Consider the following 57,671-nt stretch of genomic DNA (forward strand, 5'->3'; position numbering starts at 1 on the left):
ATCTTCAGACACTATAAAACAAAAAAGGATTTACTGATGGGGATTGTTTCCCCGATGATGGCGAAGCTGATTGCTCCCTTTGTCATCAAGGATCTATACAAAGTAATTAATCATAAATACGAACACTTTGAAGATTTTTTAAGAGCCATGATGGAAAACCGGATAGCGTTTCTGAAAAACAATATGCCTCTTATTAGGATCCTGATTCAGGAAATTCCGTTTCACCCTGAACTCAAGGAACAGTTTAAAGAGCATATCGCGATTAAAGTATTTGAACGCTTTGTTACTTTGGCTGAATATTATCAGAAAAAAGGCCAGATTATTGGTATTCCAGCCTATAGTGTAGTCAGAATGACCTTTACATCGATATTTGGCTTTTTAATCGCGAGGTATTTAATATTGCCTGAAGCCGATTGGGATGATGAAAAGGAAATCGAGCTGACCATTCAATTCATCATGCATGGACTTTCTGCTAAAGACTAAAGCCTGGCACAGCTGCCAGGCTTTTTATATATCCGAAAGCGGAATTTGATAGAGTTTGTCATCTTTATCAAGCGGATTGCCGCGTCCGTCCGTATTGTTGCTGATAAAATATAGCACATCCCCTTCAATAAAGACGTCCCGGATTCTTCCTAAGTTAGAAACAATTTTCCTGACGTTCTTTGTTTCCAGATCAAACTCAAGAACGGCACTGCCTCTTAAAGCGGCAGTGTAAAGCTTGCCTTTATAATAGGCCACCCCGGACGGAGCCCAGGTTTCGTCATCACCTGAGGTAAATAGCGGTGATTCCATTCCTTCCTTCTTTTCGGTCCCTTTTATGACGGGCCATCCGTAATTTTTACCGGGAAGGATCTTATTGATTTCATCATTGGCCGATGGGCCGTGCTCACTTTCATATAAAGTTCCATCCTCAGCCCATGCCAGCCCCTGCGGATTGCGGTGGCCGTAACTATAAACATAGGATCCGCTGAAAGGATTATCCCCCGGTACGCTCCCATCCAGATTCATTCTTAGGATTTTTCCTCCCAGAGAATTCACATCCTGAGCAATTTCAGGATCAGTGGCAGCATCGCCTGCAGTAGCATAAAGCTTTCCGTCAGGGCCAATTTCAAGCCTGCCGCCGTGGTGGAACTGCCCGCTCGGGATTTTATCGAGCAAAAGCCTCTCCTCTTTCCACGTTCCCTCTTGAAGCCCAAGGGTCACTATACGATTAAACTGACCTGAGGTGTTTTCATAGGTGTAATAGGCATATGCTTCATTTGATTGTGAAAAATCAGGTGCCAGCACAAATCCAAGCAATCCAGCTTCGGAAGCAGTAGAAAGTTTTTTCGCAAGTTCAACTTTTTGACGTTCTTTCTTGCCATCCTCTACTTTTACGATGCTGCCCTGCCTTTCCGTCATGTAAAAGGTTTCGCCTGTTTTGGCAATGGACCAGGGAATATCAAGCTCATCCGCCAGTATTTCCGGCTCTTCACCGGCAGGAAGGCTTGCCTCCTGATCCTCGACTTGTTTCCCGCTATTATTCCCGCCGGTACTTGAGCATCCAGCCAGCAGGCCAAAAACCAGTAACCCTGCACCTAACACCTTTTTCATCCAGCTTTCATCCCCCTTGAAATTTTACTTCAGGACTTCCCGGATTGCCTTGGCTACACCGCTGTCTTCATTTGCAGATGTCACCGCATCACATTGTGCTTTAATGATGTCATCGGCATTTCCCATGGCAACGGATCTTCCTGCACGTTTGAACATAGACAAATCATTATAATTATCGCCAATTGCCATTGTTTCCAGAAGTGAAATGCCTCTTTCTTTTACAAAAGCTTCAAGAGCAATCCCCTTTTGGGCGTTCACACTTGTCAGCTCCAGATTCTCATCCCCTGATGAACTTACAGCCATGCCTTCAAGCTTAAGCAAGTCTTCTTTGGCGGATACGAGAAAATCCGGTTCGAATGAGAAGGCCAGCAGCTTGTATATTTGGTGCTCGTCACTGTTGAAAAGCTCGTCATAGCTGTTCACTTTTCGCACCAGCCCTTTTGTAAAGCGTTCTTCCGCAGCTTTTGTCACTTCGTCAATATCCGCTTCTGGATTTCCGCTTAAAAAGATGTCGACAATGATGGAGACGCCGCGGTCTTCATCAATGGTGTATGTACCCTGGTTTGTGTATACCTCGAAATAAACGTTGTTCTGTACAAGGATATAGGCAGCTTTTTTAGCCAGGTCCTTATCGAGCGGATTGGAGGATACAACTTTTCCATCTGCAGCTCTCACTTCTGCCCCGTTTGCGCAAATAATCGGGCAGGAGATGCCGGCTTCATCGAGGACGAAGCTTGCTTCGAAGTAGGAGCGCCCGGTTGCGATGACTACTTCGACTCCTTTTTCCTGTGCTGTTTTAATGGCTTCGATATTTTCAGGCGTGATTTTCTGTGTGGCGGTTAAAAGCGTGCCGTCCATATCACTTGCAATGCATTTGATCATTATAATTTCACCTTCTGGCTGTAGTATTTTTACTGAAAAACTTATTTGCCATTCTATCATGTTCTTAGGGTTATTTTAAATAATTGCACTTCCCTGAAAAACTCTCTTACTTATTTTAGTTTATGTATGCTGCCCGTTGATTTCCGCTGCGGGCCCCCAGCAAACCCTCGGGGAGGAACGAGAGCCTCCTCCGCAGGACATTGATTATGCTTCCTCGGCTAAGCATAGCACGAAGGAAATGCGTCAGCATTTGCGAGGATCAAGAGTCCTCCACTGCAATCAACTCAGTGCTCCTAATTTAAATGATAAAAACCTAAGAGTCTAACCAATATACTTACTCCCCTCCCTAATGCTCAGCCTGGCAAGTGTGTTTGATTCAATAAACCTTTTAACTGATTCAGGGTTTGTTTTGGAGTATTCCCTGAGCGCCCAGCCGATGGCTTTTTGGATGAAGAATTCTTTGCTGTCATTGTTTAGCATAATATAGCGGTATAGCAGGTCTTCGTTTGTGCTGGTTTTGTATTTCAGCTGAAATAGGATGGCGGCCCTGCGGAGCCACATATTTTCGCTGGTCGCCCATCCCTCTATTTTTTCGGGGATGACTTCTGGATTTTTGGCCGCGATGGCGCCTGCTGGGTGGGCGGCAAGCATATCGACGGTATCCCACCAGGATTTCGTTGTGATCAGCTTTTCAACTAATGAGAGATGACTTTTGTCCAGTTTCCTTGTGAATTTCCCGATGTAGTCAAGGGCGGCAGCCTGGTATTCACGCTCTTCCAGATCCCATAAGGCTTCCACAAAATCCGGATTAAATTCCTGCTTCAGAAGGCCTGTCTCATTAAAATATTCCTTTAAAAGAGCTCTTCGTTCAGGCGCCTTAATTCCAAGAAAAGGAAAGTGGTCTTTAAGATAGCTTTGCATGGGGATTGCTTTTTCTATGTCTCTATTTTCCTCAAAAAGCTTTATTAATAATCGAATATCCATCTGAACACTCCTTTTTGCATCAACTTGGGGTTATGCTTCCCTATCCGAGTCCGGGTTCGGACTCGCTCTTCCCGATTTCTCCTTTTCCTGTCCGAAGAAGCCCGGTTCGGACTCACAGGGAAGCACCGGGTTCAGTTAATTTATCATTCCACATTCACCAACTGCCCTACACATTCTTCTCCATCTTCCATTCTCGAGGTCTCGTCAACATTAAGCTGATAATAGCGGTACACCTTCTTCCAAAAGCGGATAGCAGGCTCATTTCGTTTTAACTGCTCTATATAGTAGGTTCCCTTATATTCGCTGAACAATAGATCAATCGCTGTTTGCCCCACGTTTTTCCCTCTGAACGAGTTATACAGGAAAAAGTCATTGATGCAGTAATCTGCTTTTCTTAAAAAGGGTGCACGCAAAAGCAGCAGGAATCCTGCCAGTTTGCCATCAGCTTTAATGAGGTAAGGTTCTATGCCTTCTTTGTCCCAGATTAATGAAAAGGCGTCAAATTCGAATGTGCCTTCTTCATTTATCTCCAATGCATCAGTGTATTTTGTTAAATCGTGCAGATAGAAAGCATACATGTTTCTTACGATATCCCGGTCTTTCCATTCAGCTTTCACTATTTTAACGTCCATATCTCCTGTCTCCTTTCGATGTTTACTCTCCTAATTTAAGTGGCAGAAGCCTTTTAGACAACAATTATGTCAGAAAAGAAGGAATAGATCGAATTTTACAGAAAATATAATAGGTTAATAATTAAAATTGGGGGTTGCATCATGAAAGTACTGGTATCTTTCTTTAACCGCATTATGCAGCGGTATTTGCCTGATCCATTTTTATTTGTCATTATCCTAACCTTCGTTGTTTTTGGATTAGGTTTGATTTTCACAGATAATGGACCTTACCAAATGGTTCAGCATTGGGGAAATGGTTTTTGGGGCCTGCTGACTTTTTCCATGCAGATGGTGCTGGTTTTAGTCACTGGACACGTGCTGGCCAGCAGCACGATCTTTAAAAAAGGATTAGGTGCACTGGCATCATTAGCCAAGTCACCAGGCCAGGCTATCCTTATTGTGTCATTCGTATCGATGATTGCAAGCTTAATTAACTGGGGATTTGGCCTCGTGATTGGCGCCTTATTTGCTAAAGAGCTTGCCAAAAAAGTAAAAAATGTGGATTATCGCCTGTTGATTGCAAGCGCTTACGCCGGCTTCGTTGTCTGGCACGGAGGAATTTCAGGTTCGATTCCATTGACCATTGCTACACCTGGACACTTCTCTGAAGAGATGATTGGCGTCATCTCTACTGACCAGACCATCTTTGCCGGATTCAATATTTTCATTGTTGTCGCACTATTGTTGGTTTTGCCTTTTGTAAACCGTTTTATGATGCCGTCGAAAGAAGAGACCATTGTGGTCGATCCTGCTCTTCTTCAAGAAGACATCCAGGCAGCTTCAATTGAAAAAGAGGCGATGACACCTGCTGAACGCCTGGAAAACAGCCGTCTGATTTCCCTGCTTGCCGGAATTTTTGGTCTTGTTTTCTTATTTTATTATTTCGCTGCAAAGGGGTTTAACCTGAACCTTGATATCGTAAATTTCCTATTCCTGTTCCTCGGCATCCTTTTCCATGGAACACCTAAAAGGTTCCTCGAAGCTGTCCTCAATGCAGTGAAAGGGGCTAGCGGAATCATTATTCAGTTCCCGTTTTATGCCGGAATCATGGGCATGATGACTGCCTCAGGACTTGCTGCAGTTATGTCTGAAGCGTTTGTCAGCATTTCGAATGATTACACATTCCATTTCTTCGCGTTTTTAAGCGCGGGGCTTGTGAACTTCTTTGTTCCTTCAGGAGGAGGCCAGTGGGCGGTTCAGGCTCCGATTATGCTTGAAGCGGCTCAGTCAATGGGTGCCTCCATCCCTAAAACAGCCATGGCTGTCGCATGGGGTGATGCCTGGACCAACTTAATTCAGCCTTTCTGGGCCCTTCCGGCGCTCGCCATTGCAGGACTCAAAGCAAAGGACATCATGGGATTCTGTGTTCTGACTCTGCTGGTCAGCGGGGTGATTATTTCAATAGGGTTTTTATTTTTCTAAAGTCAAGAGCATGGCATCCGCCATGCTCTTCTATTATGAGATAATGTGTATTATCTTAATTTAGATAACTGTCTAGCTCCAGCGCCTGCCCCCTTGGGGTCACAAGCCAATCCTCTCAGAAAGGCAAAGAACTCCTTTCCGTGAGGCCTGTCTTAGGCTTGAGGCCCGCAGGACAAGGAAGGCTTCTTCAGCATAATCATCGCACGACCAAAAGCGGCAGCTTTTGGGAGGATGCGGGTCATGCAGACGTTGCCACAAGACGTGGCGAGATCTTAGTCTGCGTTCCTTCGTGGGAATGGCGCTTCCGCTTTTCTCATGACATTCCATTATGATGATCATTTTTCATGTTATGCATATAAGACTCGATATAAGCTCTCTCTGACTCAGATACATGCTTTTCATTTTCTTCAGGGTCAAAATCGTCAATTCCATGCTTTTTATGCCACCAGTCCACAAACATTCCCGCTCCCAGCAATACTGCACAAAAGCCCAGCAAATATAGAATCAATTTGATCACCTCTCTATAGTATATCAATTTTTCAGAAAATATTGATATATTAGCCGAGCCTATTTTTAGGTAGGTGCAATTTATACTTTGACCGTTTCAGGCAGCTCCTGATAGCCCTCCTGATAAATGCGGCTGATGATGGATTCGATTGCAGGCTCTTCCACAGTTAAATCTTTGATATTATGTGTTTCAGTAATTTGGGCAATTAATTCCGAGGCGGACACTTCATCCCGGTTAAATCGGATCCAGAAGCGGCTTGCTTCTTCTTTAAACACCTCACGGCCCTTAAGCTGGAGGCTGTGAGATGATTCCTCCAGGTCAACGATGAGTGTCCTCGTTTTGCCAAAACGCTCTTTTACCACTGCGATTTCCCCGTCGTAAACCTTTTGCCCATGGTCAATGAGAACCATCCGCTCACAAAGTTTTTCGATATCCTCCATATCATGTGTGGTTAAAATGACGGTGATTTTGCGCTCATTATTAATCTCTTTAATAAATGTCCTCATTTTCTCCTTAGCGATGACATCCAGGCCAATCGTCGGTTCATCAAGAAATAGGATTGGCGGGTCATGCAGCAGGGATGCGGCAATATCAGCTCTCATCCTTTGCCCAAGAGACAGCTGGCGGACCGGAGTATTCAAGAATTCATCCAGCCCCAATATCTCTGTAAAGGTGTCCATGTTTTCCTTATACCGTTTAGCCGAAACCTGATAGATTTCCTTCAGCAGCTCAAACGATTCGATTGTAGGAAGATCCCACCAAAGCTGTGTTCTCTGGCCGAATACCACTCCGATATTCTTGGCATTTTCCTGCCTGTTTTCATAGGGAATGATGCCGTTTACCGTTACACTCCCTGAGCTTGGGACAAGAATGCCCGTAAGCATTTTGATGGTGGTGGATTTTCCGGCACCATTCGGTCCGATATAGCCGACCATTTCCCCTTCTCCGATCGAAAAGCTGATATCCTTCACTGCTTCCTTCTTAATATGTTCTCTTTTCACCAGGCTCTTCACAGCGCCGAGAAAGCCTGTCTCCCTCTTGGCAATCATAAAGTCCTTCATCAAATGTTCAACCTCTATAATCGGCAATTCCAGCCCTCCTAAACTATGTCATGAACCTGTACTCTTATACCTCTTTAAACCGAGCATCCAAATATAATAGGCTATGGCAAAAAAAACGATGCCGACAAGCGGCGAATAATACCCAATATTCTCAGGGAAAAATGGCGTTTCCTTTTCCAGAAGCACAGCCGCGGGAAAGTAATTCACAAAGCCGAATGGAACGACAAAAGCGGTAAACCATTGGACGGCTTTCGGATAGATGACCAGAGGATAATTGGTCAGATTTCGGGCCGGATACATGGCCACCCAGTAAAATTGCTCCGATTTTGTCGTCCAGAAAGCGAGGGCAGATATCATGACAAGCAGACCACCCTGGATGAGGATTCCCCCAACCACGGATAACAGCAGAAACAAACTTTTCCCGATGGTCCAATCCAGCTGCAGCTCAAAGCTGACCCAAATAAAAATGCCGATGCTGAAGATGAACTGTCCAAAAGATGCAACGTCAAACTTCATCGCCATGAAATGAAAAAATGGATTGATCGGCCTGACAAGGAAGCGGTCAAATGTGCCGTTTAAGATGTAGGTATCCAACCCCCTGAAATGAAAAAAGAGAATGATGCAGAATCCCCAGGATAAAACAGCGACAGCAAATAGAAACAGCATCTCGTAAAAGGTCCATGAGCCCAGTTCCTGAAACTGATAAAGCATGATCCACATCGTGACAGCAGTGCCTGTATAAGATGTGATCAGCCCGACAATCCTCATGACAAAGGCAAACCGGTACTGCAGCTGGGCCCTTACACCTGCGGAGATGAGCTTGAAATACAAATCCAAATATTTTAAAACACTCACACTCTATCCCCCCTGTACCACTACTTTTTGGGATGCGCGATTCCAGACAAACCTTAATAACAGATAACTGGCTGCAGCCCAAAATAATTGGACACCCAGGGAAAGCAGGATTTCAATTCCAGAGATTCTGCCTATAAAAATCGCATTTGGTATGTAATAGATCCCCTGAAACGGCAAGTAAAGCGCCATCTTTTCCAGCCAGCCCGGAAAAAACCACAGAGGAATGACTGACCCCGAAAGAAGGGACATGGCAAAGTAAAAGACATCGACAATCCCGCCTGTTTCAACGAGAAAAAAGGAAAGCAGCCCAAAAGACATTTCAATGCAATAGCGGATCAGGAATCCAATAAAAGCGGATACGATGAACAAAGCCCAAGTCTCCCAGCTAGAGGGCAATGTCAAATCCATAAAAATGAACATGACTGTATATAAAGGGAGCAGCGCTGTCAGTATGTAAAAGGCCACACTGCCAAAATCGGCAAAAAGATAGCGGAGCGGCACATCAAACGGCCTCATTAATTCCAGGGAAATATCTCCGGTCCGGACCTTCTCCTGGATTTCCCACAGCGGGGTGCCCGCCCCATTTACTCCAGATAAAAATTGGCTGACCACAATATATGTCAGCATGGACTCAAAGCTGACGCCGCCAGCTTCTTCCCTTCCGGCATATAAAGCAGTCCAAATTGAACCCCACATCAGCAGAAAAATAAGATTTGAGCCAAGCCGCGACCATACATCAAATCGATAAACGGCTGATCGAAGAAAGGCCTTCTTTGTGAAGGTCCAATATAACCGAAACCTGAACATCCGCACACCTGCTTTTTGATTTTTTTGATTATTTCATATTTTAACATAATATGGGATCTTAAAAATATGTTTGTTTTAGAAGTTTAAAAAGAAGGGAAACAGTGGAATTTAAGAGAAAGGGTTGGCTTTTTCAGGGGTTATGAATTAAAATAACATTTGGTTTATAAATATAAGAAAAAGGTGAATGATATTGTTTGATGCATCCAGAAAGAAGCATTCTTCTTCAGATCTAATAAAATTTCTCATACCTTCTTTAATTGGAATCAGCTTATTCATGGTTCCGATCAAATATCAAGGGGATATTACAATTCCTATAGCCATATTTTCAGGCTGGATCCAAAACCTGCTCGCAGACTATCTTCCTGAAATTATGACCTTTATTATTGTCATTACACTTTTGGGTACATTGCTGGCCAAATTCGCTAAGCCCGCTTTTATCGAAAAAAGCCCTTTTTTCAAGAACCTATTTGACGTTCCCTACATCTGGGCTGCAGCGAGATTTATAGGCGCTGTTTTTGCAGTTATTACCCTTTTTCAAATCGGTCCTGAACAGATCTGGTCTGAAAACACAGGCGGACTTCTCCTAAATGACCTTCTGCCGATCCTGTTCTCGGTCTTTTTATTTGCCGGGCTGTTCCTGCCTTTGCTGCTGAACTTCGGATTGCTTGAATTCTTTGGCGCACTTTTAACAAAAATCATGCGTCCTGTATTTAAGCTGCCTGGAAGGTCATCGATTGACTGTGTGGCATCCTGGCTTGGCGATGGGACCATTGGTGTTCTTCTAACCAGCAAACAGTATGAAGAAGGCTATTATACGAAAAGGGAAGCGGCCATTATTGGCACAACCTTTTCCGTCGTATCCATTACCTTCAGCCTTGTTGTTATTTCACAGGTGAATCTTGGCCATATGTTTGTGCCTTTTTACCTGACCATTACAGCAGCGGGATTCCTTTGCGCCATTATCAGCCCTAGAATCTGGCCCCTGTCCAGAAAGCCTGATACGTATTATAACGGCCAGGAATCCGAGCTTGATGAGAGCATCCCTGAAGGACACACATCAGCAAGCTGGGGACTCCAGCAGGCTGTTGCCAAAGCAAGCACAAATCAGAGCTTGAAAGCCTTCTTCCAGGATGGCGCCAAAAACATTCTGGATATGTGGATGGGTGTAGCCCCGATTGTCATGGCTTTGGGAACCTTGGCTCTGATTATCGCGGAGTATACTCCTGTTTTTGCTTATTTAGGAATGCCATTCATTCCATTGCTTGAATTGATGCAGGTACCGGAAGCAAAAGCCGCTTCGGAAACACTTGTGGTCGGATTTGCTGATATGTTCTTGCCTTCCGTTATCGGTGCAGGCATCGAAAGCGAAATGACACGATTTATCGTAGCTTCAGTATCCGTTACCCAGCTGATTTATATGTCAGAGGTGGGCGGACTTCTGCTTGGCTCTAAAATCCCTGTAACATTATGGGACCTGATTATTATCTTTATCCAAAGAACGCTTATTACTTTGCCGGTGATTGTGCTGGCTGCTCATATTCTTTTCTAAATGGTTTTCCATTGGGTTAATACTGAAAACCTGATATGACGGGAAGTGACCGATATATCAACATTTTAACCGATAACATTAGAAACCCGGCCGATTAACAAGGTGCAGCGGCTGCTATCAGTGTAGCAAGCGCTGATTTCTACAGATAAAAGAGGTATCCTGAAGCGGATACCTCTTTTTTATTAGCTTCCTTAATTTAAAAACATTGGAAAGAACGAATTCTTCTCAAGTCTGTTCCATAATACGTCCAGCGCCAGTTTCTCCAGCGCCAGCCGGCTACAGATGTTCTGCCGACAAAGGTCGGGAAGAACCAGAAGCTGTTTCCATTTTGCAGCCATATAAACGTATTGCGGAATAAGCAGCCTCTTATGGCACCGGGATCAACAGCAAACGTGCTTACCTGCTGCATCTGTGGTGTGAAGCTTGGCGGCGGCCCTGATGGCGGTCCATCCTGACCTCCGGGGCCTCCTCCGCCACCTGGAGGCCCAAATCCACCGCCAGGACCACCTGGAGGCGGTCCTGGCGGGAATCCTGGAATATTAAACCCGCCGCCCGGAAATCCCGGAATGGTGAATCCACCGCCTGATCCTCCGCCAGGAAAAATGCGTCCATGTTCATTCTGGTCATACATATATGGATAAAACGGATAATTTGTATAATCCATTGTGTGTGGTCTCCCTTCTATTCCCTTATTGAAACTTTCTCTGAAATCAGCAGCAGCTCAGAGCGGACCTTCTCTTTGATCCGGTCAACTACTGCAAAGTCCATGGCGCTTACATAGATGTTTTCCAGCGTGTCCCGCTGGGTTTTGGCCCGTGCCAGATAGGATATGGCTTCGGTCATTTTATTTTTATAACGGGTGCTGATATCCTTTAGCTGTTCAGCGTAAATTTCATCTGTGCCTGAATTGATCGTAATTTCATACATGTCGACGATTTCATCTCCATCACGATCCGGAAAATACTCATGCGGCGCCGTGCTGTCAAAAATAGCGAGGCCCAGCTCGCGAACGATGATCATATCCAGGCTGTGCGGATCGAACCCGCAATGATAGATTTCAATATCAAATCCGCGGCTTTCAGCTTCTGCTGCCAGCTTCTTAAGCATCGTTGACTTGCCGGAACCCGGACGCCCTTTAATGAAGTACCTTTTTTGAATATCCTCCGTAAGATTCGGCACGAAATCCACCGCTCCAATCGGAGTGGCTGCCCCTAAATAACGATGTTTCACAGATGGAGTTTTGTTCAATTTTGCATTTCCATAGAAGACGGAGATCAGCTTCTTGGTCAATTCATCCGCCTTCTGGAAATTCATATTTTCTATATAGATTTTCTCCCATTCATCATGGATTCTCAGTGCTTCGGCAAATGTGTCATAGGCCGCTGCAAAGGAATTGCTGATCTGACCAGACAGTAAAGTTATTTCTTCTCTTTTCGCAGCCAGCGCCCTTGAATCCCAAGCTTCTCCGAGATTAATATATTCTTCGACGGCTCCGGGTGCTTTCGGTTCAATCACATGCGGCGCTGTTCCGTCGACAATGCCTGCTTTTAAAGAAGGAATGATCACGCCATCGATTGATTGACTGTCAGATGAGCAATAAATGTATTCAAGGTCATAGCCCTTTTCGGACAGTTCCGCTCCGATTGCTTTCATCAGTGATGATTTGCCTGTTCCTGGGCCGCCTTTTAAAATGAATAAGCGATCAAGCCCCTGCAGGTTCGATTCGAATAGATTGTGGAATCCCCGGGCTGTATTCCCGCCGGCGAAGTATTTCAGTATTTTCCCAGCCATTCTTACACTTCCTTTCGAAATGCATTTTCACCTTACAGTATGCAAAGGGAGCAGGATGGGTGAAAGCCTATTTAGAAAAGCGGAAGCGCCTTGCCCATGAAGGAACGCAGACTAAGAACGCCACGTCCTGTGGCAACGTCTGCATGACCCCCATCCTGGGGGCCCCAAGCACAAGACGAGCCTCCCGAAAAGGCGTTCTTTGCCTTTTTGGGAGGATTGCCCGAAATGAGGAGGCGACTGCCCAGGGACGACAGGCATAAGACAGTTCCTGCAAGAAGGCGTTCTTCCTTCTGAAAGGAAACGGCTTATGACCCCGAGTCCCTAGGAGCCGAAACAAGACAAACCGAAATGTGTAGGCGACTGCTTAGGGACGACAAGCATAAGACGAGCCCTGCAAGAAGGTGTTTTTTCCTTCTGAAAGGGAATGGCTTATGTCTCGAGTCCCTAGGAGCCTCAACAAGACAAGCTTGTGATCTCGAGGGGGTAGGCTGCTTGCGCTAGACAATTATCGACGTTCAAAATTTTATACTTTTTTCGTAAAAAAAGAGTGCCGAATCATGGTTATTCAGCACTCTTCACTATTATTATTTAATTAAATCCGCAAGTTCAGCTCCGATGGCCTTCTGCAATTCTTCCGCTTTGAGCTCCATCTGCATGCCAATTTTGCCTCCGCTGACAATAATCAGATCAAGTCCCGCTGCCTTTGCATCAACGAAAGAGGGATACTGCTTCTTCATACCGACGGGAGAGCAGCCGCCGCGGATGTAGCCGGTCAGCTTCTGGATATCTTTGACCGGAATCATTTCCACTTTCTTTTCGCCGGCTGCTTTAGCGGCTTTTTTCAAATCAAGCTCTTCTGCCACCGGAATGATAAAAACATAGATCTGCTTGCTGTGGCCTTGAGCAACTAGAGTTTTATAGACAGCTTCAGGATCTTTGCCAATCTTCGCTGCAACCGAAACCCCATCGATTTTGCCGTCCTGGTTGTCATATGTAATCAGTTCGTAATCCACTTTCTGAGCATCCAGCATACGCATCGCGTTTGTTTTACCCTTTGCCATTGCCTGCGCCTCCATTGGTTATTTTTCTCATTTTAGCATTTTAGGATAAATTTCAAAAAGGATCAGACTTATAAAAAAGCAGGACCCCTAAAAGGAATCCTGCTAACAAAGTTTATCTCAATCGATAAACACGGGCTTCATAAGGCTTAAGCATAATTGAATCCGAATCTTCATGCGTATCAACCGGATAGTTATTCAATAAAAGCTGATCATTAGAAAGCTTAAATTCAGCTTCAAAAGATGCCTCCTTTGTTGAAAGATTCGTGATGACGACTACCTTGTCATCATCTGATGTACGGGTATAGGCATAGATTTGCTTATCTTCTTCAAGAAGCAGATCGTATTGGCCATAGGTGAAGACTTCATTTTCTTTTTTCAATCGAATCATTTTTTTATAGAACGAAAGGATGGATTCCTGGTCCTGCGATTGGACTTCCACATTGATTTCCTTATAGTTCGGGTTAACCTTCATCCATGGCTGTCCTGTTGTGAATCCTGCGTTGTCCCTGGAAGACCACTGCATAGGCGTACGGCTGTTATCGCGGGAAGAGGCCCAGATGATATCCATGATTTCCTGATGGGACATGCCTTCCTCTTTTTTAAGGCGGTACAGGTTTTTCACGGCTACGTCATCATAATCGTCAATGGATGGGAATTGGACATTGGTCATGCCGATTTCCTGTCCCTGATAAATGAATGGCGTTCCCTGCATCAGGAAGTACATGGCACCCATGGATGTCGAGCTCTGGTGCCAGTATTCCTCATCATTTCCCCATGTTGAAACGACACGGGGCTTATCATGATTTTCGATAAATAAAGCGTTCCAGCCATCAGCCTCCAGACCTTTCTGCCAGCGGGTAAGAACTTTTTTCAGCTCGACAATATCAACCTCTGGATTGGTTTCTGCATCCCAAAGGCCAAGGTGTTCAAATTGAAAAATCATATCCATTTTACCCTGTTCCTCACCGACCCAAAGATCGGCTTCATCCACAGTAACACCGTTTGCTTCGCCCACTGTCATCACATCATAGTTCGCATATGTGCGATCTTTAAATTCCTTTAAAAATTCGTGAATGCCTTCCTGGTTCATATGCATATCGAAGGAAGAAACATACTTTTGCTTTTTTGGGTTCGGCATATCAGGCAGGCCGGCACGCTTTTTGATATGGCTGATGGCATCAATCCGGAAACCGTCGATTCCCTTATCCAGCCACCAGTTCACCGTATCATATAAAGCCTCACGGACTTCTTTGTTCTCCCAGTTTAAATCAGGCTGCTTCGTAGAAAAAACGTGCAGGAAATACTGTTCAGTCTTCTCATCATATTCCCATGCTGACCCGCCAAAAATGCTTTCCCAGTTATTCGGTTCCTTGCCATTCTTTCCGTCTCTCCAAATATACCAGTCCCTCTTCGGGTTCTCCTTGGATGAACGGGATTCGATGAACCATTGATGTTCGTCACTTGTATGGTTCAAGACAAGATCAAGAATCAGCTTCATATCGCGCTTATGGACTTCATCCATCAGCTGATTGAAATCCTCCATGGAACCGAAGTCTTCCATGATATCCTGGTAATCTGAAATATCATAGCCATTATCGTCATTAGGGGATTTGTACATTGGGCAAATCCAGATGACATCGATCCCCAATCCTTTAATATAATCAAGCCGCTGAATGATTCCCTGAAGATCACCAATTCCATCTCCGTTTGAATCCTGGAAACTGCGCGGATAAATTTGATATCCTACTGCTTCTTTCCACCAAACCTTCTTCATATTAACACCCTCAATTTATATAAATTTCTTTTTCAATCATCGCGGTGCGCAAACGTTTGCATTAAGCGGTATAAAAAAAAGCTGCCTGCTTTTAAGCATTTGCATACTACTACAGTAAGTGTAACGCTTACAATTGGATTTTTCAATACCCTTTTTCATGATAAAATCCTGCTAACAATTTAGAAGCCGCAGCTTTTTGGACTGCGGCTTCTCCTATATTATCAGGCTGGCTCCACTTGAAGCTGTTCCCGGTATGGTTTTAACGAATGATAGATAATTTTCTGCATGAAGGCTTTATCCATATCCGGCAGAAGCTTTTCAGCAAATGCCCATGCATTTTCCTCAATTTTCAATGCTGTGAGGCATCGTTCCTGCTCTGTTATGCAGGAATCAAGGTAATTGGCCAATTCCTCCAGCTCTGTATCTTCAGCATGACCAAGCTCATGAGCAAACACAACAGTGAAATAATCCAAAAAGCGATCAGCAGAAGAAAAGAGCTGCTGGCATTGTTTCATAATCTCTTCCATATAAAGCGTTATGGTATGTGTTCCCATGCTGTACTTTCCGCCAGCTATACGATTTCCCGGAAAATGATTCTCTAATTTAATCTTTGCCAGACTCCCCGATCTCTCCAATAACTCCCGAACGACTAGATCCAAGCTTTCTTTCTTCAATGCATACACCTTTCTCTATTTAATAGCTTATAGGCTATTATATGAGAAAAGAGCTCAGAAATAAACCAAATATTTACCCTTTAAATTCTATATTCAAACCAGTTCAGGTTAATTTTTGTCCTGCAGCAGCGATTTATGAATCCAAATGGCAGCCTGTGAACCCTCCCCCATTGCAATGGTTACTTGTTCTGAATGGGCTGCCACATCTCCAGCTGCCCAAACATTTTTGACACTTGTCATTTTCGAGCGGGGATCTGTCAGGATATGCTTATTTTCAAGGCGCTCTGCTCTGAGCTGCTTTGCCAGGTCAGACTTTACTTCGTTTCCTCCAAAGGCAATAAACCCTCTATCACCTGTGATTTTTTTACCATTTTCAAGCTGTACACCGTTGAATTTTTCGTCGTCTGCAAGTACCTTACATATAGATTCCTCAAGGTATTCAATCTTTTTTTCTTTCAATTTCTCCAATAATTTCTGATCTGCCGGCTTTTTTTCATGGTTGATGAAAACAAGATCATTTGTCCAATAAGACAATGTTAATGCCATATTTGCTCCGGCATTTCCAGAGCCGAGCACAATGGTGCGTTTATCCTTTACCTCATATCCGTCGCAGTCAGGACAGACATAGACAGAAATGCCGAGACAAGGCATTAATTCGGGGAAGGGCGGCAGCCGGTCCATAATACCCGTTGCAAGTAAAATCCGTTTTCCCACATATTTATTGCCCTTTTGGGATGAAACCTCAAATCCTCCATCTGTCTTTTCTGCGTGCTCCACTTTTTCATTAACAAACTTCACTCCAAGGCTTTCTGCGTGCTTCTTCCCAATCTCCCGGAGTTCAGGGCCGCTCACGCCATCCGGATAGCCTAAGATATTATGATAGCTTTTGCATATCGTGGAGCGCCCATCATTGGAATCAAGCACCAGCACCTTATGTTTATATCTGCCCAGCTGAATGGCAGCCTGCAGTCCCGCAATACCTCCTCCAACAATCAGGCAATCATAATTCAATTGAAATTCCTCCTTTTCGTTCCAAGATAGGCTATAGTTGTAAACTACCCAGAAAATCCTTTTCTAAATACAAAAAAGGAGAGTTTCATCACTGAAACTCTCCCCAAGCTCATTTATTCATATGTGCAAGAAAGCCGCCAAGAAGAGTATCCAGGTCTTCTTCGCTTTCCTCTTCAGTTTGACCTTCTGCATTTTCTTCCTGTTCCTGTTTAGCTTTATCCCAATCAAAGTCAAGCAAATCATCTTCAATATCGGTCAGTTCAGCTTCAGAAAGTTCGTCTTCTTCTAAAGCTGCAGCTGCCGAATCATACTGACTCACTGAATGCCTCGGCTCCTCCTGCAGATAAAGAGCTTCATCAATATCAGAAGATCGGCTGTTCAAAGAAGCCAGCAGGGAAGTTGCACGCACGGGATCCGTAATCAGCTGATAAAGGATGCTGCCGAGCAATGCTTCTGAGTGCTCATGCTTTAGCCAGTCGCGCTGGATTTTGCTTAACCCCTTGGGAAGGGGAATGGTAATAGTTTCCCGGTCTTTTGATTGAGAGCTGCTGACTCCCTGCATCACAAACTCTGCAATCTTACTGGAAAAATTCCGTTTTTCGGTTTCCTTGAGCTTTTGCAGATGCTTCAAAATATGATCAGGTGTGTCAGATGGCACCCGAAAGGATACGGATTGTCCTCTCTTAATTTCAGAAGAGGAAGCTTTACTCATGAAAAATCACCCTAGTTGGCTTTAACAGGTTTTTTATCCTGGTCCGCCTTGTCTTTATTCGTTCTTCTTGAAAAATCAGAGATCAGCTTGTAATAAGCATTGGCCATCATCCAGATGCTTTCTTTTTCATCCTCAAAGAAGTCAATGTTATAGCCATCCAGATTGTTATTTAATGTTTTCAGATAATCTTTTAAAACAATAGAGCCGCCGCCGACAAAGTAGCAGATTTCCGTCTGGGAGTTTTTCTGCCAAACGTTGCGGAGTAGGCGATACTGCTTCTTAGCCAGATCAAGCAAAATTCGGTCTGTAATATCATGTACGCTTGTCCGGCTTCCTTTTACCATAATATGATTGCGGTCATTCTTTTTCGTGATGATTTCCACGACATCCCGACGGCTGTCGAGTTCAACGCCATGTTTCGAACGAATCTCCTCACGGATGGATTCAAGAGCTTCAGATACCCCAAGGTTGAAGCCCTGCGCTTTGTCATCATCAACATTGCGGTTTTTAATGACAGCAATATCCGTTGATAGTCCGCCGATATCCTGAATTAAAATACGCTTATCAATTAAATCCTTATTGATGATATTTAAGTTGTTGTCCATTACAAGGTTGATATAAGCAGCAAAGCCTTCAGGATATACCTTAATTTCATCAAACTTGATATTTACTTTTTGCCCCTGGTACTTCGGTGTCACAAGGAACTCAACCTGATGGACAGAGCCCAGCAATTTGGAACGGTAGCCCGCATCCTTGCCTTCCTTTACTTCACGAAGAGGAAGTCCTGTTCCCAGTGTGTAGTTTGCATCAATCACATTCCCGGACTTTTTAAAGCCTGTGGAACCATCTTTCTGCACAGCATCCAATGCCAAAGCAGAGAATAGCATGACTAATGTCTGATCTTCTTCAGATTTGCTGCTGCCCGGATCTAATTCAGTAGCGTTATCGCTTTTCGTTGCCAGGTGCCCCACACGATAAATCGCATTGTTTTCTTTCAGGGCAGGGGAGTGGACTCTGATATGTATGCCTTCAAGCGGATTTTTGCTGTCAAGTTCTTCTATCCCGATAACCGGGCGGTCCTCAACATCTCTCGCAATCACATTCGGTATATTTAATTCTGAATCCAGTTTTCCAAAGATTGCTTTAATAGAATCGTTTCCTACGTCAACTGCTGCAATTCTTGAATTCGTCAAATCATTCAATCCTTTCATTCTCAAATATAGAGCTATTGTTTTAAGAGTAATTCAGATTGAGAGATTAATCAATGTAAGGAAATAAAAAGTAATCAAAGCGTAAAGACGTAAACAAATTGTAAACTTATACCTACATTGTATACACTTTCCGTATACAAGTAAACAATATTGAACACATCTTTACACACCAACATGTACACGTGTTTGTATACTTGTTTACATTTTTGAATACAACTGCAAACAATATCGCATACTTGTATTCATTTTTGTTTACAACCAGGTTTATTTGGTGTTTTTCCTGAAATTTGATAGTTTAAGAGATAAAATAATATCCTGCTTGTCTCTAACAAAAATGAAATAAAATAGATAATATTAAAAAATTTAGAAAATATATTAAATTTGTCTACTTTCTAGAAAAAAATTCCTATAAAATAGAGGTATAACAACAGGCAAAGGAGTACAGAAAGATGCAAGGCTCCAGAATATTTATGGTTTCGCTTTTTATTGTTTCACTTTTTACAGCTCTGATCTCGGACGGGATCATTGTCGAGAGCTCTTCATATATAAAAGCACTCTTCATATACCTGCTGTTTTCCTGCTTGTATCACCATTTGCGGATTATCAGCAGAAACGGAAATACGTCCATCGATTATGGAATTAATTACAGTCTCTCCATTGGGCTTTTTACAGGGCCATTAGGTTTATTTATATTTGAAGTCATCTATCGATTTAGTGTTTATTTATATAAGAAACAAACAAAAACAGACGATCCGGATGAATTTTTCCATGCGTTTTATAACATTGGCTCCTTTGTGATGAGCAACTCTATTGCATTCTATTTATTCAATCTGCTGTATCCCCTCTTTCAGGATGCGGCATTCGGCTTTTGGATAATCATGCTTATTCTGATTACCGTAACATCCATGCTTTCAGACATCTTCCTGATTACCGTGTTTAAATTGACAGGAGACATAAAAACGAAGCAGGAAGCGATTGATTTTATCAAAACAAGAAGTGTACTGGATATGGGGAAGATTGCCTTTACTAATGGTCTTTTGCTGTTATTTCTTAATGAGGGCAAATGGGAGATGCTCATAAGTCTGTTTATACTTAATTATCTTGTCAGCCGTTCCTTTCTGTCGAAATCACAGATGCTGCAGAATAAAATCGAACGCGATAAATTTGAGCAGATGGCCTATACCGACTTCCTTACTGGTGTTTTTAACCGTGCTTATATGGATAAAAAAATGACGGAACTTAATCAATCGGCGGAACACATCGCGATTGTAGTGGCAGATATCGACAAGTTCAAAAGGATTAATGATAGCTATAACCACGCCGTGGGCGATCAGGCAATCAGGCACTTTGCCGACTCATTGAAGAGCTATCTTTCCAAAGATGATTACTTGTTCAGAAGCGGCGGAGAGGAATTTACCATAATAATGAGATTCAGGTCATATGAAGAATGCTTGAATTTAGCTCAGAAGATACGCAAAGGCATTGAAAACAGCACATTTCATGCCGATTTTAAAGACCAGTCCATTTCTCTATCCTACACAGCATCCTTTGGCCTCTTTTACTATAAAGTGAACAAGCTCCTTTCTATTGAAAAAGCCTATGTTTACGCAGACCAGCTCCTTCTGCAGTCTAAGGACATGGGAAAAAACAGGCTATCCTCCAGGGAAGAATCAATTCATCAGCATAGCCCTAAAGAAGCAGTACTTACAAACGCATAAGGATATTTGCAGCAGCCGCCGGTTTGAGCGGCTTTTTTTTATGGGAATAATACCTCTGTTTTTAGATAAGTTTTAATACTGTTATTATTCTGAAAAAACGTTCTTTTGTTTAAATCTCTGGAAAAATCTATTTATTCCGCCTAAAAAGTCAATAATAACCATCGTTACATAAAATTTTTTTTGACAATTAGGAACTATGAAAGATATTATAGAATAGCTAAAAGGAGGATGAAACATGTCAGATTTTAATAGGCAGAAAATTGTTGAAAGTGTGCCTCAAAAAGGTTTCTTTGGACATCCTAAAGGCTTGTTCACACTTTTCTTCACTGAATTTTGGGAGCGCTTTTCTTATTATGGAATGAGAGCGATCCTTGTATTCTATATGTATTATGAGGTTTCAAAAGGCGGTTTAGGCCTGGATGAGCCGACAGCTTTAGCTATCATGTCCATTTATGGATCATTGGTGTATATGTCAGGAATCATCGGCGGATGGATAGCCGACAGATTACTCGGAACCTCCAGAGCTGTATTCTATGGCGGAATTTTAATCATGCTCGGCCATATTGCCCTTTCTATTCCTGGCAGCCTGGCTATGTTCTTTGTTTCCATGGTGCTGATCGTATTAGGTACTGGATTATTGAAGCCAAATGTATCAAGCGTGGTTGGGGATATTTACAGCCCGGAAGATAACCGCCGCGATGCAGGTTTCAGTATTTTCTATATGGGTATCAACCTTGGCGGATTCCTTGCGCCTTTAATTGTCGGAACAGTTGGAATGGATTATAATTTCCACCTAGGTTTCGCCATTGCTGCCGTTGGTATGTTCTTTGGCTTATTAGTGTTTGTTTTTACGAAAAAGAAAAATCTTGGATTAGCAGGAACTTATGTATCTAATCCATTATCAGCAGATGAAAAAGGTAAGGTTTATACAAGAATTGGCCTTGGTGCTGCTGTTGTTGCCATTTTAGTGGCAGTCGGCATCCCAACTGGTCTTTTAACATTTGATTCGTTTATTGCCCTTGTTGGTGTTCTTGGTATTGGGCTTCCGATTATTTACTTTACTGTAATGTACCGCAGCCCGAAAACAACAGAAGTGGAACGCTCACGCATCATTGCTTATATTCCATTATTCATTGCATCTGTTATGTTCTGGGCTATCCAGGAGCAGGGTTCAACGATTCTTGCGAATTATGCGGACAAGCGTACCCAGCTTGACTTTATGGGTCTTGATATTTCACCGGCATGGTTCCAGTCTCTTAACCCATTGTTCATCATTTTCTTTGCACCAGTATTTGCCTGGCTATGGGTGAAGCTTGGCGACCGCCAGCCTTCAGTGCCGCAGAAGTTCTCCCTGGGCCTATTATTCGCTGGTTTATCTTTCCTTGTGATTCTGCTGCCAGCATACCTTGGCGGTACAGATTCTCTTGTAAGTCCATTATGGCTGGTTCTTAGCTACTTTATTGTTGTTCTTGGTGAGCTTTGCTTATCTCCAGTCGGACTTTCAGCCACAACAAAATTAGCGCCTGCTGCTTTCTCGGCGCAAACGATGAGCCTTTGGTTCCTATCAAATGCGGCCGCACAGGCAATCAATGCACAGATTGTTAAGTTCTATTCACCAGAAACAGAAATGACTTATTTCGGTGTAATTGGTGCAGCTGCGATCGTGCTATCCATTATCCTATTCATGTTGAGTCCTAAGATTCAAGGATATATGAAGGGTGTACGTTAATAGAAAAGCGGAAGCCAGAAGAGTGTATGCTCTTCTGGCTTTTTTTGTATCTGCTCGGCCGGTAAATTCGGCAGTTTAGCCGGTATTTCTGCGGTTTTGGCCGGTATTTCTTTCAAATCGGCCGGTAAATGTTCTATTTGGGCCGGTAAACAGCAGTCTTCATTCTTTCCACTCTTCAAGCATCGGCCCCTCATCACCATAGACAGGATCAGTCTGCGGAACAGGGACATTTTTTATTTCTGCCAATGCTTGTACACGATCTGATGGGTCTTTTTTCTTCATATTCGGGCTTGTTCCGCCAGGATAGGCACCTACGACTTCGAAGTCCGGACTGCTTTCCGCATTCTTATGCCCTGTCCCTGCCGGGAGGAGAATAACATCGCCCTGATGGAGTTCAAGGCGCTCGCCCTGGTCACCGCCGATGAGGACGGTTGCTTGTCCTGCTTTGACACCCAGTACTTCATGAGTATTGCTGTGATAATGATGGTAATCATATACCCCGCCCGTCCAGCTGCCGGTCCATTGATGTCTGTTAAAAGCCGCCTCTATTTCATCAGGCTGCTCCTTAAAAACGGCCTTGTAGATGATAACAGGAAGGTCCGGATTGTTGGGTATTTGTCCATCATCCGCCAGCTGAAATGTTTGGGTTTGGCTATTCAAGTGAACCTCTCCTTTCGTATTGCTTCAATTTCTTTGTTTAAACGTGTCTCCGCCTTTGATGGTTCCGTTTTGGAATCCTTTGTAAAACCATGACTTTCTTTGTTCTGACGTTCCATGGGTAAAGCTTTCCGGCACTACATAGCCCTGCGCCCGTTTTTGAAGGGTGTCGTCCCCTACTGCCGTTGCAGCATTCAGGGCTTCTTCCAGATCGCCTTCCTCTAAATATCCCATTCCCTGTGCATGGTTGGCCCAAACGCCTGAATAATAATCGGCCTGCAATTCAAAACGGACAAGATACTGATTAAACTTTTCTTCACTCATTCTCTGACGGAGCGGCATGATTTCCTCAGTCGTTCCAAGCAGGGTCTGCACATGGTGCCCTACCTCATGGGCTATGACATAGGCCATGGCAAAATCGCCAGGAGCCTGGAACTTTCTTTGCAGTTCTTCGTAAAAGCTTAAATCAATATACAATTTTTGGTCGCCCGGACAATAAAAAGGCCCAACGGAAGAGGACGCTGCCCCGCATGCAGACTGTACGCTGCCTGAATATAAAACAAGGGTCGGCTCCTCATATTGCAATCCCTGTTCTTCGAATATTTCCGTCCAGACTTCCTCTGTATCCGCAAGCACAACAGAGACAAAATCAGCAAGCTCTTTTTCCTGTTCTGATTCTTCATACGGTACAGCTGTGCCAGAATCTGTTCCGGCCATATTGCCTAAAAGCTCTCCCGGATCACCGCCGAGGAAGGTAAATATCAATAAAATAATAATTCCGCCGAGGCCGCCGCCAATCAGGGTTTTTCCCCCTCCGCCCATGCCTCTTCGGTCTTCTACATTAGAACTCGCTCTTCTGCCCTTCCACTTCATGATTCAGCCTCCTACTGAAACGCCATTTATCATTCATTTATTTCATTAGTGTATACCCGAATTGAAGGGATTTATTAACTTAGCAGAATTAAAAATAGGTGCCTGCTGCAAACAGGCACCTTTACCCTTATTATTTTTCTATCGCGCCAGCCGGATCATAGAGGTCCAGGTCAATATCCACCTCTTGCCCGAGAGCAAGCTTGGCAAGCTGGGCACCCAGAAACGGCCCTGCGGTCAGCCCTGAGGCTCCAAGTCCATTTGATATGTAAAGACCCTTTATGCCCGGAATTTGGCCGATAATGGGCAAGAAACCGGGTGTATAGGGACGGAAGCCCACACGTGCTTCTGTGAACGTTCCATCAGACAATCCAGGGGCTATTGCTAGCGCTTTTTCAAAAATTTCATTTAGGCCACCAGCTGTCACCCTTAGATCATAGCCTATATTATCTTCATGGGTGGCACCAACGACGATGCGGCCGCCTTCAAAAGCCAGAATGTATTGATTGTTTGGCGGCATCACAACAGGCCATTTGCCCGTTTCCTCCTCTTCAAGCTGAAGATGGACAATCTGCGCTTTTTGCGGCTTTACATCCAATTGAATACCAAGCGGCTTCAAAAGCTCACCAGCCCACGCTCCAGCTGCTGCGATGACACTATCTGCTTCATATTGCTTTCCGCCGGCTTTTACAGCTGTGACCCTGTCTCCTTGGCACAAAAGTTCAGGAGAGTCATGAACCAATACAGCACCATGTTTTTCTGCTGCCCGCAGCAGGGCGTCCCTTAATTCCCGGCCGTTGACGCGCGCCGCTCCGCTTACATGTACAGAGGCATATTCCTTTGATAAAGGCGGAAACAGCTCCAATGTCTGGTCTGGAGATAATGGTGTAATCTCTCCCACTTCAGGTGCATCACCGCGTCTTGTTGCTGCACGTTCTTCCATTTTTTCAAGCTTTACAGGGTCGGTATGAAGGCTGACGGCTCCTACCTTCTGATAGCCCGTCTTCGTCTCTCCGTCCTTTTCAAGCTCCCGGATTAATGTTTGATAATAGGCCGCTCCCCCTTTGGCCAGCGCGTACCACGCCTTATTCCGCCGCTGTGTCAGCCAGGGGCAGATAATTCCGGCCGCTGCGTCTGTTGCCTGACCCGGGTCTTTGCGGTCGATAACGGTGACATTTGCACCTGCCTTAGCCAAATGGTAGGCTGCAGAGGCCCCCAGGATTCCTGCACCAATGATGATATGACTTTTCATAATGACTCCTTTTTGCGATCTTGTTTGCCACTTATTTTACAAGAGTTTGGGGCAGTGCACAAAATAATCATGGCAGACGCGTATTCATATTTGCACGGTGATATTGCTGGAAAGCTGCTGGGGCGCGGGGTGACCGATAAAGTGGAATTTTGACCGATATCGGCCGATATATATAAAATCTGACTGATATACCTGGCACAGCGGCCTGATAAGTTAATTTCCCCCTGTATCTGATCCAGCAATCGAAAAATTCCTTTCTGACATCTATCCAGCGACTATTTCCACATAAAAAAACTGCATGACAGGCATAAAACCCATCATGCAGCTTCATTAAAATGGCTTATTCGGTTCATAGGTCGGCTGCTGGTTTTGTGCCTGATACTGCTGGCTTTTGGCTGCCGCGTCCTGGACATTTTCTTCAAGGGCAAATTCTGTGTCCATTCCTTTTTTGAATTGGTCCGCCTGGTTTTGGGCGGCAACGACCTGCTTCTCTTCTGTTACTTTATTCGGCTGCTTTGGCATCCCTATCTCTCCTTTATTTTAGAAGTATAGCTATAGATTTTCCAAAGCTGCAGGCACTATTCACCTTTTTACAGGTCCACCTTAGTTCCGATGCCTTCAAGAATTGCTTTTTCATAAACGGCTGCAGCCACAGCGAGGTCAAAGTAGGCAATGCCGACTGATTTAAAAAAGGTAATCTCTTCATCGTTTTCTCTGCCTGCGATCACTCCGGCTGATAATTGTCCGAGTTCGCCGTGAAGGTTCGTGAAGCTCCAGATGCCTTCTCTGGCAGGAATAACGAAATCACCTGCTTCCTCTTTGACCCCTTCCAAGGTATCTGCGACGATTTTAGAGCTTCGCAGCAGTGTTTCTGCATCGACTTCCTGCATATGCGGAAGATAGGAGCCTACCCCGTTAATATGCGTACCCGGCCGGAGGGCCTTGCCTGTGAACACGGGCTTTTCCGAGCGGGTGCTGCAGATAACAATATCCGCCCGGGAAACAGCTTCATCGGCATTTTCCAAGATGGTCACCGGACCATTGAATTCATGGAATTTCGCAGAAAATTCTTGTGCCTTTGCAGCCGTCCGGTTGTATAGTAAGATTTCCTCTATTTCGCGGACCTCCAAAACGGCCTGCAGCTGCTCTTCAGCCATTGCCCCGCACCCGATCACAGCCACAGATCTTGCCGGTTTTTTTGCCAGATGCTTAGTGGCAATCCCGCTCACGGCCCCGGTCCGGAGCCTTGTCAGGTAAGAGGCATTCATGCATGCGAGATGCTCTCCATTATCTGTATCGCTTAGCAAAATGACTCCTTGAGTCGTTTTTTTGCCGATCACAGGGTTCTCAGGAAAAATGGTGACCACCTTCACAGCCGTTTTGCCAATTGGCGGCATGGCACTCGGCATATAAAGGGCAGATGCCTGTTTCTCCGGAAAGTCCAGGACGGTTCTATGGGGATTCTGGATTTTCCCTTCCAGATGATGTACCAGGGCATTTTCCAGATCTTTAATGGCTGATTCCATCGTATAAATGGATTTGATTTCTTTTTCAGATAATAAAAGCATGAAATCTACCTTTCTAAGCTTTTTGGTCGGTTTGTCCGAAGCCTGTATGGAATGCATCATCTCCTGGAAGATCAGAATCAAGGTCCTGATTGCTTCGGTCACGGACGGATGAAATCGCAATCAAAGAGATGGCAGCTGCAAGCATGATGTATAACGCTACAGGAACATAGGAATTGTCATACGCATTCAGCAGGGCAGTTGCAACGAGAGGAGCGGTTCCTCCTGCCAGAGCGGCTCCTATTTGATAGCCCAGTGTGATGCCGGTATAGCGGACATTCGACTTAAATATTTCTGAAAACATAGTCCCAAGTACAGCGGTAATTGGAGCCCAGATGATCCCGAGACCCAATATGGTAGCCACAACCAGCAGAAACGCCGAACCCTGATGAAGCAGCCAGAAGTATGGAAAGGCGTAAAGCATCATCAGGACCGTTCCGCCCACATATAGTTTTTTCCGGCCAACTTTGTCAGACAGTTTTCCCATGATCGGGATTAGTATTGTAGTAATTATCGTTGCAATCGTAACGGCATTCAGAGTAACAGTGCGTGAGAATCCAAGCTGTGTTGTCGCATAGGAAACAATAAAGGTTCCGAAAATATAAAATGGCGCTGTCTCCACCACTTTTGCGCCGACTGCAATCAATACTTCCTTCCAATGGCTGCGCATGGTTTCCACAAACGGAATCTTGGCGATTTCGCCTTTCTCCTGGGCCTTTTTAAAGGATGGTGTTTCATCAATCCCTTTGCGGATCCATAAGCCAAAAAAGACAAGCAGGGCACTTAGGATGAACGGGACACGCCATCCCCATGATAAAAAGGCTTCCTCAGGCAATAAAGTCATGATGGATAAGGCAAGCGTTCCAAGGAGCATTCCGATGGTGACACCCATTTGCGGAATGCTTCCAAAAAAGCCGCGCCGATTTTTTGGGGCATACTCAACAGCAAGCAGCAATGCGCCGCCCCATTCTCCTCCAAGGCCAATACCTTGTATTAAGCGTAAAATGATCAGCAGGATCGGTGCTGCCGTGCCAATATTGTCGTAGGTAGGCAAAAAGCCCATGAGGACAGTTGCACCGCCCATAAGGGATAGTGTGAGGACAAGAGTCTTCTTTCTGCCGATTTTATCGCCGATGTGGCTGAAAATTACCCCGCCAAGCGGGCGGATAAAGAAAGCAAGTGCGAAAGAGGCATATGCCAGCATCAAACCGACAGCCGGGTCATCGCTATGAAAAAACATTTGATTAAATACAAGTGCAGCAACCGTCCCGTACAAAAAGTAATCAAACCATTCGATGGAACTTCCGATCAGGCTTGCGATCAGCACTTTCTTTTCTAATTTCTTTTCCATTCCATTTCCCCCTCTCTTGACTGTAAAAATGTACAAGTTCATCATAGTTTATATTATTTTGATATTTCAATATATTTTTAAAATTGGCTGATAAATAGAACTTATTTACCTGCCCAATGCCTAAGGTGAAAGTATGGGAATGTTTTTGTTATAATCATAGTACTTAGATGGAATTTGACCTTAACTGGAGTGAACACGTTGAATACAAAAAAAGCACTGCCTCTTTTATTCGCAGTTATGTTTCTTGTTATGGTGGGGTTTGGAATCATCATACCTGTCATCCCCTTTTATGCGGAAGAATTAGGGGCCTCACCCACTGAACTGGGCCTATTAATGGCCGTTTATTCGTTGATGCAGCTGCTGTTTGCACCTATGTGGGGGCGCGTTTCCGATAAAATCGGACGCAAACCGGTCATAATGATCGGTATTTTTGGCCTTGGCCTGTCTTTTTTCATGATGGCCTTATCCACTGAACTTTGGATGCTGTTTGCTGCCAGAGTTATCGGCGGCTTCCTGTCATCTGCCAATATGCCGACTGTCATGGCCTATGTAGCGGATATTACATCTGAAGAAGACCGCGGAAAAGGGATGGGAATCATTGGAGCTGCGGTTGGCTTAGGGTTTATTTTTGGTCCGGCAATCGGGGGCATCTTTTCCCGGGAAAGTTTGAACATTCCTTTCTACGCGGCAGGAACATCTTCATTTATTACATTTTTCCTTGTCATGCTTGTGCTGAAGGAATCCCTTTCACCAGAGCAGCGCAGCCAGGGAGCTGCTAAGCGTCCAGGACTTTTAACAGCTTTAAGCGGAAACACTGGAATTCTGTTTATCCTTCAGCTGTTTGTTTCGTTGTCACTGGCAGGCCTGGAAGCAACTTTCGCGTATTTTGCGGCTGACAAAGCTGGCCTTGGGACCGTAGAGCTTGGCTATATCTTTATGATCATGGGGTTTGGAGGCGCCCTTGTACAGGGCGGTTTAGTAGGAAGAATGACGAAAAAGTACGGAGAAGGAGCCGTGATTCAACTGGGGATCATCATCTCCGCCATTGGCTTTGGACTTATTCTCCTGGTTGACAGTTTTACCACAGCAGCGATATTCTTAACAGTTTTCGGAATCGGAAACGGGTTTATCCGCCCGAGCGTATCTTCCCTGCTGACAAAGACATCTCAAACTGGACACGGCAGTACGACCGGCCTGCTGTCATCATTTGACTCCCTGGGACGTATTATCGGGCCCCCGCTTGGCGGCTGGCTTTTTACCATGAGCATCGGTGCCCCGTACATCTCGGGAATCCTGCTTTCCGGATTGGCATTCGTGTTGTACCGTGTTTATTCTGCGAAGGTAAACAGAACCCAATCGATTACATCTTAAAATAGGGAAAGGAGGCCGCTTATGCCTCCTTTTTCTATTTCTGCAATATAGCCTGAATCACATGCCCCGTACCTGTATGGCCTTTTCCTTCGACTCTCTCCTGTTCGCCATAAAAGAAATGAAGGACTTTATAGCTCTTAATCCATTGGAGAAGATCTGCGGGATCATACACCATATCAACACTTTTCGGCCCGCCTGTTCCATAGAGGAGCTGATCCTCCGAATAGACTTCAAGCATGACGATTCCACCCGGCTTTACAACAGAAACGAGCTTATCGAAAACAGTCTTTTGATCTTTTTTCAGAAAGTGGCCGAAAACCATAATCGAAGCATCATACTCCCCTGATGGTACAGAATCATGAATGAGATCCTTCTGCCCTGTTTCTACTCTGACATGATGGCGTTCAGCCAGCTGCTGTGTTTTTATTAGCCCGCTTTGTGTATAGTCCCATGCGGTTACCTCATGCCCCTTTCTTGCAAGGAACACAGCATTTCGGCCCTCACCCTCGGCCAAAGCAGCAACTCGTTTGTGTCCCTCAAGCCGCCACGCATGCTCTCTGATAAATTCATTGGGCTCTTCACCATATAAATATCCTTCTGCGGAGAACTTTTCTTCCCATAGATTTGCCAATAGAACCACTCCTTCATGATAAGGTATTCTAGAAGTGGTTATGGAAATCCTATTGTATAATGGGAAAAATGCCGGCTTAGGAGGATGATGACGATGAAAGAGCTGACAGCGATGGAAGAGGTGCATCAGTTTATTCAGAGCGCCGAGCTTGGTCTTATTTATGTGCTGACTGACAGCTGAAGCGTCTGTCATGGCCTGCTTCCTCAGGTTGAGGAAGTGTTGAAGGATTATCCCCGTATAGAATCCCGGTCTGTGAATGCAGGAAAGGTCCCTGAGATAGCCGGGTTCCTCATGGCTTTTACAGTGCCTGTGATTGCCTTATATCTGGATGGAAGAGAAGTTCTGAGAGAGGCGCGATTCATACCGGTCGAGAAGCTTCGAGATGATTTGAAGAGGATCTATGAGGGTGTTTTTGATGTATAAAACAAGGACTGACGGTGCTTTTCCGCCGGTCCTTGTTGACTATTCCAGCTGATGGTTATTAAAAATCAGCATTACATAAGCACAAGGATGCGATTATTAAAATTAATAGATTTGCAGTATTATTATCTTCCCCTATTAAATAACCCCAAATTTTATTGTCATAAATACCTACAGACACTCCCAATCAACCATCAATTTATCAAAATCTAATTCTTTTAGCCCAGAATTAACACTTAAATTGCCTTTTAATTTCCCCAATTAACAGAATGTTCTTTCTTCCTTATACTTTTCAATAGAACCTTATGAACTATGAATCAAGTTGTAAGAGGTTGTTGTTTGATTATTTAAAGCAGTTTAATAGGGGTGCTTTCCCAGCTGCTTTAAGGGTGAACCACTATACTTTTGAAGAGGAGAATGGGCACGAATGGGAGATTTCAGGTTTAAAAAGCATTTAACAGCTGCCATGGCTGCTGCTATGCTGGCTGTTCCGCCCCTGCAGGCTGCGGCTGATGATTCAGGGAAAGGCATTCTAAAAGGCGCAGATGGCAAAGCGGCAATAACTGATCTGCAAGGGATGAATGCAAAAGCCAGTAAAGGCAAGCATGACATCACCCTTATCACGGGTGATGTCGTAACCGTAACCGAATTTGAAGATGGAAAGAATATCATTCATGTTGAACCAGCGGATCCCTCCGCAAGTGGAGCACGTATTTTGACAGCCAACAAAGAAACGTATGTCATTCCTGATCAGGCTATGCCATATCTGGCTTCCGGATTTTTGGACCAGGATTTGTTCAATATTACGGCTTTAATTAAAGACGGCTATGATGATGAGAATCAAAAGGAATTGCCGGTCATCATTCAATATTCCGAATCCAAAGGCCGTTCAGCTGTTGCTCATCCAATCCCAAAAGGCTCAAAGAAAACCCATGTACTTGAAAGCATAGATAGTGTAGCAGTCACAGCTGATAAGAAAGAAACAAAGGGATTCTGGAAAGAAATTACTAAAGCAAACAAAACCCCCAAGAAATCTAAAGCCGCACTGGCTCCAGGGATTGAAAAAATCTGGCTGGATGGCCGTGTCGAAGCTTCTCTTGAACAAAGTGTCCCTCAGATTGGAGCCCCTTCAGCTTGGGAATCCGGCTATGATGGAACAGGCGTAAAGGTGGCTGTTCTTGATACCGGAATTGATCCAGAGCATCCGGACATTGCAGGCCAATTGGATGAGGCAGTGAGCTTCGTTCCAGGAGAAGAAGTAACCGATATGCATGCACATGGGACACACGTGGCTTCCACAGTGCTTGGGACCGGGGAAGCCTCCGAAGGACGGTATCAGGGTGTGGCTCCAGGCTCACGTCTTCTTGTAGGAAAAGTCCTGAGTAATGAAGGCTTTGGCCAGGATTCATGGATTATTGATGGAATGGAATGGGCTGCTGAAAATGCCAAAATCGTTAATATGAGCCTGGGCAGTTCTGAACCAAGCGATGGAACGGATCCAATGGCTCAAGCTGTAAACAATCTTAGTAAAGAAACAGGTTCCCTGTTTGTTATTGCTGCCGGGAACACTGGCAGTGAAGGAATCGGATCACCAGGAGCTGCTGACGATGCTCTTACTGTTGGCGCCGTAGACAAGTCCGACAATCTTGCCTGGTTCTCGTCTAAAGGGCCTAGCTTTGGAAGCTCAGGATTAAAGCCTGATCTCACTGCTCCTGGAGTAGGAATCATGGCTGCACGTTCTCAATATACGAACCAGGGAAGCGGCTCTTACATGAGCATGGATGGCACCTCTATGGCAACACCTCATGTTGCTGGAGCTGCAGCCCTTCTCTCCCAGCGCCACCCTGAATGGACCGGAGAACAGCTTAAAGAAGCTCTGATGAGCACCACAAGGAAGCTGGAGGACATTAGCCCTTTTGAAGGCGGAACTGGCCGTCTTGATGCTGAAGCTGCAGTGCTTGGTAATATAAGGGCCACTGGTTCCCTCGACTTTGGCTTCTATGACTGGCCTCATGAGAATGATGTTCCTGCTGAGAAGACCATTACGTATACAAACGATAGCGGCCAGGATGTGACATTGGATCTGTCAATATCGATGAAAGATAGCCATGACACCGATGCTCCTGCCGGAATGGTAAAGCTTTCATCAGAAAAAGTGACTGTTCCAGCTAATGGAATTGCCGGGGTCACCGTTACACTGGACCCGAATAATGGTGATTTTGGCTCCCGTTATCAGGGTCATATCAGTGCTTCAGCAGAAGGCCAAAAGATTGTCCATACGTCTTTAGGCATGATTAAAGAAGATGAAAGGTATCCCCTTACCATAAAGGCAGTTGATCGGGATGGGGAAGCTGCCTCCGCATACTTCTACCTGTTGGGACCAACTGGCGATCCTCAGTTCATGTCTGTGGAAGGCACGAAGGAGCTGCGGCTGCCGAAAGGAACGTATTCCGTTATGTCCATGATGGACGTTGATGCTGATACAGATCATGCAGGTGTTGCACTTGTCGGCGACCCGGAAATTAACCTGGATGGACCTCAGACAGTTATGCTGGATGCGCGCAAGGCCAACGAGATTACTGTTGATGTTCCAAAAGAGACAGAAGCCAATTATCGGAAAATGGAATATTACCGCAGCATAAATGGAAACGACGTGAATGACATTTACATTTTGCCAGTATTGGTGGATAAAATGTACGCTGCACCTACAGAGAAAGTTAACGTTGGTGAATTCACACAGGCTACGCGCTGGCGCCTGGCGGAACCTATGCTGACAATCGGTTACAAAGGAAAGGAATTGGATGATATCCCGCAGGCAGGCAGCACTCTCCTGAATGGGAAGTATAATTTGAAGGCTGTCTATGCCGGAAATGGATCTCCAGAGGATTATGAAAATCTGGATGTAAAAGGAAAAGCCGCAATTGTGCAGCGCAGTGATGAATTAACAGGATCAGAACGTGCTGCAGCAGCGTTAGCAGCAGGAGCAAAACTATTGATTACCGTTAATGATGGACCTCAGGAGCTTAGTGAATGGGCAGGAATAGAAAATGAGGATTTTTCACTTTCCAACAGCCCTCTACCGGTTGCTGGCATCAGCAGCACTGAAGGCAAAGAGCTGATCGCAGCTGCCAAGTCTGGAAAATTGACTTTAAAAGTCGAGGGTACACCTGACTCGGATTACTTATATGACCTGGTGGACATGCATCATCAGGCAGTGCCTAAAGAGGTAAACTATTCTCCGAAATCGAAGGACCTTGTTAAAATCAACTCTGAATATAAATCAGACCGTCCTGCTCCGGGTGCTGAGTTCAGGTACGATATTCTGGCGCACAGCTTTGCCGGAGTAGGCTTCCTGCAGACCCTGTCACTTCCGTCTGTCAGAACAGAGTGGGTATCGGCACAAAAAGGCACATCATGGTACCACCAGGCTGGTGTTCTCGATGCCCAGTGGGAAGTAAGACAGCCAAAAGTGGATTACAAACCGGGTCAAACGTTGAATGAAGAATGGTTTTCACCAGTCGTCCGTCCTCGTTTTGGTGATGGTTTCTGGGCTCCATACCGTTCAGGCAATAATTTGATATTAAATGTTCCTGCCTGGGCTGACTCAGGACCTGGACATACGGGAGCTGACATGAATTACCCTGGCGATCAGACATTAAAGCTATATCAAGGGGATAACCTGGTTAAAGAAGGAAAGGGCCAGGCACTCTACTTATTTAATGAATTTCCGGAAGAAAAAACCCAGTACAAACTCGTAAGTGATGCTGCCCGTGATGCAGAGCGCTGGAACACATCAGTCCGTACACATACGGAGTGGACATTCTGGTCACAGAAGCAAGGAGAATTCCAGACTGCTCTTCCGCTGATTTCAATTGATTATAAAGTGGACACTGACATGTCAGGCAACTCCATGGCCGGTAAAAAGATTAAGCTTGATTTATCAGCTGTTCAAATAACCGATGCTCCGGAAAACGGCCAAATAAAAGGAGCAGCCCTGGAGGTGTCTTTTGATGAAGGAAAGACATGGGAAGCTGCAAAGTTAGTTTCTAAGGGCAATGGCTGGTCCGCCGAAATCAAGCATCCAAATAAGAAGGGAACCTCTGTCTCCCTGCGTGCCAGTGCATGGGATGATGCAGGCAATCGTGTAAATCAGGAAATCATCAAGGCTTATGGATTAAAATAATGAAAAAATGATGAACCTCTTGTTAAGCAGCGGATTGCGTACAGAGCAGATGTGAACCAGGCAGCCAATGCCTGGTTCACTTTTTTAATAGATTAGTTAACCGCCTAACTCCGCAACTCTCCAGGGCAGCTTTTGGAGGATTCGGCGGCCTTTATAGCTCGCCTTACGCTTTTCTAATTGCTATGCCCTATAATGGCTTGTCAGTTCAGACAATGACCTTGCCAGAGAGTTGAGTTTCATCCCGATTTTATCCGTTTTCTCCATTTGTCCTGTTTGAATGACGCTGGCAGCAAGCATCTCTTCTGCACTGGCCAATGTTTCCTGTGAAACAGAGGAGAACTGTTCAGCTCCCTGTTCAAGCTGCGGAAGCGTTTTTTCCAGGCCTTTCAGCTCCGTTTGCATGGTTTGGAGCTTTCCGCTTACATTCGAAATCTCTTTCATCAGCTCGTCCAATGATATTTTGGATTGGCCTGCCATTTCAAGATTGCCTTTTATCTCCGTATGGAGCTGGTCAAATTCCTCTGAAGCTCTGAGTGTTATATTCTCCATATTTCTTATTCCCCGAGTGATATCTTCTGCGGCACCTGCAGATTGCTCAGCCAGTTTCCGGACTTCTCCTGCGACCACGGCAAAGCCTTTCCCTGCCTCTCCTGCCCGGGCAGCCTCAATGGACGCATTTAAGGATAACAGCCTTGTTTGTTCAGCAATTCCCTTTACCATTCCGACAAGATTTGTAATCGCTAAGGAATGGTCTTTGACCTCTTTTATTGTCAGGGTCAATTTTCCAAATTCTGAACCAAAGGAATGAATGGCAGCGATCAGATCACTGATGCTGTTCCCGCCGCGCCTGGCAGAGTCATTCATCACCTCCGAGCTGCGGTTTACACTTTGCATATGTAAAAACATGTCTTCGAACTTATCTTTCATTTCTTTAAAACTGGACGCACTATTTTCAGAACTGGCTGCGGTTTGCTCTGCCCCCATTTTCACGAGGTGAATGGCTGATACCAGCTGCTGTCCGCTTTCAAGAGCGCTGAAGGATGATCCTTTCAGCTCATTGCCCGTACTCTCAAGCTCCTTCGTTGTGCCGGTCAGCTCCCGCAGCAGGCTCCTCATTTGTTCAATCATGCTGTTATAACTTTTCTGCAGAGAAACCATTTCGGGAATTTCTGTATGAATCTCAAGCGTGTTTTGCAGGTTTCCTTCCCGAACCTCCCGCATGGTGTTTCTTAATAAGTTCAAAGGCTTCGTTATTTTTCTTACAAAAAGACTAATAATGGCTGAAGCAGCCGATAAACTGATCACAATCGCTGCAATCATAAAATACCCGATCGCATGCACATCAGACATATACGCTTTTGCCGGGATGAGGACTACATAGACGCCGCTAATTTCCTTCATCTCCTGAAAGGCCGCTGTATAATCTGTCCCGTTCATCTCAATGTGTATGACTCCATTTTTCATTGTGCTGATCTCATTGATCGTACCCCTTGAAAAAGCGGCATCTGACTTGCTGCTGACCTTAAAAGGCGTAATCTTGTTATCTGAAAGATAGAAAAAATCAGAGTCAATCCCATCTGCCTGCAGCTTTTTCTGCTGAGAACGGACACTGGCCTCGAGCTGCTGCTTAAAGTACGAATCATCACTGACATACACAAACTTTAAGTTTTCCGCTATGTATCCCATTAATTCCGCTTCTCTTGCCAATCTATCCTCAATTGTTTTGATTGCCATGTCCTTTGTTTTAAGATAGGAACTAACTCCCACTGCCGCTATCGACAGCAGCAGCAGGGTAAAAAACAGTGCCAATAATCTTGTTCCCAGGTTCAGCTTATGGCTGAAGGCTGCCGCAAAGTTATTCAGCCGTTTCTTCATTTATCCAAAACCCCCAAATTATCATACTAATGACCTATAAAAGAAATTATACAGAGCGAATGTAAATTGTATGTAAAGATTGGATGAAAAGTAATGTTTTGTAAATTTACAAAGGAACGTAAAGTAGGCTGTTTTAATATATTGGTTAAATCCGAGGCTTTATTTTATAAGAACGGGGGAAGAACATGACCAATTTTCACTATTTCACCGGGACCATTACGCAGATCTCCGATTTTAACGGAGACGGCTGCCATAAAATCATTTCCGTTGATAATGGAATGGGGGGAACTGCCAATTTCATTGTATCCTCCTCCACTTACGTTTTAGATCAATCCATGCTTTCAGCAGGTGACATCATTACCGGGTATTATGACGGCAATGCTCCTATTCCGCTGATATATCCTCCTCAATACCGTGCGCTAGTGGTCGTAAAACATACTTCTCACCAAAATGTGAAAACTGACTATTTTAATAGCCAGCTAGTCAGCAGTGATGGCCAGCTGCAATTAAATGTTTCTCCGTACACCCAGATGGTGCTGACAAATGGGCAGGCCTTTACCGGCAGTCCCGCAAACAGAGACCTAGTTGTAATCTATGGTCCGTCTACCAAAAGCATCCCTGCCCAGACTACACCTTATAAGATCATTGTTTTGTGTTTATCCTCTACATGAACAGGAGTGCCCGGGATGGGCACTCCTTTTTTCAAGCTAACACTTACTCATCATCCACTTCGCCGTCACCAATTTCATCCTCTTCTTCCACATCTTCAACCTGTTCGTCTTCCTCAGGCTTTTCATCGTTTCCGCAGCCCGTTAACGTTACGAATGATAGAGATAGAAAAAGCATCAATAAGAGTTTTTTCATTTTTATAACCTCCTTTCGCTTAGTTTTTCAAAAAGGCAAACCTTATATGTACTGTTAATAATTTACAAACCTTCCTCACCTTTGAATATTTGCAGCTGGATAGGAAAACACTTGTATAAAGCTGAACTATGCAAGCTTACTTTTTACATTAAAGGATGTGCCATAGATGGATTTTTTACAGAGTCAGCACACACTTTCTGCTATGGAGTGGGGACTCAGGGCTGTCATCGCTTATTTCTTCTTAGTCATTGTCGTCAGAGTGCTGGGGCAGCGTGCTATTTCCCAATTAAGGCTCCTTGACTTAGTAATGGCTTTTGTCATAGGCAACATTATTGCCCATCCCTTATCAGATGAGGAGCTTGGACTAAAGGGTTCAATTGTTACAACCATTGTACTCGTGGTCCTTTACCTTATCAGTTTATTCAGTATCCTGAAATGGCCAGCAGTCAGAAGACTGGTAAACAGCAAGCCCATCATCATTGTGCAGAGTGGCGAAATCATATACAAAGGCTTAAACAAAGCAAGGATTTCTATTGATGTGCTGCTGGAGGAACTTCGGGAGAAAAAAGTAGAAGATGTAAAAAAGGTAGCGCTGGCTCTATGGGAAGCAAGCGGGAGAATTTCCTTCTTTTTAGATCCCAAATACGAACCCATTACACCTGCTTTCCTGCAAAGAAATGCAGAACCATTCGATATGCCTATAACCATTATTAAGGAAGGTAAAGTGGATAAAAAAGAGCTGCAAAACATGCAAAAGGATGAAAGATGGCTAATCGCCCATTTAGAACGTTTCTATCAGACAGAAATTAATAATGTTCTGTTAGCTACCTTAGACAGCAAAGGAACCTTGAAGGTATTTTTATATCATTAATTTGGCTAAAAGGAGTGATGACAGTGCTTTCTAAAGAGCTGACGGTTTCTGAAATCTCAAATATTTGGTCATCGTATTTAAAAAACAGCATGGAGCTGCAATTTTTTACTTATTTTTTTCAAACTGCAGAGGATCGGAAAATTAAAAAGATTGCTGGAAGACTGCTGCATCAATCCGAGAAAAACCTTAAGCAGCTCCAGGATTTTTTCAGTAAAGAGAATCTCTCCGTTCCCCGCGGCTTCACTGAAAAGGATGTAAGGATCAATGGGCAGAAGTTATTTTCAGATCATTTCATTTTATTTTTTTGCCATGATATCACCCAGCTTTCATTGAGCACATATCCAAGCGCCCTATCAGAAAGCACCCGTAAAGATATTCGGAATTATTTTGAGATTACTCTTAAATTCACGTTAAAAATACAGAATGAAATTGTTGATTTGATGTTATCTAAAGGCATTTACCAAGAGCATCCGCAATTAAAGATGGAGGATCGGATCGACTTTGCCCGCAGCCTTAAATACCTCAATGGGTTCAAGGGCGGTTCCAGACCGCTGAATGCTCCTGAAATAGCGAATATATCGAGAATTATTCACAGAGCCCAATTCTCGAAAATGATCTTTGTTACCTTCAGTACTATTGCTGAAAGCAATGAAATGAAAGACCATTTCAGCAAAGGAAGGGATTTGATTGAGAAAGTGTTATCTTCCCTCCGAGACATTATGGAAAATGAACATATTCCGCTGTCCTCATCGGGAGATTATCAAATTTTTGACGTGGACACCCCTCCATTTTCCGAGAAGATCATGCTGTTTTTTGTAAATACTTGTCTCGGCATCTTCTGCTTCACCATGATCAGCCAGGCACTGACCTCCAGCCTAAGATCCGATATTGTCATAAAGCTGCTGAGCATTTCCAAAGACATGTCCCTCTTTTACGGAAAAGGCCTGCTGATTGCCATAAAGCAAAAATGGCTCGAACAGCCGCCACAGCCAGCAGGGAGACAGGTGTAAGAGTTTTCACCATTCTGTCACATTTTTTACCAATCACCCTGCCTTTTCCACTCTTTCATTTCGATTATCAGAGATGAAAGGGCGGTGCAAAGATATGAATCTTAAATCAGGAAGTGTGGACCAATTTGGACAGTTTTCTCAATTTAAAGATCTGCAGGAATTTAATGCCCATCTGGAAATGTGGCTTGCTGTACATAAGAATGAGTTTTCGAAGGGAGAACTTCTTGGGCTGAAACGGCTTGTTCGTTTTGCCGCGAAGGTTCCCGGTGTTTCCAATGCCAAGATCGGGACCGTTTTAAAAGCCATTCATGCGGAATACTGCGGCAATGGCATTTCCCGCTCCACTTTTAAAAGAATGACAGCCAAGGCCGCAAGCCTCGGTCTCTTTACCGTTCATGAAACGGAAAGAAAAAACGGATCCCAGTCCAGCAATTTGTATGTATTTAATCGTTTTCCCAAGTGTGAACCACCAAAAAAGAAAAAAATGGACCACCCTAATAAAACTATCAATCTTTCTAAAACTAATAAAAATCAAAAGAATACTAATCGTTCCAAAACCGGACTTGATTACACCTTTACCAGTGATCGTGTTCCAAAAGCATTTGTAGAACTTGCACGTTACTTTATTCCGGAAGCAATGCAGATTGAAGAGTTCTGGAGAATGACAGCCATAGCCGCTTACAAGCACAATTGTGAACAAAATTTGAACGTGGTGCTGGACACAGCTATCCATGCTTTTAAACAGCTGATCCGGAAAATGAAAACCTGTACAATCGCCCGTCCTATCGCGTATTTCTATGGAATTTTAACAAGAAAATTTGAAGAGCAGTACTACGAAGAATTATTCGAAATGGGCTTTTCAGCGCGTGAAGAGGATTTTTTCGCGGAATTTTTTTATAAAAAATAAAAAAACTTCGTTACTGCCCGTAACTTTCAAGTTAGACCCCCTAAGTCCGGACTTAGACCCCCTAACTCCCGAGTTAAGGGGTCTTAACTGGCAATTTACGGCTTTTACCCAATTCGCAAAAAAATGATGAAAAAGCTATGTTTGAGCTACCCGGGAATACAAGAGAGCGCGCTTTCCTGAAGGGAATCCAGCATGGAGAGCTTTGAGCAAGTGGCAGCACAATATGAACCGATGATTCACCAGATTATTCGATCTTTGAGCATTTATAAAAACCAGGAAGAGTACTTTCAAATCGCCCTTATCCGGCTTTGGGAGGCGTGGTATCTATTTGATCATACACAGGGAAAGTTTCTGACATTCGCCTATACCATCGTTAAACAGAAACTGATTGATGAATTGAGAAAAACCAGGATGCAGAAAAACAGCACTGTCACCCGGAGTGAAGAATTCTGGTCTTCAGCGGAATCTTCCTATAAACATCAGCCACTTGAAGAAGAGCAGCTGCTTTCATACTGCAGCAGCCTCACCAAAAATCAGACCATCTGGGTTCTATCGACTTTCCTCTATGATTTGACAGTCAATCAGATCGCCGAACAGCATGGAGTAACGGCTTCAGCGGTAAAAGCCTGGAAAAAAGGCGCCCTCACAAAACTTAGGACCACACTTCAGCTAGATTAATAAGAAAAGCAGATGCGCCAACGCAGACTAAGAACGCCACGTCCTGTGGCAACGTCTGTATGACCCTCATTCTGGGGGCCAGGCCTCCTCAAGGGGTAGGCACTCCTCCTAAAAGCTGACGCTTTTAATCATGCGGTGATTAGACTGTCGTTGCTTTCCTTGTGGAGCTAGACAGTTATCGGCATCAAAATTTTAGGCTTTCTGATTTGTTAAAAAATTTTTTCCGCACCCTGTCTTTTTACATCCTTCATTTCGATTATAAAGGTGAAAGGGAGGTGAGCAGGAATGGCACAGGCAATCATCATTGATTCAAAGCTTCGCCTGGTTTTTGAAACAGGATTGAACGGACAGGGCAAGCCTGTCTACAAATCAAAAACCTACAACAGTGTGAAGCAATCCGCTACAGCGGACCAGCTTTTCACAGTGGGACAGGCAATCGCTGGATTATCAAGCTATCCGCTGACTGAGCTGAACAGAAATGACAGCTTCGATATTTTAGGCTAATTCTTATTGAAAATAACCAATTCGGGAGGTGTGAAAGGGAATGGCGAAGACACTTGAAATGACGTTTGAAACGGAGCTGGGCAAGGAAACCAAATTATCGGTTGACAGCCCAAAGGAGCCGATTGATCCGGCAGCTGTGAAGGCAGTGATGGAACAGATCATTGCAGTGAACGCATTTGACGGAAATGGCGGTGACCTTGTTTCTGCCAAAGGCGCTAGATTAATAGAACGCAATGTAACAGATTATGAATTAGTGTAAGGGAATGAGGCCGGATTCTTTGGAACCCGGCCTTTTTTATAGCTTGTAAAAAAGAAAGGAGCATGCATGATGGAACAGATGGTCACATTGATCAGCGAACTCGGCTTCCCGATTGTGGTCACGCTTTTTCTGCTGAACCGGATCGAAGCCAAGCTTGATGTAGTCGTGTCCTCAATCCAGGGATTGCCGGATAGGCTGAAAGAATAGAAAAGCGGAAGCGCCTGCCCCCCTGACACCTCATGGGGCTGGGCGCTCCTCCTAATAGCTGAATCGTGCGGTGTTTAGACTGCTGGATGCTTTCCCATTGAAGCTAGACAGGATTTTAATACTCATTTTAAAAGGGCGGGACTCCATAGTAAGGAGCCCTATTTTTTCATAACCGGAATCCAGATTTCACTGCGGAATGTAGGCGAAGCGGTATCTTTGCTTTCATTCCAGAGGATTTCCGGCCCATCTATTTGCTGATAAGATGATGAAGGGAACCATTCTGAGTAAATCCGTCCCCAGACATTCTGAAGCGTTTCCGGAAACGGACCCACTGCTTCAAATACCGCCCATGAACAGGCCGGAACCTCAAGAGATGCCATCCCCTCCGGGCATTCCTTTGCAGTGGCAGCTCCGATATAATGGTCCAGTTCACCCTTTTCTTCCATTCTGCCTTCAGAAAAATTGGCTGAAGCACTGATCAGGCCAAATGGCTCTGTATCCGATACACTCTTGAGCCTAAGAATCATTTTTTCATCTAAGCTCTCCCACATGGCTGCAATCTCCGGATTCACACCGTTAAAAATAATCGGCACCCGCTTTTTTAAGCCTACAATCCGAAAGGCATCTTTTTCTTCTATACGGTAGTTCATTTCATTTCCTCCCTTAATAGATAAATGGAAGGTCATCGGCGGATAAGCCTTGAGAGCGTGGCCATTGCTCCTGGCTTCTGAAGGAGTGATGCCATGAAGCTGCTGGAATGCCCTCGTAAACGAATCAGGCGAGCTATACCCATATTTGAATGCTACATCAATGACCCTGGCATTCTTATCCTTCAAATCGAAGGCCGCCAATGTCAGCCGTCTCCTGCGGATATACTCCGAAAGCGTTACACCTGCAAGAAAGGAGAACATTCGCTTAAAATGGTATTCTGAGCAAAACGCAATCTTTGCTAGTTCTTTGAAGTCGATTTCATCCGTTAAATGTTCTTCAATATACCTCATCGCCCGATTCATATTTTGCAGCAAATCCATTTCGATGACCTCCTCTTATCTACAGAATAGCAGGAGCTGCAGGGTGCGGCCCGACAATCCATGCACAAGAATGCAGGGTTGCGTTACTCATTTTTGTATTTCTTTTTTAATGTGTCAGAGAAAATTGCACCGCCCAGCATTAAGAATAATGGACCGAAATTCCAGAAAAATGATCCGCGAATAGGGATCTCTAATTCAGTAAAATGATTAAGGCCTAGAATGCTTAGTTTAATGATTAGCATAGCGGATCCTATCAGAAATAAACAATCAAAAAATACTTTCAATCTTGGATACGCTAATTGCCTGCTGTCCTTTATCACTTTCTCCGTCAAATCCTCATCACTCCTTAATAATTCATCAATCGTAACCCCAAACAGATCACTCAGTTTAATAATAATTTCAATACTGGGATAGTTCTGCCCATTTTCCCATTTGGAAACAGACTGGCGGCTCACAAACAGCTTTTCAGCCAGTTCCTCCTGTGACCATCCTTTCTCTTTCCTCTCCTTTTTAAGCTTCTCGGCAAAAATCATATTCACAATCACCTTTCTGCAAATCGATACTCCCATTATGGTGAATTTTTTGGCCAAAAGTAAAGACAGGAATGGTTGCCGGGGCCGCACGCATAGGTTGCAGAGGCTTTAAAACTGGTTTTTCACCATATAAAAAAGAACCTTCAACCCGCATTTAGGGTCAAAGGTTCTATCTGGTTAAGATCAGTTATAGGCCAGCTCTTTTTGATTTTCTGCTTCGCTCAGTCCCAGCACTTGTGCCGTTGATTCATGAATCTCACGGAACAGCTCAGGGTTCTCGGATAGTGACATGCCGTAGGACGGAATCATTTTCTTGATTTTAAAATGCCACTCTTCCATATACTGCGGGAAGCATTTTTGCAATACTTCAAGCATGACGTTAACGGCAGTTGAAGCACCCGGGGAAGCTCCGAGCAAGGCAGCAACCGAGCCATCTGAGGCACTGACTACCTCGGTGCCGAATTGCAGGGTTCCTTTTCCGGCAGGCGTATCCTTGATAACCTGCACACGCTGGCCTGCGACCACGACACTCCAGTCTTCACTCTGTGCATTAGGGATAAACTCGCGCAATTCTTCGACGCGCTGTTCATGGGATAGCATGACCTGCTGAATCAGATATTTTGTCAGCCCCATTTCTTTTGCACCAGCTGCCAGCATGGTGATGACATTATTCGGTTTAACAGACTTGATCAGGTCCATATTGGAGCCTGTCTTTAAGAACTTTGGCGAGAAGCCGGCAAATGGCCCGAACAGCAGGGATTTCTTGTTATCAATAAACCTTGTATCCAGATGCGGCACGGACATTGGAGGTGCACCTACTTTGGCTTTTCCGTACACTTTTGCATGATGCTTCTCGACAATTTCCGGTTTGTTGCAGACGAGGAACAGTCCGCTTACCGGGAATCCGCCTATATGCTTGGATTCAGGGATGCCCGTCTTCTGAAGCAGATGCAGACTTCCGCCGCCTCCGCCGATAAATACGAACTTCGCCTGATGGTTTTCGGTTGTGCCGCTTTCCATATTTCGCACTTTTACATTCCATGATCCATCATCAGCACGCTTCAAATCCTCTACGCTATGCTGATAATGGACATTGACATTTTTACTCTTTAAATGGTCAAACAGCATGCGTGTTAACGCACCGAAGTTGACATCCGTTCCAGAGTCGATTTTGGTAGCTGCGATTGGTTCGTCCGAAGTGCGGCCATCCATCATCACCGGAATCCATTCCTTCAGCTTTTCAGGGTCATCGGAAAATTCCATGCCCTGAAACAGCGGATTAGCTGACAGCGCTTCCAATCGTTTTTTCAAAAACGATACATTTTTTTCCCCCTGAACAAAGCTCATATGAGGGATTGGCATAATAAAGTCCTGCGGATTGCGAATCAGGTTGTTTTCTACAAGATAAGCCCAAAACTGTCTGGATAGCTGAAATTGTTCATTTACATTAATCGCTTTAGTGATATCTATTGATCCATCAGATTTTTCAGATGTATAGTTAAGCTCGCACAATGCAGCATGTCCCGTCCCTGCATTATTCCATTCGTTAGAGCTTTCTTCTCCTGCGCTAGCGAGCTTCTCAAACACTTTGATCTCCCACTCAGGTGCTAACTCTTTCAGTAAAGACCCCAAAGTCGCGCTCATGATTCCGGCACCAATTAAGATAACGTCTGTTTTGTTCTGTACGCTGCTCATTTTAAACCTTCCTTATCCCAGATATTTGCCAAAAACTGCAGGCGCTCTGCTCAGGTGTCACCACTCGAAAGGCATCACCCAAGGACACACCTTTTCCGTCACACAAAATACACATTCTATTCTATTATAATGATTGATCGGGTAAGATAGCTAGTATTATCTGATAATTATATACTATTTTAGACAAATTAGAAAGCGGCGCGGGGGTTTTCGGAAGCAAAACAGCAGACAAAACGGTTCCAGTATTGGAAGGTTTGTCTGCTGTTTGGTAAATTTATGTCTTTTTTAAGATGTCCTGCACTTCATCCAGGCAGGGAAGACCGGTCATAGCACCTTTCCTTGTGACGGCCAGGCCTCCTGACACATTTGCGAAGCGAATCATGAAGGCCATCTCGTCATGCGAATGCTCCTCTAAAGCTTTAGGAGATTCATTTATGCAATAAAGGAGACCGGAAACGAATGCATCTCCGGCACCGGTGGTATCCACCACCTTGTATGGCAATGCAGGAACTTTTCCAATCTCATCTTTATAACGGAAGATGCAGCCGTCACTGCCCAGCGTAACGATTGTCAGCTGATTCTCAGGAAGCCGGGATATTCCTTCTTCCATATCATTGCATCCAGTTAAAAAGGTGAGTTCTTCTTCCGAAATTTTTAGAATATCGGCATAGGGGAGAGTCGCCATAATTTCTGCTTTTGCCCTTTCCTCGGAACCCCACAATCCTAAGCGGAGATTTGGGTCATAGGAAATAAGCATATTCTTTTCCCTGGCCCTCTTCACTGCTTGAAGGGCTGCAGTCCTCGATGGCTCATGAATCAGTGAGATTGAGCCAAAGTGAAAAATCTTATATTTTTCAAAAATGGACCAGTCAATCTCATCTTTATTCAGGAAACTGTCTGCACTTGGGTTAATATAGAAACTAAAATCCCGCTCACCAGAAGGCTCTAACGTCACAAACGTAATACCTGTCCGCGCTTCATCCGTCAGTTTCATATATTGTGTATGGACCCCGTACCCCTTCAAGGTATCCTTGAGAAAGCGACCGAGCACATCGTCTCCGACTTTTCCAATGAAGGCGGCCTTCCCTCCAAGCTTCGACACTCCTACCGAAACATTAGCCGGTGCCCCGCCCGGAGCCTTTTGATAGGTAGAATTATCAGAATCCAGGGGAATAAAATCAATCAGAGCTTCCCCCAAACATAGAACCCCTTTCATAGTACACCTCATTTAAAAAAGTTATTTATTCTCAAGATTCCACATGGATACCGAAAAGCCTGCATCCCCGCTAAAGAAAATCGTTTCATCCTCCGGATCAGGAAAATATCGTGCTGTGAAGACTTCCTCTCCGCCATTAATGAAAATTTCCAGTGAAGACTGGTCCATAAACACATGCAGTTCGGATAGACTTGAAATTTTGCAGGTTCTTGACTCCTGCATTCCTGTTTTTACATTTCTTCTTTGCAGCTGGATTTCCTTTTGATCCGGATTATAAGTAAGAGAAGCCTCATTCCGGAAATCAATTTTGAACATTCCCCTTACATTCTTCAAGGATTCCAGCATCAGTTCGGCCGTTTTCCCACTTAATCCGTCCAGTTGCAGGCTTTCTCCATTAATCTCTATATTTTGGAGCTCCATCTTATCTTTGCGAAGCTTTTTTAATTCCTTTACAGGCTTCTGGAAGAGCCTCCCGTTTATCATTTCAAGCACTCTTGGCATGGTCAATGCGTGGATCCAGCGATAAGGAACAGTTGGCTGGCTGGATTCGTCTTCATCTGTCATGCCCATCCATCCATAAAGAATCCGCCTCCCGGAATCGTCTTTAAACGTTTGCGGTGCATAAAAATCAAAGCCTCGATCCAGCTCAACAAAGGAACCATGTTTAAATATCGCTTTTTCGTAATCAAGCTTTCCGGCAAAATACCCTGATTGAAAAAGGTTATGGTATTCAAACCCGCTCGGCTCAAGCCCCTGCGGTGAAACAAGCAAAATCTCCTGTCCATCTAATTCAAATAGATCGGGACATTCCCACATATAGCCGAAGTCTTCTAGACCATTCATCGATGCGCCGGCAATCTTGCCTTGTTCCTCCCAATGGTATAAATCCTTCGAAGCAAACAGGACAGCCGCACCCTCCTGATTGGACGTCTGAGCTCCAACTACCATATAGAAATGCCCATCCTTTTCCCAGACCTTCGGATCGCGGAAATGAGCGGTATACCTTTCCGGCAGCTCCAGGACAGGACCTTTTTTGGCAAAATGGATGCCATCTTCTGATACGGCAAGACATTGATAAGTCTCACGCCTGCCATCCTCCGTCTTCACATTTCCTGTATAAAAGAGATAAAGCTTTCCCTCATACTCTATCGCACTTCCGGAATAGCAGCCATTCCGGTCATACCACTGATCCGGAGCCAGCGCGACTGGCTCTTCCTTCCAATGGACGAGATCCCTGGAAGTGTAATGCCCCCAATACTTGGCACCATGTGCAGTATCAAACGGATTCCATTGATAAAAGACATGATAAACACCATTGAATTGGATTAAGCCATTGGGATCATTCAGCAAGCCGACAGGCGGCATAAGATGATACTTCAACCGGTAAGGATCCTGCTGAACCAAATGCCTATTTCTCTCTGCTTCTTCGCTGGCCTTCTTGAAAAAATCGATTTCAGTCATATTAGAACATCCTTGCTGTTGAAATTTCTGTTACTGTCCCTGTTCCACTTCTTTCCTTGCCTTATCCGAGTAGCCAAACATCCAAGTCAGGGCAAAGGCCACTGCAATGGCAATCACATTGACTAGGATGTACTGCAGAACCTGGCCATTTAAGTAAAGAAGGGTGCCTGGAATAACGGTAACTGCCATTCCTGTCGCTTTCAGCTGAAGCAGAGAGGCAGCGAACCCGCCGGCAGCTCCGCCAATCAGTCCCATGACAAACGGCTTGCCGTACCGCAGATTGACACCGAACAACGCCGGCTCGGTTATTCCCAAAAATGCGGATAAAGCAGACGGGAAAGCCAAAGCCTTTAATTTGGCTGATTGTGTTTTTAAAGCGACTGCTAAAGTTGCACCCCCCTGGGCTGCAACGGCACATGTAACAATTGCGTTGTAAGGGTTGCTTTTATACTGAGCCAATAGCTGAATCTCCAGCATATTGAAAATATGATGAACACCAGTGATAACGATAAGCTGATTAAGACCACCGATAAGTATGCCGCTGATCCCGAACGGCCATGAGAGCACAGTCGTAGTAACATCCAGGATACCTTGCTCCACCATATGAAACAACGGCCCAATGACCAGAAGCGATAATCCAATCATGATCAGAAGGGTTAAGAACGGGGTAATAATCAGATCCAATGCATCCGGCACCCGTTTTCGAATGAGCCTCTCCAATTTTGCCCCGATAATCCCGGCAATAAAGGCTGGAAGGACAGAAGCCTGGTAGCCAACAACCGGAATGAATCCAAAAAAGTAAATCGGCTCAACATTACCGCCTGCCACATCCCACGCATTTGGCAGGGAAGGACTCACAAGCATCAACCCTAGGATTAAACCAATGATTGGAGTCCCGCCAAACACTCTAAAGGTTGACCAGGCAACAAGAGCCGGCAGGAAGATAAATGCCGTATCCGTCAGTACCTGCGTAAATAAAATGAAATTTTCCGACACATCCGATGCCGTCATGCCGAATAAAGCGAGAATTTCCTCCTGCATCACCAGTCCGCGCAATCCCATAAAGAGTCCTGTCGCGACAAGGACTGGAATGATCGGCACAAATACGTCCCCGAATTTCCGGATCGCCCTCTGGAAAGCAGAACCGCTTTTAACCGCTTCTTTTTTCTGCTCTGATGCTGACATAGATTCAATGTCCAGGCCGGATACTTCTTCATAGACTTTATTAACTGTTCCCGTGCCAAAAATAATCTGATATTGACCTGAATTGAAGAAAGCCCCTTTTACTTTATTGATGCTTTCCACCTTTTCCTGATCAATTTTTTCCTTATCATTCACTATGATCCGCAGCCTGGTCGCACAGTGCGCTACTGAGTGAACATTCTCACTGCCCCCGACAGCGTCAATTAGTTCTTCCGCAATTTTACGATACTCAGACATCCTCTTCACCCCTATTTTCATATGTTTGTGGAATCGATTCCACATCGGATAAAAAAATAACCATTTAAGTTGGACGTTCTGTATGGAATCGATTCCATAAAAGCAAAAATAAAAGTGTAATCGATTATCTTCCTTATGAAACCGATTACACATCTATTATATACTTTCTCTTTCTACAAGTCTATATCTAATTTTTCTGGTTATTTCCTGCCCGTACTCCCCCTTAACCTTTTGAAGGATTAATAAGGCTGCCTCCCGGCCTGCATCTTCAAAGGAAAAATCGATGGTTGTTAAGCCTGGTGTGATATATTTAGAAAGCTCCGACCCACCCATTCCGGCAATCGCTACATCACCAGGAACGGAGAATCCATTTTGCCTGAGATACTGCAAAGCGCCAATTGCCAGACGATCTGTCACAGCAAGAACAGCTTGAGGTTTATTTTCGGCAGATTCCATGATACTCTTCATGCACTCAGCGCCTGAGTCTATATCGAAAATCCCCTTTTGCAGCCAGCTTTCTTCAACCGGAACCTCATGCTCCTTCATTGCATCCAGGTATCCTTTTTTCCGGAGGTAACCCACCGCACGGTCAGCTTCATCCACACCAATAAAAGCAATTTTTTTATATCCCTTCTTGATTAGGAGGCCAACCATGTCCCTCGCAGCCTGATATTCATCAAAAATCACATTCGTCAATTCTTCCGCATGCTGACCCACCATAATAAAAGGGATTTTCAGCTGACGGATCTCCTGAATCAATTCAGGCTGCACATTTGTAGCCGACAGAATCATGCCGTCCACATTCCTGCTTTTGAGGAGCCGTATATATTCTATCTCTTTTTCAGCATGAAGATTTGTATTAGCAAGGAGAATCTGATAGCCTTCCCTGGCCAATACGTCGTCAATGCCATTAACCAGACGGCTGGACGTTTCGGTGCTGATTTTCGGCAGAATAACCCCAATAACCTTTGTTTTTTTCGTGCGGAGTGACTTCGCATGGGCACTTGGGACATAACCGGTCTCCTCAATTACGTGCAGGACCCTTTTCCTTGCATCCTCACTCACATAACCGGAATCATTTAATACCCTCGAAACAGTCGTCCGAGAAACATTCGCCCTTTCTGCAATTTCCTTTATGGTAATCATCTAAATCCTCCCGGGCCAAAATAGTCTATTATCATTTTACACAAATGAAGGGAAAAGGAAATAGCTTGGTGAGGCAGGACGAGTATATCCCCTATTACTCCTGCCTCATCAGTGCTCGCCGCCGGTCGTGCAGAACCAGGAGAAGAATCATCCCCATCATAACGCCCAATACAATACCGGCCTCGGTGCTCAGCACCCGTGCCAGAGGGTACTCTGGGCTGGACTGAAAATCTGGGCGAATGATGGAAAAGAGGTTATAAGAAAACAGCATGCCCGACGAGATCCATGCCGCTGCCATTGGCGGCAGAAACCTCCTCGACCCGCGGCGGGTGATCAGCACTAATAGGCCCCACGCACCCACTAATGCCCAGCCGCCTGTACTCAGCGTCAAGAGGCGCCACCACAAATCACGGGAATCCAGCATGCTTGGATCTATGCCAAGGGTGCCTCCTGCAGCCCAGAACACCTTTATAGTGCCGAGGAGAATGCATCCCGCTGCAACGAGTCTGCCAAACGTGACTTGCAGCTGCCTGGTGTGCCCCGGCACCTCCCCGCAGTCGATTGGACCACCCAGCGCCTCTGGCCACCGCGCCTTGGCATATCCTGCTAAAGCCAAAGGCAGGCAAATACCGGCCCCGACCAGCGAGACCATAACGAAGATCTGCTCGTAAACCCAGAAGTCAGCGGCACCTGCTTCCTGATCCAGGACCATGGCGGCTGGGCCAAGGACAGGTGCCAGCAGCAGCATGGGAACGAGAAGACCGGTACCCAGCCAAATGGGCAGAGCCACCAGCCACGCAGGCAGCCGTTCACCCCACGGCCTACAGAACGCCATCGCCAGCAGGATACCAACCGCAGCGACAACCGCAGTAACTGCGTTAATCCCCCGCCAGCTGACATCGCCCATTTGCTCTGTGGGAAGAAAGAGGCCCAACGTCCAGGCAATTTTAATCAGCAGATAAGGGGTCACCGCTATGGCGGCCCCATAACCAAATATTTTGCGCATTTTTATCAACTGTGAGGATGCCTGGTCTGTATTTTCCAAATTAATTCCTCCTGTTTATTAAGATTATTCAAGTTCTTCACAAAATTCCCTTTTACGCACATGGATTCATATTCACAACAATAGCAACATTGGAATTGTATTCCATTTAATAATCTTTAATGTATTAAATACTTCTTAAAAATTGGTAAATATAAATAAGCAGAGGATTTAAACCCAGATTGTTTTTTAGAAGGTTCCAGTATTTGTTTGATATTTTAGAAACTTCTAATAAAATAAACCTAGAGGCCAAAGAAAGGAAGTGAATGATGTTAGTTAAAAGAAGATCCGAGCCGGTTGAATTAATGTCTATAAGATATTTAAACACCCGAATGGAGTTAACTGAAAAGGAAAAGCTGCAGTATTCAAACCTTGAAAAAGGCTATGAAGGAGAGGTGAAATTTGACCATCTCGCAGAAATTCTCCAGGAAGAGAGATTGATTATCAATGATTTGCTATTGGAGGTAAACAACTCCTATTTTCAAATTGATACCCTGATTATTTCAGAGAGTATGATCCATCTATTAGAAATAAAGAATTACCAGGGAGACTGGTACTTGGAATCTGACAAGCTTTATACCGTGACTGCCGGCAGGGAATATAAAAATCCCGTTTACCAATTAAAAAGAAGTGCGGCCCTGCTCCGCCAGCTGCTCCAAACTCTCAAGCAAAATTACCCCGTTGAAGCCTCCGTCGTTTTCATTAACCCTGAATTCACCTTATATCAAGCCCCGATGGACCAACCTATTGTTCTTCCAACCCAAGTCAACCGCTTTATAAAAGATCTGAATAAAACTCCGTCCAATTTAAATGATGGACATACGAAGCTAGCCCAACATTTAATGTCATTACATCAGCCTAAAAACCCATTTACTGTATGGCCAAAATATCACTTTGAACAGCTAAAAAAAGGGATACATTGCAAAACCTGTAAATCTTTACCGCTAACAATTAAAAGCAAGGACCTCGTATGCAAAAAGTGCGGAGGGAATGAAAAGATTGAACAAGCGATTCTGCGGAATATAAAGGAGTTCCAGCTCCTCTTTCCTGAACGAAAGCTTACCACACAAAACATTTATGAATGGTGCAATTTAGATCTAAGCAAACGAACAATCTGCAGGGTACTAAAGAAAAACTATACGGCACTCGGCAGTACAAGTAATACTTATTATGTATAAACTTTATTGATTAAAGCATTTGAAGACCATCTGGGGAGACGGGGTCGGACAGGTGCTCAACGGGTCTCCTGTCCAGGGGGGACTGGGGTCCGCCGGTTTTCCCCTTATTCTGTCTAAAGTCAGCACCTACTTCGGACTCAACCTCTCCGATTCCTACCCCCACTGTCCGAATAAGTGCCAACTTCGGACTCGCTTCCTCCAATTTCCTCTCTTTCTGTCTGAAGCTGCATAAACTTCGGACTCAACCTCTCTGATTTCTACTCCAACTGTCCGAATAAGTGCCAACTTCGGACTCACTTCCTTCAATTTCCTCTCTTTCGGTCTGAAGGTGCACCTACTTCGGACTCAACCTCTCCTATTTCTACTCCTACTGTCCGAATAACCGCCTACTTCGGACTCACTTCCTCCAATTTCCTCTCTTTCTGTCTGAAGCTGCATCAACTTCGGACTCAACCTCTCCTATTTCTACTCCTACTGTCCGAATAACCGCCTACTTCGGACTCAATTTGACCGCTTTCCAGCAGAGATGCGTATCTGCAATGACAAAATTCGACACGAGCCAAATAAAGCGTTTGCATTTTCACCAATTTCATTTATAATACTTGTATACAAGTATACACGTATACTCAAATGTCATTTCATAAAGGTGATGTTATGAACGATTCTAATGAATTCTTATATCCTCAAAAATGGCTATCTAAAGCTTCCGCTGGTGACCGCGTAGCCTATGAGCTTAGAATGCGCATTATTGCAGGCTTATTTGAAAGCGGTACCACGCTTTCAGAAAATAAACTGGCTGGAGATTTTGCGGTAAGCCGTTCACCAGTTCGTGAAGCATTAAGAACACTGGCATCTGAAAATATCATCCGATTAGAAAGAACGGGTGCTGTTGTTGCCGGCTTAACAGAAAAAGAAATAGAAGAAATTTATGATGTTCGTCTAATGATCGAAACGTTCGTATTTGAACGTCTCATAAGTATGGATACAAATGAATTAGCAATGGAACTAAGCAAAGTATTGGAAATGATGAAGGTAGCTGTTAAGTATCAGGATGCTGATGAATTTTCTTATCAGGACATCCTGTTCCACGAAATCATCATTCGATCTATTGGCCATTCATACGTCTCATTGATCTGGAATAATTTAAAGCCCGTAATGGAAAGCTTCATTCTTTTGTCCATGCGCGTGCGATTCAAGGAAAATTACGAAGACCTTACTCGGATATTGAAAAACCATGAACTATATATTGATGCAATCAAAACAAAAGACAGAGACCTCATGATTAAGTCTTTACACGAAAATTTTGATGATGTTCAAGGGAAAGTGGACGACTTATGGAGATCACAACAAATGCTATCTAAAGGGGTTAAACAACAAGATGACTAGCTATATGTTAGGGATTGATATTGGAACCACCAGTACAAAAGCCGTGTTATTCAGTGAACAAGGTAAAGTTATTCAGCATGAGAATATCGGATATCCGCTGTACACACCGGATATTTCGACAGCTGAACAAAACCCGGAAGAGATTTTTTCAGCTGTACTGCAGTCCATAGCGAATATTATGGAAAACCATTCGGATAAAAACCTGTCCTTTATCTCTTTTAGCAGTGCGATGCATAGTGTTATCGCAATGGATGAAGATCACCTGCCGCTTACGCCAGTCATCACCTGGGCAGATAATCGCAGCGAAGCATGGGCACGCAAAATTAAGGATGAATTGAATGGGCATGAGGTATATAAACGGACTGGAACGCCTATTCATCCTATGTCACCGTTAAGCAAAATCGCCTGGATTGTGAATGAACGCCCTGAGATCGCCAGCAAAACAAAAAAGTATATTGGCATTAAAGAATATATCTTTAAGAAGCTCTTTGATGAATATGTTGTCGATTATTCACTGGCTTCATGCATGGGAATGATGAATCTTAAAACATTGGATTGGGATGAGGAGGCACTAGCGATTGCAGGAGTCACTCCCGCACAATTATCCAAACTTGTACCCACTACGAAGATGTTCAAGAACTGCAATCCTAAATTAGCCAAACAAATGGGCATCGATCCTCAAACACCTTTTGTGATTGGCGCAAGTGATGGAGTGCTTTCGAATCTGGGTGTTAATGCGATTAGAAAAGGTGAGATTGCCATCACCATTGGGACAAGCGGTGCCATACGGACCATTATTGACAAGCCGCAGACAGATGAAAAAGGTAGAATCTTCTGTTATGCCTTAACGGAAAATCATTGGGTGATTGGCGGACCGGTAAACAATGGAGGGATGGTTCTTCGCTGGATCAGGGATGAATTTGCCTCTTCAGAGATAGAAACTGCCAAAAGATTAGGCATTGATCCGTACGAAGTATTAACAAAAATTGCAGAACGTGTAAGACCAGGTGCAGACGGCTTGCTATTCCATCCTTACCTGGCAGGTGAACGTGCTCCTTTATGGAACCCGGACGTACGCGGATCCTTCTTCGGATTAACCATGTCACATAAGAAGGAACATATGATTCGGGCAGCGCTGGAAGGCGTCATTTATAATCTATACACCGTGTACTTGGCATTAGTTGAATGCATGGACGGCCCGGTAACCCGTATTCAAGCAACAGGAGGATTCGCAAGATCTGAGATCTGGCGACAGATGATGTCCGATATTTTTGAATCGGAAGTTGTCATACCTGAAAGCTATGAAAGTTCATGTCTTGGTGCCTGTATTTTAGGATTATATGCCACAGGAAAAATCGACTCCTTTGAAGCCGTTTCTGAAATGGTGGGCGATACCTATAAACATACACCGCAAGAAACGGCAGTAAAAGAATATCGACAATTGCTGCCGATTTTCATTCATTTATCAAGAACGTTAGAGGATGATTACTCAGCGATTGCAAATTATCAGCGAAGATTAGTACAGCATAACTAACAGGAGGAGTTTACAATGCCATTAGTAATAGTTGGAATTGGAATCATTGCCTTATTAATACTAATAATGGGCTTAAAATTAAATACCTTTATTTCATTAATCATTGTTTCATTTGGTGTTGCTTTAGCACTCGGAATGCCGCTGGATCAAATTGTAAAGACCATTGAAGCAGGATTAGGGGGAACGCTGGGTCACTTGGCGCTTATATTTGGACTTGGCGCCATGTTAGGCAAACTAATCGCCGACTCTGGAGGCGCACAGCGAATAGCTATGACCCTTGTGAACAAATTCGGTGAAAAGAATATTCAATGGGCCGTAGTGGCAGCATCATTTATTATTGGTGTAGCATTATTCTTTGAAGTAGGACTTGTATTATTAATTCCAATCGTATTTGCCATTTCAAGAGAATTGAAGATATCCATTTTGTATCTTGGTATTCCAATGACAGCAGCTCTATCTGTCACACACGGATTCCTGCCTCCTCACCCGGGGCCAACTGTCATTGCGGGTGAATTTGGCGCAAACATTGGTGAAGTACTGCTTTATGGATTTATCATCGCTCTTCCTACCGTGATTTTAGCTGGACCGGTATTTACAAAAATTGCAAAAAGGCTAGTCCCTGAATCATTTACAAAAAGCGGGAGCATCGCCTCTTTAGGCGAGCAGAAAACATTTAAGCTTGAAGACACTCCTGGTTTTGGAATCAGTGTATTTACGGCTTTACTTCCTGTTATTTTAATGTCGATCGCAACGATTATTACATTGCTTCAAAAAACATTGGGATTTGAAGATAATAGTATTCTGGCCGCAATCCGTTTTATTGGTGACGCCGGCACTTCGATGCTGATCTCCTTATTGGTTGCCATCTATACAATGGGACTGGCAAGGAAGATTCCAATCAAAAATGTGATGGAATCCTGTACAACAGCTATCACCCATATCGGAATGATGCTCTTGATTATTGGCGGAGGCGGTGCCTTCAAACAAGTATTAATCGATGGCGGTGTTGGTGACTATGTAGCAGAGCTATTCAAAGGAACGAACTTATCACCGATTTTGCTTGCATGGATTATCGCTGCCATCCTGCGGATTTCCTTAGGGTCTGCCACAGTGGCTGCCTTAACAACAGCTGGCTTAGTCATTCCGATGCTGGGCCAATCAGATGTTAATCTTGCATTAGTGGTACTTGCAACAGGTGCAGGAAGCTTAGTTGCTTCACATGTTAACGATGCCGGCTTCTGGATGTTCAAAGAATACTTTGGATTAAGCATGAAGGAAACGTTTGCAACATGGACCTTGCTTGAAACCATTATATCTGTAGCTGGATTAGGATTTATTTTATTGCTAAGCTTATTTGTATAAACTATATAAGGCAATGGAACCCTACTTCCTGAGAGGGTTCCATTGCCTATTAATCTGAAAAAGGGAGCAAGAACTATGTTAAATACAATTGGTGTTATTGGTTTAGGAGTAATGGGCAGCAATATCGCTTTAAACATGGCCAATAACGGAGAGCAAGTGGCAGTATATAATTACACAAGGGACTTAACCGATAAACTTGTACAAAAACTGGATGGGCAAACCATTAACCCTTATTACGAAATCGGGGATTTTGTAAATTCCCTGGAAACACCAAGAAAAATCTTTTTAATGGTTACCGCAGGGAAAGCTATTGATTCTGTTATCTCCAGCTTGATCCCCTTCCTTGAAGAAGGTGATGTCATCATGGATGGCGGAAACTCACATTATGAAGATACAGGAAGAAGATATGATGAACTGAAATCAAAAGGAATTGGTTATTTAGGAATTGGAATCTCAGGCGGTGAAGTCGGTGCCTTAACAGGACCTTCCATCATGCCTGGCGGAGACAAAGAGGTCTATGATAAAGCCGCTCCTATTCTTACGAAGATAGCTGCACAGGTTGATGGTGTTCCTTGCTGTGTCTATATTGGACCAAAAGGGGCAGGCCATTTCGTTAAAATGGTACATAATGGAATTGAGTATGCGGATATGCAGCTAATTGCCGAAGCCTATACCTTTTTAAGAGATAAATTAGGATTATCAGTTGAGGAAATCGCTGATATTTTTGAAACATGGAATCAAGGCGAGCTGAAGAGCTATTTAATCGAAATCACGGCAGATATTCTAAGGAAAAAGGATGAGCGTACAGGGCTGCCGCAAATCGATGTCATTCTCGATAAAGCAGGGCAAAAAGGAACCGGAAAATGGACCAGCCTGCAAGCCATCGATAATGGAATTCCAACCTCGATCATCACAGAATCCTTATTTGCCCGTTATATCTCTGCTTTAAAAGAAGAGCGTATGACAGCAGAAACACTCTTAACAGGTCCAGAGAAGAATCAGACAGCCCTCGAAAAAGAAGAGTGGATTGAATACATCAGACAAGCTTTATATATGGGAAAAGTATGCGCCTATGCGCAAGGATTTACGCAATATAAAATGTCATCCGAACTGTATGGCTGGAATCTGCCTCTGAAGGATATTGCCCTGATTTTCCGCG

Annotated in this window: 55 protein-coding genes (2 of these 55 cut by a window edge); 21 read left to right on the forward strand and 34 right to left on the reverse strand. The window is 44.3% G+C overall.

Going from position 1 to position 57,671, the window contains the following annotated elements; translation table 11 throughout:
- Positions 1-483, forward strand: partial view of a TetR/AcrR family transcriptional regulator gene (locus tag AC0VZ9_RS26240; protein ID WP_019380551.1) — the 3' portion only. It extends 168 nt beyond the left edge of the window; 483 of the gene's 651 nt are visible here — the last part of the coding sequence; the start codon falls outside the window, past its left edge; the stop codon is at positions 481-483.
- A 24-nt stretch (positions 484-507) separates the two neighbouring features.
- On the opposite strand, the gene AC0VZ9_RS26245 is transcribed toward AC0VZ9_RS26240, so the two are convergent.
- The 4 genes from AC0VZ9_RS26245 to AC0VZ9_RS26260 all read right to left on the reverse strand — a co-directional run bounded on the left by AC0VZ9_RS26245 (position 508) and on the right by AC0VZ9_RS26260 (position 4,091).
- On the reverse strand, positions 508-1,593 hold the full coding sequence (locus AC0VZ9_RS26245) for a PQQ-dependent sugar dehydrogenase (RefSeq protein WP_019380550.1): 1,086 nt from the start codon (positions 1,591-1,593) through the stop codon (positions 508-510).
- A gap of 24 nt (positions 1,594-1,617) precedes the next feature.
- On the reverse strand, positions 1,618-2,475 hold the full coding sequence (locus AC0VZ9_RS26250; protein WP_009332354.1) for a Cof-type HAD-IIB family hydrolase: 858 nt from the start codon (positions 2,473-2,475) through the stop codon (positions 1,618-1,620).
- Between the two features lie 321 nt (positions 2,476-2,796).
- Positions 2,797-3,459 (reverse strand): DNA alkylation repair protein, encoded by a 663-nt coding sequence (locus tag AC0VZ9_RS26255; protein ID WP_019380548.1) that lies wholly within the window; start codon positions 3,457-3,459, stop codon positions 2,797-2,799.
- Positions 3,460-3,602: 143 nt separating this feature from the next.
- Entirely contained in the window at positions 3,603-4,091 is a 489-nt protein-coding gene (locus tag AC0VZ9_RS26260; RefSeq protein ID WP_009332356.1) for a GNAT family N-acetyltransferase, read from the reverse strand.
- Positions 4,092-4,232: 141 nt separating this feature from the next.
- Between AC0VZ9_RS26260 and AC0VZ9_RS26265 the strand changes: the two genes are divergently transcribed.
- A complete protein-coding gene (locus AC0VZ9_RS26265) occupies positions 4,233-5,552 on the forward strand; it encodes a short-chain fatty acid transporter (protein WP_009332357.1) in 1,320 nt (439 codons plus the stop codon).
- A 313-nt stretch (positions 5,553-5,865) separates the two neighbouring features.
- Here AC0VZ9_RS26265 and AC0VZ9_RS26270 read toward each other — a convergent pair whose 3' ends face one another.
- The 4 genes from AC0VZ9_RS26270 to AC0VZ9_RS26285 form a co-directional block, all read right to left on the reverse strand.
- Positions 5,866-6,060: a hypothetical protein gene (locus AC0VZ9_RS26270; RefSeq protein WP_019380547.1), complete on the reverse strand. Its 195-nt coding sequence runs from the start codon at positions 6,058-6,060 to the stop codon at positions 5,866-5,868.
- An 80-nt stretch (positions 6,061-6,140) separates the two neighbouring features.
- A complete protein-coding gene (locus AC0VZ9_RS26275) occupies positions 6,141-7,148 on the reverse strand; it encodes an ABC transporter ATP-binding protein (protein WP_475396938.1) in 1,008 nt (335 codons plus the stop codon).
- Between the two features lie 21 nt (positions 7,149-7,169).
- Complete coding sequence (locus AC0VZ9_RS26280; protein WP_009332360.1) at positions 7,170-7,976, reverse strand: ABC transporter permease; 807 nt, start codon at positions 7,974-7,976, stop codon at positions 7,170-7,172.
- A gap of 3 nt (positions 7,977-7,979) precedes the next feature.
- The gene (locus tag AC0VZ9_RS26285; RefSeq protein WP_019380545.1) at positions 7,980-8,783 is read right to left on the reverse strand and encodes an ABC transporter permease; all 804 of its coding nucleotides are present in this window, start codon (positions 8,781-8,783) and stop codon (positions 7,980-7,982) included.
- A 184-nt stretch (positions 8,784-8,967) separates the two neighbouring features.
- Between AC0VZ9_RS26285 and AC0VZ9_RS26290 the strand changes: the two genes are divergently transcribed.
- Positions 8,968-10,332, forward strand: a complete 1,365-nt coding sequence (locus AC0VZ9_RS26290; RefSeq protein WP_009332362.1) for a YjiH family protein — start codon at positions 8,968-8,970, stop codon at positions 10,330-10,332.
- 196 nt (positions 10,333-10,528) lie between these two features.
- On the opposite strand, the gene AC0VZ9_RS26295 is transcribed toward AC0VZ9_RS26290, so the two are convergent.
- From AC0VZ9_RS26295 to AC0VZ9_RS26330, 8 genes are all read right to left on the reverse strand, one after another.
- Entirely contained in the window at positions 10,529-10,996 is a 468-nt protein-coding gene (locus AC0VZ9_RS26295) for a hypothetical protein (RefSeq protein WP_071158237.1), read from the reverse strand.
- A gap of 17 nt (positions 10,997-11,013) precedes the next feature.
- Positions 11,014-12,123, reverse strand: a complete 1,110-nt coding sequence (locus AC0VZ9_RS26300; protein WP_009332364.1) for a PRK06851 family protein — start codon at positions 12,121-12,123, stop codon at positions 11,014-11,016.
- Between the two features lie 584 nt (positions 12,124-12,707).
- On the reverse strand, positions 12,708-13,184 hold the full coding sequence (ybaK, locus tag AC0VZ9_RS26305; RefSeq protein ID WP_009332365.1) for a Cys-tRNA(Pro) deacylase: 477 nt from the start codon (positions 13,182-13,184) through the stop codon (positions 12,708-12,710).
- Positions 13,185-13,296: 112 nt separating this feature from the next.
- Positions 13,297-14,958, reverse strand: a complete 1,662-nt coding sequence (locus AC0VZ9_RS26310) for a glycoside hydrolase family 13 protein (RefSeq protein ID WP_251266786.1) — start codon at positions 14,956-14,958, stop codon at positions 13,297-13,299.
- A 221-nt stretch (positions 14,959-15,179) separates the two neighbouring features.
- Entirely contained in the window at positions 15,180-15,641 is a 462-nt protein-coding gene (locus AC0VZ9_RS26315) for a hypothetical protein (protein ID WP_226280657.1), read from the reverse strand.
- A 99-nt stretch (positions 15,642-15,740) separates the two neighbouring features.
- On the reverse strand, positions 15,741-16,643 hold the full coding sequence (locus tag AC0VZ9_RS26320) for an NAD(P)/FAD-dependent oxidoreductase (RefSeq protein ID WP_251156342.1): 903 nt from the start codon (positions 16,641-16,643) through the stop codon (positions 15,741-15,743).
- 109 nt (positions 16,644-16,752) lie between these two features.
- Positions 16,753-17,355 (reverse strand): hypothetical protein, encoded by a 603-nt coding sequence (locus AC0VZ9_RS26325; protein WP_071158230.1) that lies wholly within the window; start codon positions 17,353-17,355, stop codon positions 16,753-16,755.
- A gap of 11 nt (positions 17,356-17,366) precedes the next feature.
- On the reverse strand, positions 17,367-18,548 hold the full coding sequence (locus AC0VZ9_RS26330; protein ID WP_019380538.1) for a ParM/StbA family protein: 1,182 nt from the start codon (positions 18,546-18,548) through the stop codon (positions 17,367-17,369).
- A 467-nt stretch (positions 18,549-19,015) separates the two neighbouring features.
- Here AC0VZ9_RS26330 and AC0VZ9_RS26335 point away from each other — a divergent pair, with 467 nt between their 5' ends.
- Together AC0VZ9_RS26335 and AC0VZ9_RS26340 are read left to right on the forward strand one after the other, a co-directional pair.
- Complete coding sequence (locus tag AC0VZ9_RS26335) at positions 19,016-20,284, forward strand: GGDEF domain-containing protein (RefSeq protein ID WP_475396939.1); 1,269 nt, start codon at positions 19,016-19,018, stop codon at positions 20,282-20,284.
- Positions 20,285-20,519: 235 nt separating this feature from the next.
- On the forward strand, positions 20,520-22,013 hold the full coding sequence (locus AC0VZ9_RS26340; RefSeq protein WP_019380536.1) for a peptide MFS transporter: 1,494 nt from the start codon (positions 20,520-20,522) through the stop codon (positions 22,011-22,013).
- Here the strand turns inward: AC0VZ9_RS26340 and AC0VZ9_RS26345 are convergent.
- The 7 genes from AC0VZ9_RS26345 to AC0VZ9_RS26375 form a co-directional block, all read right to left on the reverse strand.
- Entirely contained in the window at positions 22,010-22,192 is a 183-nt protein-coding gene (locus tag AC0VZ9_RS26345; protein ID WP_251174339.1) for a hypothetical protein, read from the reverse strand. The two genes, AC0VZ9_RS26340 and AC0VZ9_RS26345, sit on opposite strands and share 4 nt — an antisense overlap.
- Positions 22,173-22,673 (reverse strand): cupin domain-containing protein, encoded by a 501-nt coding sequence (locus AC0VZ9_RS26350; RefSeq protein WP_251174340.1) that lies wholly within the window; start codon positions 22,671-22,673, stop codon positions 22,173-22,175. Before AC0VZ9_RS26350 ends, AC0VZ9_RS26345 begins: the two co-directional genes overlap by 20 nt.
- A gap of 24 nt (positions 22,674-22,697) precedes the next feature.
- Positions 22,698-23,543 carry a KPN_02809 family neutral zinc metallopeptidase gene (ypfJ, locus tag AC0VZ9_RS26355; protein WP_019380534.1) on the reverse strand — a complete coding sequence of 282 codons (846 nt, stop codon included), beginning with the start codon at positions 23,541-23,543 and terminating at the stop codon, positions 22,698-22,700.
- Between the two features lie 130 nt (positions 23,544-23,673).
- Positions 23,674-24,792 carry an NAD(P)/FAD-dependent oxidoreductase gene (locus tag AC0VZ9_RS26360; RefSeq protein WP_475396940.1) on the reverse strand — a complete coding sequence of 373 codons (1,119 nt, stop codon included), beginning with the start codon at positions 24,790-24,792 and terminating at the stop codon, positions 23,674-23,676.
- Positions 24,793-25,122: 330 nt separating this feature from the next.
- Positions 25,123-25,314, reverse strand: a complete 192-nt coding sequence (locus tag AC0VZ9_RS26365) for a hypothetical protein (protein WP_475396941.1) — start codon at positions 25,312-25,314, stop codon at positions 25,123-25,125.
- Positions 25,315-25,382: 68 nt separating this feature from the next.
- Positions 25,383-26,360: an ornithine cyclodeaminase family protein gene (locus AC0VZ9_RS26370; RefSeq protein ID WP_192907987.1), complete on the reverse strand. Its 978-nt coding sequence runs from the start codon at positions 26,358-26,360 to the stop codon at positions 25,383-25,385.
- A gap of 13 nt (positions 26,361-26,373) precedes the next feature.
- Positions 26,374-27,708: an MFS transporter gene (locus AC0VZ9_RS26375; protein WP_009332378.1), complete on the reverse strand. Its 1,335-nt coding sequence runs from the start codon at positions 27,706-27,708 to the stop codon at positions 26,374-26,376.
- 198 nt (positions 27,709-27,906) lie between these two features.
- Between AC0VZ9_RS26375 and AC0VZ9_RS26380 the strand changes: the two genes are divergently transcribed.
- On the forward strand, positions 27,907-29,079 hold the full coding sequence (locus tag AC0VZ9_RS26380) for a tetracycline resistance MFS efflux pump (RefSeq protein ID WP_009332379.1): 1,173 nt from the start codon (positions 27,907-27,909) through the stop codon (positions 29,077-29,079).
- A gap of 34 nt (positions 29,080-29,113) precedes the next feature.
- Here AC0VZ9_RS26380 and AC0VZ9_RS26385 read toward each other — a convergent pair whose 3' ends face one another.
- Positions 29,114-29,710 (reverse strand): class I SAM-dependent methyltransferase, encoded by a 597-nt coding sequence (locus AC0VZ9_RS26385; RefSeq protein ID WP_192907989.1) that lies wholly within the window; start codon positions 29,708-29,710, stop codon positions 29,114-29,116.
- A gap of 216 nt (positions 29,711-29,926) precedes the next feature.
- Here AC0VZ9_RS26385 and AC0VZ9_RS26390 point away from each other — a divergent pair, with 216 nt between their 5' ends.
- Both AC0VZ9_RS26390 and AC0VZ9_RS26395 read left to right on the forward strand, forming a co-directional pair.
- A complete protein-coding gene (locus AC0VZ9_RS26390; protein WP_009332381.1) occupies positions 29,927-30,133 on the forward strand; it encodes a thioredoxin family protein in 207 nt (68 codons plus the stop codon).
- Between the two features lie 424 nt (positions 30,134-30,557).
- Complete coding sequence (locus AC0VZ9_RS26395; RefSeq protein ID WP_475396942.1) at positions 30,558-34,313, forward strand: S8 family serine peptidase; 3,756 nt, start codon at positions 30,558-30,560, stop codon at positions 34,311-34,313.
- Between the two features lie 180 nt (positions 34,314-34,493).
- Here the strand turns inward: AC0VZ9_RS26395 and AC0VZ9_RS26400 are convergent, their stop codons facing one another.
- Positions 34,494-36,188, reverse strand: a complete 1,695-nt coding sequence (locus AC0VZ9_RS26400) for a methyl-accepting chemotaxis protein (protein WP_251156346.1) — start codon at positions 36,186-36,188, stop codon at positions 34,494-34,496.
- A gap of 185 nt (positions 36,189-36,373) precedes the next feature.
- Between AC0VZ9_RS26400 and AC0VZ9_RS26405 the strand changes: the two genes are divergently transcribed.
- Positions 36,374-36,859, forward strand: coding sequence for a hypothetical protein (locus AC0VZ9_RS26405; RefSeq protein ID WP_251174345.1), 486 nt, complete (start codon positions 36,374-36,376; stop codon positions 36,857-36,859).
- Between the two features lie 43 nt (positions 36,860-36,902).
- On the opposite strand, the gene AC0VZ9_RS26410 is transcribed toward AC0VZ9_RS26405, so the two are convergent.
- On the reverse strand, positions 36,903-37,052 hold the full coding sequence (locus AC0VZ9_RS26410) for a hypothetical protein (protein WP_019380526.1): 150 nt from the start codon (positions 37,050-37,052) through the stop codon (positions 36,903-36,905).
- A gap of 166 nt (positions 37,053-37,218) precedes the next feature.
- Between AC0VZ9_RS26410 and AC0VZ9_RS26415 the strand changes: the two genes are divergently transcribed.
- The 7 genes from AC0VZ9_RS26415 to AC0VZ9_RS26445 all read left to right on the forward strand — a co-directional run bounded on the left by AC0VZ9_RS26415 (position 37,219) and on the right by AC0VZ9_RS26445 (position 41,488).
- Positions 37,219-37,923, forward strand: coding sequence for a DUF421 domain-containing protein (locus AC0VZ9_RS26415; RefSeq protein WP_475396943.1), 705 nt, complete (start codon positions 37,219-37,221; stop codon positions 37,921-37,923).
- A 17-nt stretch (positions 37,924-37,940) separates the two neighbouring features.
- Entirely contained in the window at positions 37,941-38,933 is a 993-nt protein-coding gene (locus tag AC0VZ9_RS26420; protein WP_071158204.1) for a DUF3231 family protein, read from the forward strand.
- Between the two features lie 94 nt (positions 38,934-39,027).
- Positions 39,028-39,840, forward strand: coding sequence for a hypothetical protein (locus AC0VZ9_RS26425; RefSeq protein WP_019380523.1), 813 nt, complete (start codon positions 39,028-39,030; stop codon positions 39,838-39,840).
- 192 nt (positions 39,841-40,032) lie between these two features.
- On the forward strand, positions 40,033-40,518 hold the full coding sequence (locus tag AC0VZ9_RS26430; RefSeq protein ID WP_019380522.1) for a sigma-70 family RNA polymerase sigma factor: 486 nt from the start codon (positions 40,033-40,035) through the stop codon (positions 40,516-40,518).
- A 285-nt stretch (positions 40,519-40,803) separates the two neighbouring features.
- Positions 40,804-41,022, forward strand: a complete 219-nt coding sequence (locus AC0VZ9_RS26435; RefSeq protein ID WP_009332390.1) for a DUF1659 domain-containing protein — start codon at positions 40,804-40,806, stop codon at positions 41,020-41,022.
- 40 nt (positions 41,023-41,062) lie between these two features.
- A complete protein-coding gene (locus AC0VZ9_RS26440; protein WP_009332391.1) occupies positions 41,063-41,281 on the forward strand; it encodes a DUF2922 domain-containing protein in 219 nt (72 codons plus the stop codon).
- A 69-nt stretch (positions 41,282-41,350) separates the two neighbouring features.
- Positions 41,351-41,488 carry a YvrJ family protein gene (locus AC0VZ9_RS26445; protein WP_019380521.1) on the forward strand — a complete coding sequence of 46 codons (138 nt, stop codon included), beginning with the start codon at positions 41,351-41,353 and terminating at the stop codon, positions 41,486-41,488.
- A 158-nt stretch (positions 41,489-41,646) separates the two neighbouring features.
- Here AC0VZ9_RS26445 and AC0VZ9_RS26450 read toward each other — a convergent pair whose 3' ends face one another.
- The 8 genes from AC0VZ9_RS26450 to AC0VZ9_RS26485 all read right to left on the reverse strand — a co-directional run bounded on the left by AC0VZ9_RS26450 (position 41,647) and on the right by AC0VZ9_RS26485 (position 51,016).
- Positions 41,647-42,519, reverse strand: a complete 873-nt coding sequence (locus tag AC0VZ9_RS26450) for an AraC family transcriptional regulator (protein WP_019380520.1) — start codon at positions 42,517-42,519, stop codon at positions 41,647-41,649.
- 83 nt (positions 42,520-42,602) lie between these two features.
- A complete protein-coding gene (locus AC0VZ9_RS26455; protein ID WP_019380519.1) occupies positions 42,603-43,052 on the reverse strand; it encodes a helix-turn-helix domain-containing protein in 450 nt (149 codons plus the stop codon).
- Between the two features lie 183 nt (positions 43,053-43,235).
- Complete coding sequence (locus AC0VZ9_RS26460; RefSeq protein WP_019380518.1) at positions 43,236-44,747, reverse strand: malate:quinone oxidoreductase; 1,512 nt, start codon at positions 44,745-44,747, stop codon at positions 43,236-43,238.
- A 274-nt stretch (positions 44,748-45,021) separates the two neighbouring features.
- Positions 45,022-45,963, reverse strand: a complete 942-nt coding sequence (locus tag AC0VZ9_RS26465; protein WP_026041607.1) for an aminoimidazole riboside kinase — start codon at positions 45,961-45,963, stop codon at positions 45,022-45,024.
- Between the two features lie 21 nt (positions 45,964-45,984).
- Positions 45,985-47,424: a glycoside hydrolase family 32 protein gene (locus AC0VZ9_RS26470; RefSeq protein ID WP_019380516.1), complete on the reverse strand. Its 1,440-nt coding sequence runs from the start codon at positions 47,422-47,424 to the stop codon at positions 45,985-45,987.
- A 30-nt stretch (positions 47,425-47,454) separates the two neighbouring features.
- The gene (locus tag AC0VZ9_RS26475; RefSeq protein ID WP_251156349.1) at positions 47,455-48,864 is read right to left on the reverse strand and encodes a sucrose-specific PTS transporter subunit IIBC; all 1,410 of its coding nucleotides are present in this window, start codon (positions 48,862-48,864) and stop codon (positions 47,455-47,457) included.
- 156 nt (positions 48,865-49,020) lie between these two features.
- Positions 49,021-50,010, reverse strand: coding sequence for a LacI family DNA-binding transcriptional regulator (locus AC0VZ9_RS26480; protein WP_019380514.1), 990 nt, complete (start codon positions 50,008-50,010; stop codon positions 49,021-49,023).
- Between the two features lie 94 nt (positions 50,011-50,104).
- Positions 50,105-51,016, reverse strand: a complete 912-nt coding sequence (locus AC0VZ9_RS26485; RefSeq protein ID WP_475397528.1) for a hypothetical protein — start codon at positions 51,014-51,016, stop codon at positions 50,105-50,107.
- A gap of 302 nt (positions 51,017-51,318) precedes the next feature.
- Here AC0VZ9_RS26485 and AC0VZ9_RS26490 point away from each other — a divergent pair, with 302 nt between their 5' ends.
- The 5 genes from AC0VZ9_RS26490 to gnd all read left to right on the forward strand — a co-directional run.
- Positions 51,319-52,230, forward strand: coding sequence for a nuclease-related domain-containing protein (locus AC0VZ9_RS26490; RefSeq protein WP_413227174.1), 912 nt, complete (start codon positions 51,319-51,321; stop codon positions 52,228-52,230).
- 654 nt (positions 52,231-52,884) lie between these two features.
- Positions 52,885-53,616 (forward strand): GntR family transcriptional regulator, encoded by a 732-nt coding sequence (locus AC0VZ9_RS26495; RefSeq protein WP_009332401.1) that lies wholly within the window; start codon positions 52,885-52,887, stop codon positions 53,614-53,616.
- Positions 53,609-55,150 (forward strand): gluconokinase, encoded by a 1,542-nt coding sequence (gntK, locus tag AC0VZ9_RS26500; protein ID WP_019380511.1) that lies wholly within the window; start codon positions 53,609-53,611, stop codon positions 55,148-55,150. The genes AC0VZ9_RS26495 and gntK overlap by 8 nt, the downstream gene beginning before the upstream one ends.
- Before the next feature lie 15 nt (positions 55,151-55,165).
- On the forward strand, positions 55,166-56,512 hold the full coding sequence (locus tag AC0VZ9_RS26505; RefSeq protein ID WP_019380510.1) for a GntP family permease: 1,347 nt from the start codon (positions 55,166-55,168) through the stop codon (positions 56,510-56,512).
- A gap of 75 nt (positions 56,513-56,587) precedes the next feature.
- Positions 56,588-57,671 carry the 5' portion of a decarboxylating NADP(+)-dependent phosphogluconate dehydrogenase gene (gnd, locus tag AC0VZ9_RS26510; protein WP_251264390.1) on the forward strand. It continues 323 nt past the right edge of the window, so the window shows 1,084 of its 1,407 coding nt (coding positions 1-1,084); the start codon lies at positions 56,588-56,590; the stop codon falls past the right edge of the window.

This window comes from Cytobacillus sp. QJM3NY_8 (assembly GCF_056173585.1).

Excerpts from the sequence above, each read along its gene's own strand:
- AC0VZ9_RS26245 (WP_019380550.1), bottom strand. The coding sequence starts at position 1,593 with ATGAAAAAGGTGTTAGGTGCAGGGTTACTGGTTTTTGGCCTGCTGGCT.
- AC0VZ9_RS26250 (WP_009332354.1), bottom strand. The coding sequence starts at position 2,475 with ATGATCAAATGCATTGCAAGTGATATGGACGGCACGCTTTTAACCGCC.
- AC0VZ9_RS26255 (WP_019380548.1), bottom strand. The coding sequence starts at position 3,459 with ATGGATATTCGATTATTAATAAAGCTTTTTGAGGAAAATAGAGACATA.
- AC0VZ9_RS26260 (WP_009332356.1), bottom strand. The coding sequence starts at position 4,091 with ATGGACGTTAAAATAGTGAAAGCTGAATGGAAAGACCGGGATATCGTA.
- AC0VZ9_RS26265 (WP_009332357.1), top strand. The coding sequence starts at position 4,233 with ATGAAAGTACTGGTATCTTTCTTTAACCGCATTATGCAGCGGTATTTG.
- AC0VZ9_RS26285 (WP_019380545.1), bottom strand. The coding sequence starts at position 8,783 with ATGTTCAGGTTTCGGTTATATTGGACCTTCACAAAGAAGGCCTTTCTT.
- AC0VZ9_RS26290 (WP_009332362.1), top strand. The coding sequence starts at position 8,968 with ATGATATTGTTTGATGCATCCAGAAAGAAGCATTCTTCTTCAGATCTA.
- AC0VZ9_RS26295 (WP_071158237.1), bottom strand. The coding sequence starts at position 10,996 with ATGGATTATACAAATTATCCGTTTTATCCATATATGTATGACCAGAAT.
- AC0VZ9_RS26300 (WP_009332364.1), bottom strand. The coding sequence starts at position 12,123 with ATGGCTGGGAAAATACTGAAATACTTCGCCGGCGGGAATACAGCCCGG.
- ybaK (WP_009332365.1), bottom strand. The coding sequence starts at position 13,184 with ATGGCAAAGGGTAAAACAAACGCGATGCGTATGCTGGATGCTCAGAAA.
- AC0VZ9_RS26310 (WP_251266786.1), bottom strand. The coding sequence starts at position 14,958 with ATGAAGAAGGTTTGGTGGAAAGAAGCAGTAGGATATCAAATTTATCCG.
- AC0VZ9_RS26325 (WP_071158230.1), bottom strand. The coding sequence starts at position 17,355 with ATGAGTAAAGCTTCCTCTTCTGAAATTAAGAGAGGACAATCCGTATCC.
- AC0VZ9_RS26335 (WP_475396939.1), top strand. The coding sequence starts at position 19,016 with ATGCAAGGCTCCAGAATATTTATGGTTTCGCTTTTTATTGTTTCACTT.
- AC0VZ9_RS26340 (WP_019380536.1), top strand. The coding sequence starts at position 20,520 with ATGTCAGATTTTAATAGGCAGAAAATTGTTGAAAGTGTGCCTCAAAAA.
- ypfJ (WP_019380534.1), bottom strand. The coding sequence starts at position 23,543 with ATGAAGTGGAAGGGCAGAAGAGCGAGTTCTAATGTAGAAGACCGAAGA.
- AC0VZ9_RS26360 (WP_475396940.1), bottom strand. The coding sequence starts at position 24,792 with ATGAAAAGTCATATCATCATTGGTGCAGGAATCCTGGGGGCCTCTGCA.
- AC0VZ9_RS26365 (WP_475396941.1), bottom strand. The coding sequence starts at position 25,314 with ATGCCAAAGCAGCCGAATAAAGTAACAGAAGAGAAGCAGGTCGTTGCC.
- AC0VZ9_RS26370 (WP_192907987.1), bottom strand. The coding sequence starts at position 26,360 with ATGCTTTTATTATCTGAAAAAGAAATCAAATCCATTTATACGATGGAA.
- AC0VZ9_RS26375 (WP_009332378.1), bottom strand. The coding sequence starts at position 27,708 with ATGGAAAAGAAATTAGAAAAGAAAGTGCTGATCGCAAGCCTGATCGGA.
- AC0VZ9_RS26395 (WP_475396942.1), top strand. The coding sequence starts at position 30,558 with ATGGGAGATTTCAGGTTTAAAAAGCATTTAACAGCTGCCATGGCTGCT.
- AC0VZ9_RS26400 (WP_251156346.1), bottom strand. The coding sequence starts at position 36,188 with ATGAAGAAACGGCTGAATAACTTTGCGGCAGCCTTCAGCCATAAGCTG.
- AC0VZ9_RS26405 (WP_251174345.1), top strand. The coding sequence starts at position 36,374 with ATGACCAATTTTCACTATTTCACCGGGACCATTACGCAGATCTCCGAT.
- AC0VZ9_RS26410 (WP_019380526.1), bottom strand. The coding sequence starts at position 37,052 with ATGAAAAAACTCTTATTGATGCTTTTTCTATCTCTATCATTCGTAACG.
- AC0VZ9_RS26415 (WP_475396943.1), top strand. The coding sequence starts at position 37,219 with ATGGATTTTTTACAGAGTCAGCACACACTTTCTGCTATGGAGTGGGGA.
- AC0VZ9_RS26420 (WP_071158204.1), top strand. The coding sequence starts at position 37,941 with ATGACAGTGCTTTCTAAAGAGCTGACGGTTTCTGAAATCTCAAATATT.
- AC0VZ9_RS26425 (WP_019380523.1), top strand. The coding sequence starts at position 39,028 with ATGAATCTTAAATCAGGAAGTGTGGACCAATTTGGACAGTTTTCTCAA.
- AC0VZ9_RS26430 (WP_019380522.1), top strand. The coding sequence starts at position 40,033 with ATGGAGAGCTTTGAGCAAGTGGCAGCACAATATGAACCGATGATTCAC.
- AC0VZ9_RS26435 (WP_009332390.1), top strand. The coding sequence starts at position 40,804 with ATGGCACAGGCAATCATCATTGATTCAAAGCTTCGCCTGGTTTTTGAA.
- AC0VZ9_RS26440 (WP_009332391.1), top strand. The coding sequence starts at position 41,063 with ATGGCGAAGACACTTGAAATGACGTTTGAAACGGAGCTGGGCAAGGAA.
- AC0VZ9_RS26445 (WP_019380521.1), top strand. The coding sequence starts at position 41,351 with ATGGAACAGATGGTCACATTGATCAGCGAACTCGGCTTCCCGATTGTG.
- AC0VZ9_RS26450 (WP_019380520.1), bottom strand. The coding sequence starts at position 42,519 with ATGGATTTGCTGCAAAATATGAATCGGGCGATGAGGTATATTGAAGAA.
- AC0VZ9_RS26455 (WP_019380519.1), bottom strand. The coding sequence starts at position 43,052 with ATGATTTTTGCCGAGAAGCTTAAAAAGGAGAGGAAAGAGAAAGGATGG.
- AC0VZ9_RS26460 (WP_019380518.1), bottom strand. The coding sequence starts at position 44,747 with ATGAGCAGCGTACAGAACAAAACAGACGTTATCTTAATTGGTGCCGGA.
- AC0VZ9_RS26465 (WP_026041607.1), bottom strand. The coding sequence starts at position 45,963 with ATGAAAGGGGTTCTATGTTTGGGGGAAGCTCTGATTGATTTTATTCCC.
- AC0VZ9_RS26470 (WP_019380516.1), bottom strand. The coding sequence starts at position 47,424 with ATGACTGAAATCGATTTTTTCAAGAAGGCCAGCGAAGAAGCAGAGAGA.
- AC0VZ9_RS26475 (WP_251156349.1), bottom strand. The coding sequence starts at position 48,864 with ATGTCTGAGTATCGTAAAATTGCGGAAGAACTAATTGACGCTGTCGGG.
- AC0VZ9_RS26480 (WP_019380514.1), bottom strand. The coding sequence starts at position 50,010 with ATGATTACCATAAAGGAAATTGCAGAAAGGGCGAATGTTTCTCGGACG.
- AC0VZ9_RS26485 (WP_475397528.1), bottom strand. The coding sequence starts at position 51,016 with ATGCGCAAAATATTTGGTTATGGGGCCGCCATAGCGGTGACCCCTTAT.
- AC0VZ9_RS26490 (WP_413227174.1), top strand. The coding sequence starts at position 51,319 with ATGATGTTAGTTAAAAGAAGATCCGAGCCGGTTGAATTAATGTCTATA.
- AC0VZ9_RS26495 (WP_009332401.1), top strand. The coding sequence starts at position 52,885 with ATGAACGATTCTAATGAATTCTTATATCCTCAAAAATGGCTATCTAAA.
- gntK (WP_019380511.1), top strand. The coding sequence starts at position 53,609 with ATGACTAGCTATATGTTAGGGATTGATATTGGAACCACCAGTACAAAA.
- AC0VZ9_RS26505 (WP_019380510.1), top strand. The coding sequence starts at position 55,166 with ATGCCATTAGTAATAGTTGGAATTGGAATCATTGCCTTATTAATACTA.